Raw genomic sequence first — 56,084 nt, forward strand, 5'->3', positions numbered from 1 at the left:
AAACAATCCGAGATCAGCTTCATAAAGACCGTTGGGACCGGTGATCTTCAACACCCCGCCGTCAGCCCGCGCGCGAACATTCACCACCGTCCCGTTCTGATCGGTCCGTGCTTCAAGAGCAACGAGCTGACCATCACGCCACACAGCATCTGATTGATAGTCCAGGCGAAAGAGCGTGATAAACAGCGCACTCACCGCAAGATCAAACTCAGTCTGAACCCGCAGACCGCCATCCTGCTCTTCGAACCGAACCTCATGCTTGCCCACCGGAGATCCATCCCGGTAGATGCCGAACTCGATGCGATCGCCATAAAGCGAGCGAACCTTGTCGGCGGTCGCCGCATGGCTCGCTGCAGCCGAAAGGCCCAAAAAGACCGCCGCAATCAGGGAAAAACCAGCCGAATGGGCCAGAAAGCCCCACCAGCGGCGCGACATTTGGTTGGAAAGTGTTGTCTGCATCATTCCAGAAATACGTCCCCGGCCAGCAGCCGGATCAGTCTGTCTGATATTTTAGCAAACTGGAGGAGGGCTTACTCCACAGCCACTCCGGTTCCAATCGGGCATGTGACGCCAGTGCCGCCAATGCCGCAGTACCCATTTGGGTTTTTGGCGAGATACTGCTGGTGGTAATCCTCGGCAAAATAGAGCGGAGGCGCCGACCGGATTTCCGTCGTCACAGGGTCAAAGCCCCGCGCACCAAGTTCCGCCTCATACATCGCCTTGGACGCCTTGGCCGCAGCAAGCTGCTCATCCGTATAAGTGTAAATGGATGACCGGTACTGCGTGCCAACGTCGTTGCCCTGACGCATGCCCTGGGTCGGATCATGAGCTTCCCAGAACGTCTTGAGCAAAGCTTCAAAGCTCACTTTCTTGGGGTCATACACAACCAACACAACTTCCGTGTGACCGGTCTGGCCAGAGCAAACCTCTTCATAGGTCGCGTTGGGCGTGTAGCCGCCTGCATAACCAACAGCGGTCACATGGACACCGTCCAGCTCCCAGAATTTGCGCTCGGCACCCCAGAAACACCCAAGGCCGAACTGCACCTGCTCCATACCCTCTGGGTACGGACCCTTAAGGGCAGCACCGTTCACAAAGTGCGTGTCAGCGGTGGGAATATCAAAATCGCGGCCCGGCAACGCGGCTGTTTCAGCCACCATCTCGGCCTTTTTGCGCAGGAACATGGGAATGCCTCCTTTTGGCAGAATGTCTTACCTGCCAATGTAGGGTCTCCACGGCCCCACGACCAGCCGGCGGTTTTTCACAAAGCCGCTAGCGCTTCACGAGCATCACAACACCGGTGGCCCAGTCCATCTGGGTGAACGCAAATCCGTCCCGCTCTCCAAGATCATCCAGATAAGATTCCACATTCGCTTGATGCCCGCCCGAGTTCATGTCAAAGCCAAGCGCGTCTGTGCGGGTCTCGATTTCATCAAGAGAGGCCGCGAATCTGGTTTCCATCAGGGTCTTTCTTGATATGACTGGGTCCAGACCAACACCGAACTGGACATAGTGATGAAAATTGCCATCGGCACAGACCATGCGGGCTTTCACTACAAAGAGAAGATCAAGGCCTTTCTGATCGCACAAGGTCACGAGGTCAAAGACTTTGGAACCTTCAGCGACGCCGCATGCGACTACCCGGACTTTGTCTTCCCTGCCGCCAACGCGGTGGCCTCCGGCGACTATGACAGAGGCATTGTTCTGGGCGGCTCGGGCAATGGCGAAGCCATCGCGGCCAACAGGGTCAAGGGCATACGCTGCACGGTCTGCTGGAATGCGCTGTCCGCCGAAATGGCCCGCCGCCACAATGACTCCAACGTCCTGTCCCTGGGCCAGCGAATGATTGAGGAAAGCGATGTGACCGGCATCGTGCAGACATGGCTCGACACGCCATTTGATGGCGGCCGGCACCAGCAGCGCATCGTCAAACTCGAAGCCTGAGCCAAGCGTCAAATTCAAAAGAAAAGACGAATCCCAAACAAAAGAAAGGGCCGTTCCAGCGCACTGCCGGACACGACCCTTTCCCGTGACTTCAGCGGGGTCGAAACCCCTAAAGCTAAAAGCACTGACCGGTTAGCAGACCACCTCGAAGGTTGCCCCAAATAGACCCGCTACCGACAAGGACCCAAAGCCCCGCTGCGTGACACTCGACATTGGATCACCTCCTTTCAATACGTTAGAACCACGTACGAGGCTGAGGTGATTTGCGGTTTTACGCAAGGCATAAATCATTCTGCGGATTATCCAGATTCGTCGGCAAAGTCATACGAGAAGACGGCTTTTTCATAGTGGTCTGAAATTGACCGCGATGATTTCCAATACTTGCGTTCATCCTGACCCAGGACTTGTGTAGCCAACACTAGGGCTGGCCGGACACTACTGGCCTGGGCGTCATAAGTATCTTTGATGTCAAGCAGATCAGGGCGACTGCCGATTTTAGATAGTGCAATCAAACACTCTCGCTTAACAACCAGATCATCCGCTGAAACGGCAATCTGTTTAACCAGTGGTTTTAGCTGGTTCAAACGACGCTCACCTACCAACCAGATTGGCCAAAATGCAACGTAACCTGGAACGAAGTATTTTGGTTTCTGGTAACGCTTGAGAAGCGGGCGCACAAACTTCACCACGTCTCTATCACTTGCGTTCTGGTCGTTGGACAATGCCTTACACAGAGCATCTAGGACGGGCAGTATAGAATCGACATTCGCGATTGCGGCGGAGACAATTTTCTTCCTCGCCTCGTCTTCAAATCCCTCACGAAAGATGACACGCTCAAGTATGTGCTTAATCAACCCATACTTTGGTACTTTGTCTATTTTCAACGCGATGTCGAACACATCCACTACCTCGGCAGAATTCAGACCTTCGCCTTCCTGCGGCTCACCTTCGACATCTTCATTTTCATCTTCATACGGAGAACCTGCTTTCATTCTCAAAACAAGGTCGCGGAAGTGCTCATGCTCCTCATCGTACGTTTTCCAGACATCAGCAACGAAATCGTCCTTGGCGTATATATCTGTCTTACTCTGGTTCACAATTAGTCCGTGCTGTTCACGAAGCCATTTGCTGACAAATTGAATTATTTCGACTGCCTCTTGTTCCGATTTTGCGAAAACAGTTAGATCGTCCATCCAACGAACAAAATCGATCCCTTTCTCCTGAAGGGCAGCATCTACATCAATAAGCAATGCTTCCGCCAAAATCCGACACGCAAACGGGCCAGTAGGGATTCCATAGCTCTTCCCCCCTGCAAGCTTACCCAACAGTCTGCACAGAACTCCAACAGCTTTACGTTCCCTTTCGCCTTCAGCCGCTGACTGAAGACTATTCTCAAGACGGTGCTGGTAAACATTTGAAAAAAAGTCCGCGATATCAATCGTAGCAACGAACTGACAACGTGCAGATTGCAGCTTTGAACTTGTATGAGCGCGATACTTTTCGTACGCCCCACGCGTCTCATACAGTCCAACTGTCTTTTTTCCGACGCGGTACGAGAAAGACTTTTTCTTGGACTTCGGTAGTCGCGCAGCTTCAATCGAGTCACGCAACAGCCTACACAAGCACGTTAGAATAACTACATCTTGGATGTGCAAAAAGTCGATAGGGCGAACAAGCATGTCGTTCTTTGGCGCGTACGAAGCCAACGGTTCGTATGGCGAGTAGCTTTGAAGATCGATTCCGCAAACCTGATCCGATAACTCTGACGAGTCCAGGACCGCAACCCACTCTGGCTGTGGTGGCAGGAAGCCCGAAACACCGTGGAACTTTAGGGCCTTAAGGCCTTCGTTAAATTCATCCTTAGTAAGTTTAAACATTCCCGCGGTTTCCCTACCCCTTCAGAGCCTCATTGGACTCCTTCACGGCCTCCAGTTTCTCCGCATCCTGATAAATCTCACCGCCGGTATTCCGGAAGGTTTCAGCCATCTGTTCCATGCCTTCAGACGCTTCCTTTTCGGCTGCGTAGTCGCGCACGTCCTGGCTGATTTTCATGGAGCAGAATTTGGGGCCGCACATGGAGCAGAAATGCGCCACCTTGTGGGCCTCTTTTGGAAGTGTCTGATCGTGGAAGTCGCGCGCCCGCTCCGGGTCCAGCGCCAGGTTGAACTGGTCAAGCCAGCGGAACTCAAAGCGCGCCCGTGACAGGGCGTCGTCACGCAGCTGTGCCCCCGGATGTCCCTTGGCAAGGTCGGCGGCGTGGGCAGCGATCTTGTAGGTGATCACGCCTTCCTTCACGTCGTCGCGGTCCGGCAGACCCAGATGCTCCTTCGGCGTCACATAGCAAAGCATCGCGCAGCCAAACCAGCCGATCATCGCAGCCCCGATGCCCGACGTAATGTGGTCATAGCCCGGCGCGATGTCGGTGGTGAGCGGCCCAAGCGTGTAGAACGGTGCTTCACCGCATTCCTTGAGCTGCTTGTCCATGTTGACCTTGATCTTGTGCATGGGCACATGGCCCGGCCCTTCGATCATCACCTGACAGCCCTTGGCCCAGGCCACCTGCGTCAGCTCGCCCAGCGTCTCAAGCTCTGCGAACTGCGCTTCGTCATTGGCATCCGCAATGGAGCCGGGACGCAGCCCGTCGCCCAGCGAGAACGACACGTCGTACTTAGCCATGATGTCGCAAATGTCGTCAAAGTGCGTGTAGAGGAAACTCTCCTTGTGGTGATGCAGGCACCACTTGGCCATGATCGACCCACCGCGTGACACGATGCCCGTCACCCGCTTGGCGGTGAGGTGAATGTACTGCAGCCGCACGCCCGCATGGATGGTGAAGTAATCCACCCCCTGCTCCGCCTGCTCAATGAGCGTGTCGCGGAACACTTCCCACGTCAGGTCCTCCGCCACACCGTTGACCTTCTCCAGCGCCTGATAGATCGGCACCGTGCCGATGGGCACCGGGGAGTTGCGAATGATCCAGTCGCGGGTGTTGTGAATGTTGCGGCCCGTGGACAGGTCCATCACCGTGTCAGCGCCCCAACGGATCGACCACACCATCTTGTCGACTTCTTCCGCGACAGATGACGTCACCGCCGAGTTGCCGATATTGGCGTTGATCTTCACCGCGAAGCTGCGGCCGATGATCATCGGCTCAAGTTCCGGGTGGTTGATATTGGCAGGAATGATCGCCCGGCCCTTGGCGATCTCTTCGCGCACAAACTCAGCCGTGATGAACTCGGGGATATCCGCCCCAAAGCTTTCGCCCAGCGCTACGTCCTGTGCTGCATCCTCAAGCGCCTTCTTGCGTCCGATGTTTTCGCGCAGCGCCACATATTCCATTTCCTTGGTGATGATGCCCGCCTTGGCGCACTGATACTGCGTCAAAGGCTTCGAGCCATCCCCCGCCAGCGGCCGGTTCACAACCGGAAACGCCCGCGCCAGCGCGCCTTCGGACACATTGCCATTGTCTTCCGGCTGCACATCGCGGCCTTCATAGTCCGCAACACCGCCCAGTGCCAAAGACCATGCCGTGCGCGTGCGCGGCAGACCGGCTTCAATGTCGATGGTTGCCGACGGATCTGAATAAATGCCCGACGTGTCATAGACCCGCACCGGCGGCTCCATGGCAGACGGTTCAAGCTCAATCTCGCGCAGCGGCACACGCACGTCAGGGTGCGCGTCCGGCGACACATAAACCTTGGTGGAGGCCGGCAGCGGCCCTGTCGTCACATCATCCGTTGTCGGAGCATTGGGAGTGGAGTGAATGTTCATGGGTCCAAAAGTCCTCTACGCGCTGTGCGGATACCTGGCGGTCACACTGCCGACAAGCCCGATAAGCGATGACACAAAAGCCGCGCCAATGAGCGCGGTCAAAAAACCAATTTCGATGTTGGTGGTAGCTGCAGCCGCATTGGTGTCGTCAATCAGCTTGCCAAAGAACGACCCGTACAACATGCCCGCCGTCGCCGCCCAGGCCGCCGAAAACGCACAGCGCCGCGCGACAGTCTGCTGCGACAGCAACAAGGCCGTCACCACCAGCGGAACACCGATGAAGAAGTCGTCGAGCACAAACAGCGGGTGCCGGTCCTGTCCCCAGGAGCGGATCGTCTCGCCAATCATCAGCGATGAGCCCAGCCCAATCGCCCAGATACGCCAGAACAGCATTGCGCAGCCTCCTCACATCCCGACGGATCAAATCGTCGAAGGGCCGATACGCAGCGCGACGCCCAAAGAGGGCCGTCATGTCCTGGAAATACGCCACGTCCCAGTCCCTTCGCCGGCATGACCCGGATCAGGTTCAAAGGGTTCGGTCTCACCGCGACCATCTCAGCCCCTACAAACAGTAGGGACACCCCTTGGAACTGGTGTGAGTGTGACTCCGTTTGCGCCTTGGTTAAAGCCCTCACTCACCTGTTATTTGACCCGCCGCGGCATCCCGCCACATTCTTCGACAACGCTTGGGTCAATCACGGGAAATCCCCATGGAATCCGTCTACTGGGTCCTCAACTGGGCCTGCCACCGCAAATGCACGCACTGCTATGAGACGCGCTTTCGCCCCTATGTGCGCGATGCGCTGGAAGAGGTTGTGCGTGAGTCGGAGGAGGCGTTTCCCAAGATCATCGCCAATCTGCCCGAGCGGATGACCTATCTCGATCTGGCATCCCCCGACGACAGCCCAGCGGGCTACGCGGAAAAGCGCGGCCGCATCATCATGGCCGGCGGCGAAGTGCTGGTGGACCCTGTGCGCGAACGGGTGCTGTATCCGGTGCTGGAAGCGCTCAACGCCAAGTACCGCAACAAGGGCGGCGTCGACATCTCGATCCAGACCACCGGCGACCTTGTAACCGAAAAAATTCTGGAAGAACTGCGCGAACGCGGCATCCGCATGATCGCCATTTCTGGCATGGATGATTTCCACGTCGGCATGGAAGGCGACAAGCGCAAACCGCTGATCAAAAAGCTGCACGAGATGTTTGCCAAAACGGGCTACGCGGAGCATTCCACACGGCGGGGCTTCGGCGAATGGCAGAAGAATGACGGCCCGACCTATCTCTTCTTCGGCGCCACGGAAGATGAGTGGATCGGCAAGATCTGGCCGCGCGGCCGCGCCTGGGACAACGGCCTTTCCCGCGCCACCATCAAGGACAATTTCTGCAACGCCTGGTCCGGCGGCTTGGGCTTCCTCAACCACCGCTATTCAGGCTCGGAAGTGTCCATTGATCCGCAGGGAGACGTCTTCCCCTGCTGCCTCAAGACCAAGGCCCCCATCGGCAATGTGACGGAAGAAAAACTGACCGACATCCTCGACAGCCTCGTCGGCCACCCGGCCTTTGAAGCCATAAACATGGGCCACCCGGAGCGCATGGGGCTCGCCCACGGCTGGGACGTGGACACGTTCTATGAAAAGTCGAGGACCAAGGACCCCAAGGGCAACCAATACCGCAACCTCTGCATCGGCTGCGACAAGTTCCACGAAGAAGTCCTGGCGCCGGTGATCGAAGAGATCAGGCAGGAGCGCCTGCGGGCGATTGGCGTCACGTCCGGGCCATTGGTAGCGGCGGAGTAGCCTTCAAGTCAGATAGACCCTTCGGTCAAGCCGAAGGGAAAGCGGTGAGGGAGCGGTGCCTCTCCACTATCGCTATCCCTCTGGCTTGACCAGAGGGCCCATAGGAGTCTGCAATCCTGCATGACCTTCTGCGTCTACATCATGACCAACAAGCCACAAGGCACGCTCTATGTCGGCTACACTGACGATCTTGCCCGACGTGTCTGGGAGCACCGCACCGCAGCTGTGCCCGGCTTCACGCAGAAGCATGGTCTCACAAAGCTGGTCTACTACGAGGCTTTCGATACCAGAGAAGCCGCCAAGCAGCGCGAGCGGCGCCTCAAATCCTGGCTCCGGCGCTGGAAGATCGAAGCTATTGACCAAATGAACCCCCATTGGCGCGATCTCTATGAGGAGATTGCTAATCAATGAGCAGGTGGCGAACTCAGATAGACCCTCTGGTCAAGCCAGAGGGACAGCGGTTGTGGGTTAGCACCCGCAGCTAAGACCCGCTCACCCTCCGGCTTGACCGGAGGGCACATGGGAGTGCCAGCATGTCGCCAACGCGAGCAGCAAGCAAGCACCCAAAATCAGACGAGCATCATAAAACTAATCCGCAAACGGATCAGTCACCAGGATCGTATCTTCGCGCTCAGGGCTTGTTGACAGCAGTGCCACTGGCGCTTCGATCAGCTCTTCGATGAGCCGCACATATTTGATGGCCTGCGCCGGAAGGTCTGCCCAGCTGCGGGCGCCTTCTGTGCTTTCGGACCAGCCGTCCAGCGTCACATATTCGCACTCAACGCGCGCCTGACTTGGCGCGTCTGCTGGCAGGTGATCCAGCTTCTTGCCGTCCAGGGTGTAGCCGGTGCACACCTTGAGCTCGTCAAAGCCATCCAGCACATCGAGCTTTGTGAGCGCGATGCCTTCAATGCCGCCGGTCTTGATCGCCTGGCGCACCAGCACCGCATCAAACCAGCCGCAGCGACGCTTGCGGCCTGTCACCGTGCCAAACTCATGACCGCGCTCGCCCAGCTTCTGGCCAACGTCATTGTCCTGCTCGGTCGGGAACGGGCCTTCGCCTACGCGGGTTGTGTAGGCCTTGGTGATGCCCAGCACATAGCCAATGGCGCTGGGGCCAACGCCCGCACCGCCCGCCGCCTGACCGGCAATGGTGTTGGACGACGTCACAAACGGATAAGTGCCGTGGTCAATGTCCAAGAGCGTGCCCTGCGCACCTTCAAACAAAATGCGCTTGCCCGCCTTCTTGGCTTCGTCCAGCACCAGCCACACAGGCTTGGCGAAAGGCAGAATGCGCGGCGCGATCTCCTTGAGCGCGTCCACAATCGGCGCGGCCTTGAGCTCATCCAGATTGTTACCCCGGCGCAGCGCATTGTGATGCACCAGCAGATTATCCACCTTGGCTTCAAGGGTAGAGAAGTCCGCAAGGTCGATCACCCGCAGGCCCCGGCGTGCGACTTTATCCTCGTAAGCCGGGCCGATGCCCCGCTTGGTGGTGCCGATCTTGGTGCCGGAGTTGGAACTCTCCCGCATCACATCAAGTTCCTGATGGACGGAGAGAATAAGCGTCGCGTTTTCGGCAATCATCAGATTGTCCGGCGTCACGGCCACGCCCTGGCCGGCAATCTGGTCCACTTCCTTGGCAAACGCCCAGGGGTCCAGCACCACGCCGTTGCCGAGGATCGACAGCTTGTTGGGCCGCACAATGCCTGAGGGCAGCAGCGACAGCTTGAAGACCTTGCCGTCAATCACCAGCGTATGGCCGGCATTGTGCCCGCCCTGAAAGCGCACGACCACGTCGGCGCGTTCTGACAGCCAGTCCACAATCTTGCCCTTGCCTTCGTCACCCCACTGGGAGCCGACGACCGCTACATTTGCCATCTCAAGGAATCCTTTGAATTTGCAGAAAGCGGCGGGACTATAGCCATATCGGAGACAAACTCCAATGCGACAGCATCACAGCTGCAACCCGCCAGCAAAAAGGGGCGGACGCCGCAGCATCCACCCCTGATTCTTGGCCTGTAGAAAGGGCCTGAAGCCTAGAACTTCAGCGCCTTGGCCTGCTTCACATTCGGCAGCGCCATGACCTTGTCGAGCACATCCGCGCCCACTTCCTGGTCCACATCGATCAGGGCAATGGCGTCACTGCCCTCAGACACACGGCCAAGGTTGAACGACGCAATGTTGATGCCCGCATCACCCAGAACCGTGCCCAAACCACCGATGAAGCCCGGCTTGTCGTCATTGGTCACATAGAGCATGTCAGGGGTCAGGGCCGCTTCCATGCCGATGCCCTTCACCTGAATGATCCGCGGTGTGCCGTCACCAAAGACCGTACCGCCCACGCTGCGCGTCTGACGTTCCGTCTTCACGGAGAGCATAATGTAGCCTTCATAGGCACCATGCTGGCTCTTCTTGGTTTCGTTCACCGCAATGCCGCGCTCTTTGACGATGGCAGGCGCTGACACCATGTTGACGTCTGTCAGCATCGGCTTCATCAGCCCCATCAGCATTGCGTTGACCAGCGGCTTGGTGTTGAGATCAGCCGCATCACCCACGAACTCGATGGTGATTTCTTCAAGGCCGGTTTCGGTCAGTTGACCGGCAAACAGACCAAGCTGCTCAGACAGGGTGATCCACGGACCCAGCTTCTGCGCGTCTTCCGCAGAGACGGACGGCACGTTGATCGCATTGGTGATCGCCCCATCCAGCAGATAGTCAGCCATCTGTTCAGCCACCTGAAGCGCCACATTTTCCTGTGCTTCAGACGTAGACGCCCCCAGATGCGGCGTCGCCACAACCTTGTCCATGCCGAACAGCGCGTTCTCCTTGGCAGGCTCTTCTTCAAACACGTCAAGGGCAGCACCAGCCACCTTGCCGGATTCGATTGCCACCTTGAGATCGGCTTCAACAATCAGGCCGCCACGGGCACAGTTCACGATGCGCACGCCGTCTTTCATCTTGGCGAAGGCATCCGCGTTGATGATGCCGCGCGTTGAGTCGGTCATCGGCGTGTGAAGGGTGATGACGTCAGCGCGCTTCAGCAGTTCGTCCAGCTCAACCTTTTCAATGCCCATGTCGGCCGCACGTTCCGCTGTCAGGAACGGGTCAAAGCCGATGACTTTCATCTTCAGGCCCAGAGCACGATCACAGACGATGGAGCCGATATTGCCGCAGCCGATGACGCCAAGTGTCTTGGCCGTAAGCTCAACGCCCATGAACTTGGACTTTTCCCACTTGCCTGCATGGGTGGATGCATTGGCCTGCGGAATGTCACGGGCCAGAGCCATCATCATGGAAATGGCGTGCTCAGCAGTCGTGATGGAGTTGCCAAACGGCGTGTTCATCACGATCACGCCCTTAGACGTGGCCTGGGGGATGTCCACATTGTCGACGCCGATGCCGGCGCGGCCCACAACCTTGAGGTTGTCTGCCTTCTCCAGCACGTCAGCGGTTACCTTGGTGGCAGAGCGGATGGCAAGGCCATCATACTGGCCGATGATTTCAAGCAGTTCCTCTTTGGGGAGGCCTGGCTTGAAGTCCACATCGAGACCACGGTTCTTGAAAATCTCCACGGCAGCGGGAGACAGTTTGTCGGAAATCAGCACCTTGGGCATGGGTCGCTCCTGAAAGGTGAATTTTGGGAAATGGGGTGAAGTGCACGTGGCGGACAAAAGTCCGCCACGCACCTAATTCAATGGGCTGCTAAGCCGCGTCCGCTTTGGTTGCTTCCGCATAGGCCCAGTCAAGCCAAGGCAGCAGCGCCTGCATGTCAGACTGCTCGATGGTGGCACCGGCCCAGATGCGAAGGCCCGCAGGGGCATCGCGGTAGGCACCGATGTCATACGCAACACCTTCAGCGTCCAGCAGACTTGCGAGCTTCTTGGAGGCGGCCGCCTGCTGCTCTTCATTGAGCGCCGGATCAACAATCGTCAGACACACGGAGGTGTTTGAGCGGTTGGCAACATCAGCACACAGGAAGTCGACCCAAGGGGTGTCATCTACCCATTTGGTCAGCGCTTCGAGATTGGAGTCAGCACGGGCCATCAGACCTTTGAGGCCACCAATGGACTGTGACCATTCCAGCGCGTCGATATAGTCCTCGACACACAGCATGGACGGCGTGTTGATCGTTTCACCCTTGAAGATGCCATCAATGAGCTTGCCGCCCTTGGTAAGACGAAAAATCTTCGGCATCGGCCAGGGTGGCGTGTAGCTCTCAAGGCGTGCAACCGCACGCGGGCTGAGAATGATCATGCCGTGCGCCGCTTCACCGCCCAGCACCTTCTGCCAGGAATAGGTCGTGACATCGAGCTTCGCCCAGTCGAGATCCTGCGCAAACGCAGCCGACGTGGCGTCACAGATCGTCAGGCCTTCACGGTCTGCCGAAATCCAGTCCGCATTGGGAACACGCACACCAGACGTCGTACCATTCCAGGTAAAGACAACATCGTGTGCAGGATTGACCGTGCTGAGATCAGGAAGCTGGCCATAGTCAGCTTCGATCTTGCGGGCATTGTCCAGCTTCAGCTGCTTGATGACATCGGTCACCCAGCCAGAGCCGAAGCTTTCCCATGCCATCATGTCCACCGGGCGTTCGCCCAGCAAAGACCACATGGCCATTTCAACGGCACCCGTATCGGATGCCGGCACGATGCCGATCTTGTAATCGTCAGGAATACCCAGAACTGAACGCGTCAGGTCAATTGCCTGTGCCAGCTTCGCCTTGCCCGGTTTGGAGCGATGCGAACGGCCAAGACACGCGTCTTCAAGTTTGGATAGGGACCATCCCGGTCGCTTAGCGCAGGGCCCGGATGAAAAATTAGGATTAGCCGGACGGATGCCCGGAGTCGTAACGTCTGCCATGGTTTGTCTCCCTCCTCGCAGAGGGTCGCGCTTCGTTGGGGAAGCGTGGCCCGCGCCGTAGATAGGGGAGCGGGCCCCAAAGGTCAAATGACTGTTTCGCGGCACTGCCATGCAGGCGGGGCTTGAATTAATGACCAAAGGTCATATTTGTGCGATAACAGAGCATCCAACGGCAAAGGAATATCCCATGGGCTGGAAAGCAAAAGACGTCCCCGATCAATCGGGCAAACACATCATCGTCACCGGCTCCAACAGCGGCATCGGCTTTGAAGCAGCAAATGTTCTGGCAGCCAAAGGCGCGCATGTGACCCTCGCCTGCCGCAATGCGGACAAGGCCAAGGAGGCGCAGGCCAAAATCAAGAAGGCCAACAAGGGTGCAACAGTAGAAACCGGCTCCCTTGATCTCGCCAGCCTCAAATCCATTGCTGCCTTTGCCGCTGATTACCGCAAGAAGCACGGAAAGCTGGATATCCTCATCAACAATGCCGGCGTCATGGTGCCGCCCTACGGCAAGACCGAGGACGGTTTCGAGCTGCAGATCGGTTGCAACCATCTAGGCCACTTCGCGCTTACTGCCCAGCTCATCGACCTCGTCAACGCAGCACCTGAAGGTCGCGTTGTCTCAGTCGCCAGCCAGGCGCACAGGGCGGGCAAAATCAATTTCGACGATCTTCATTGGGAAAAGGGATACCAGCAGTGGCCTGCCTACGGCCAAAGCAAGCTGGCAAACCTCCTTTTCACTTACGAGCTTGACCGCAATCTGAAAGAAGCCGGCCACACCACCCGCGCGACCGCCGCGCACCCCGGCTACTCGTCCACCAACCTCCAGCGCACCATGACCGCCGGTACGATCGCCAACGCACTTTTTGCTCAAAGCCAAAAGGCCGGTGCCTTGCCGACCTTGCGCGCCGCAACAGACCCGGACGCCGAGTCGGGCTCCTACTGGGGCCCCAATGGCATCATGGAAATGCGAGGGCACCCGGTGAAGGTCAAATCCAACCGCCGCTCCCACGACAAGCGGGTCGCCCGCCGACTGTGGGATGCATCCAAAGAACTGACCGGACAGACCTTCACAGTTTAGCTAATGAACCACATTGATCAGGCGCAACCCGCACGGCATTGTATGCCGATGAGTAACGGGCGCGCCGATCATAAGTTGCGCCCCTTGGGAGACTGACAATGGGCCGCAACATCCTGCTGATCACCACCGACCAGATGCGCTATGACGCATTGGGCTGTACCGGCGGCACAGTCGCCCGCACGCCGCGCATTGATGCACTGGCGGCAAACGGCATCAACTATTCCCGCGCGCACAACCAGTGCGTCACCTGCATGCCCGCCCGCGCCAGCATTATCACCGGGCAATACCCGGCAACCCACGGCGTATGGACCAATGGCGTGCCCCTGCCGGAGGACGCCCCGTCAGTGGCCCAGGAACTTGGTAACGCTGGGTACAAGACCGCCCTCATCGGCAAAGCCCATTTCGAGCCATGGCTGTCACCGCCGGGCTTCTACGAAAACGACATGGCAAAAAAAGGCGAGACCGGTCCCCATCGCGGCTTTGACCGCATGGAACTCGCCAATCATTTCATGACCGGCAACTTCCACTACGACCAGCTGATGCTCGGCGAGCACAAGGACAAGATCGGCGGCTTCTACCCCATGGTCACACCCGAAGGCCGCCAGAACCATATTGGCGGCAGCGACACCGGCGCCATCCAGTGCTGGGTCAACGATATGCCCAAGGAGCTGTACCACACAGACTGGGTTGCTGACCGCGTCATCTCCTTCCTCGATGGTCTGGACACGGACGAAGACTGGTTCATCTGGATGAGCTTCCCGGACCCGCACCATCCATGGGATCCACCGGCGTCTGAAATTAATCGCGTCAACTGGCGTGATCTGGATCTGCCCGAGCTGTACGCCGCCACAGCGGAAGAGCGCGAAAAACTGCTGGAGCAAAAGCCCCGTCACTGGAAAGGCGCATGGGACGGATCCCTGCGCACCAATTTTGAGTTCCCGCCAAACTTTCGCCCTGCTGATCTCACCGACGATCAGGTGCGCGAAATCAACGCCATGAACCATATCGAAAATGAAATGATCGACGATGCCTGCGGCCGCGTCTTCGACCGCATCAACGACCGCGGCTGGGACGGACGCACCGACATCTTCTTTACGACTGACCATGGCGAACTGCAGGGCGACTTCGGCCTGATGTTCAAAGGCGCGTTCCACGTGGATGCGCTCATGCGACTGCCCTTCCTCTGGCGCCCGGCACCGGACGCTGCCGTCTCACCACAGGCACTGGCAGACCCCGTCGCCCATATTGATCTCGCCCCCACCTTCTGCAGCATCGCAGGCCTGGATGTCCCCGAATGGATGGAAGGGACACCGCTGCCGCAAACCGCAGCGGAAGCACAGGCTCAGAAACGCGAAAGTGTCCTGACCGGCTGGGACAGCGAGCATCAAAACTCTGACGACCCGGACAAGCAGAAGCTCTCTTTGTCGCTGCGAACCATTACGACCAAGGATTATGTGGCAACCGCCTACCTGCCCGGCTCGATCTATGACGGCAGCGAGGGCGAGCTCTATGACCTGAATGAGGACCCCTTGCAAAAGGTCAACCTGTGGGGCGATCCAAAATACACGTCCATCCAAAGCGACCTGCTGGCCACCATGAAGGACCTGTGGCCTGCAGAAGCAGCCGAGCGCCGCAAACAGATCGCCCCCGCCTAGGGCACGTCAGAACTGAATACTGGTTTGCATGAATCGCCGTTGACTTGACGGCGTGCGCGCGGCCTCATGCCGCCCATGCCAGATAGCACGCCAGATGCGCAGATCATCCCGACCCAGCGCCACCTGTTCGACATCCCTGAAGATGTCGCCTACCTCAACTGCGCCTATATGGCCCCCAACCTCAAATCGGTGACAGCCGCAGGCATTGGCGGTGCGCAACTCAAGGCACAACCATGGACAGTTACCGCCCCGGATTTCTTTGAGCCCGCAGAACATGCCCGCACCCTCTTTGCACAGATGATTGGGGCCACGGCCGACGACATCGCAATCGTGCCCTCCGCCTCCTATGGCATTGCAAGCGCTGCGAAAAACCTGCCCCTTGGCAAGGGCGAGGAAATCATCACGCTCGCCGAGCAATTCCCCTCCAACGTCTATGCATGGCGCGACGCTGCCCAAAAGGCCGGTGCCCAGGTTGTGGCCGTCAACAAGCGCCAGGACGGATGGACCCAGCCGCTTCTGGACGCGATCACAAGCAAGACCGCCATCGTCACCATTCCACATTGCCACTGGACCGACGGGGCCATGGTGGACCTTGATTCCGTCCGGGCACGGACCAGGGATGTGGGCGCAGCGCTGGTTATTGATGCCTGCCAGACCATGGGTGCCCTGCCCTTTGACGTGACCCGCTACGATCCCGACTTCATCGCAGCCCCTTGCTACAAATGGCTTCTAGGACCGTATGCCATGGGGTTCCTCTACGTGGCCCCGCGCCACCATGAAGGCAGCCCTCTGGAGCAGACGTGGACCGCACGCGAAAGATCAGAGGATTTTGCAAGGCTGGTGGATTACGCCACGGGCTTTCAGCCCGGCGCACGCCGCTATGACATGGGCGAGCGTGCCCAGTTTCACCTCATGCCCATGGCAACTACCGCGCTCAAGCAAATCCTCGACTGGGGTGTCAGCAACATCGCCGCAACGCTGATTGAAAAGACCCGGGCCATGACGACACAAGCCGCTACGCTTGGCTTCGCCGCCGAACCCGAAAGCCGCCGCGCCGGCCACTATCTCGGCCTCACCCGCGAAGCACCCTTGCCCGACGATCTGCTAACCAGACTGGCGGAGGCAAATGTCTTCGTCAGCGTGCGCGGGTCAGCCATCCGGGTGACGCCTCATGTCTATACGTCTGACCGTGACATGGACCGGTTTTTGGAGGCGCTGGAGCACGCATTGGGCCCTAAGCGATGAGCAGCAACAGGGGCGGCGGCACGCGGAGCCGAACAGCCTGGCTTCTTCTCGCCGCCCTCACAGCGTGCTGGGCATCCGCCTTTACGTTCACAGCCATGGCGCTCAAAGGCATCTCACCTGAATGGGTGGTCGTGTTCCGGCAGTTGATTGCAGCTTTGATGCTTTTCCCGCTGGCGCTAAAGCTGGGCACGCTCCATGAGGTGCCCCGCGCCGCCTGGGGGTGGCTGGCAGCACTTGGCATCGTCGGCAATGTTGCGCCGTTCTATGTCATCAGCTGGGGCCAGCAGCATATTGAGTCGGGCCTCGCTGCCATCTTCATCACCACCATGCCCCTCATGACATTGGCACTGGCGCATGTGTTCGTGCCTGGTGAGCGCATGACCGCCCGGCGGCTGGCCGGATTCGTCACGGGCCTCGCCGGTGTCGCGTTGATCGTCGGCCCGGAGGTTCTCTTTGACGTTGGCATCAGCGATCTCGAGCTGTTGGCCCAAGCGGCCGTGCTCTTCGGGGCCGTCTTGTTCGCCGCCAACGCGATCATCGCCCGCAACATGCCTGCGATGGATCTGTGGGGCCGCTCGGCCTACACCAGCGGCATCGCCTTCATCGTGATCCTGCCCTTGGCGCTCGCCACCACACCCCTGCCGGACACGATGCCCGGGGCCCAGTCACTCCTTGGCATCATCGGAACCGGAATCTTCGCCACAGGCCTTGCCACAGTCATCTACTACCGGCTGATTGACGAAGCCGGCCCGACCTTCATGTCGATGACCAACTATCTCGTCCCGCCCGTTGCACTCGTCGCCGGCATCGTAGTGCTGGGCGAGAGCCCGAGCATCTGGGCACTGCTTGGTCTGGCGCTAATTCTGGTCGGAATTGCGGTCGCTGAACTCAAATGGGGCAAGGGGGCCGTCGAATAGCCCCCCGTCACACCAGCAGCATCGGAATGGCGACACTGGCAACCATGGCGACGGCAAGGACCTGTCTCACCACACGGGCGTAACGAGCCTGCGTCAGCCAGTGCCGGAGCATTTCACCACCCAGCGCCCATGTCGTGGTGCATACGATCATGATCAGCCCGAGCGTGATCCCAAGAAACACGGCCTGCGCATCATACGCCATGCCCGGTGCGATAAAGCTCGCATAAGCCGTCACATTCATCACATAGGCCTTGGGATTGAGCGGGTGGAGTGCAGCACCTGCCCAGAACGATGGCTCCGCGTGCGTGGTGCCATGCGACCCATCAAGATGGGCCAGCCGCCACGCCAGCCACGCGATGTACCCGAAACCAACAACCTGCAGCACGCCGTAAAGCAGAGGCTGCGCCTGCAGGAGCGCACCAACACCCAACCCCACAAGCGCCGTAACCAGAAATCCCCCGACCCAGATTCCAAACAGATAAAGCCGCGCCCGTTGAAACCCGACAGACGCACTAACCGCCATCAGGCTCAAATTGGCAGGCCCCGGCGTAGCCATCAAAACCAGACCGAACAGGGCTGCAAAGCCCAGCAGCTCCCAGCTCACGACCCATCGCCGATAGATATAGCGCCTTCCAGATAGTCCGCACACGCCCCTTCCAGATACACCCGCTCACCATCAAGCCGGCAGCCGACCGTCCCGCCACGCGAAGATATCTGTCGCGCAATCATCTCATTCTTCTTGAGCTTTTTCGCCCAGAACGGTGTCGTGTCACAATGGGCGGACCCCGTGACATGATCCTCTTCAACCCCGTGGGACGGCGCAAAGAACCGGGACACAAAGTCAAATCCGGAATCAGCGTCGCCTGGCGCCGTGGCAATCAGGCCCTGATTGCGCGGCCCAAGATACTTGCCAAGAGGCTCAAAGGCAGGCCGCAACCGCGCGACGTCAGCAGCACTGTCAAACACCGCTATGAGGTTGGCTCCTGACAATACAATGCGTGGCGTGACACCGAGCATTGGGCCCAGGTCCCGAGGTATTGGCATGGGCTTCGATGCCCGCGCGGGGAAATCCATCACCAGTTTGCCATTGTCTTTTCCGTTGTCACCACGGCGAACCGTGAGTGTGCCCGAGCGGGTTTGAAACACCACGTGGTCAAGCTCCGGCTTCAGCCGCGTCAGGATCACATGCGCCGTCGCCAGGGTTGCATGTCCACACAGTTCCACTTCCAATGTGGGTGTGAACCAGCGCAGGCGATAGCCATCCTCTTCCGCCACAAAGAACGCTGTTTCGGCGAGATTGTTTTCAGCAGCAATGGCCAGCATCTGCTCGTCGCTGAGCCAGCTATCAAGCGGCACGACCGCCGCCGGATTGCCCTCAAAGGGTCGCTCCGCAAATGCATCTACCTGAAACAGATTGAGCTTCATTGCCCTGTCCTCTCGTCACAAACCGCTTTCCAGCTGGTACGCCGGTAATCTATAACCAAATTGCACCCATTCAATTCTTATATTGATACCATGACAATATTTCCCATCTCCCATGTCGCAAAGACCGGCCCGCGCTACGTCGCAATTGCGGATGCCATTGAAGCTGCCCTGAACGCCGGCGAGCTAAACCCCGGCGATCGACTGCCAGCTCACCGACCCCTCGCTTTTGACCTGGGTGTCACTGTCGGCACCATCAGTCGCGCCTATGAACTGGCCGCACGCCGGGGCCTCGTTGAAGGCAGCGTTGGGCGCGGCACTTTTGTGTGTGGAGATGACGCAAACAAGCGCCGCACACGCGGCGTTGGATCCGCAGAGTTCATGGCAATGCAGGATACGGGATTGATCCCCATGCGCGCCAACCTGCCCGCATCAACAGGCCAGAACGCCATCGTGGCAGGCGCGCTGGAAACCCTGATGCGCCAGCCGGACTTTCGCGCCCATGTGGCAGACTACGCAGAGCCCGGCGGCACCGCCGCCCAACGCGAAGCTGCCGCCCACTGGTTTGGCCACGCGGAATTCAGCCCTGACCCCGACGGCCTGGTTTTGACCGCCGGCGCGCAACAGGCGCTGGCGACCGCCATTGCCGTCGCCACTGAACCCGGCGACCTCATCGTCACCGAAGCATTTACCTATCGCGTCATCGCTACCCAGTGTCAGCTCATGGGCCGCCGTCTGCGCCCGGTCGCAATGGACGCAAATGGAATGATGCCTGACGCATTGGACGAAGCCGCCCGCGCTCACCGCCCGCGCGCCGTCTTCATCATTCCGACGTTGCAAAACCCAACGGGCATCGTCATGGATGCCAAGCGCCGTCATGCGATTGCCGACGTGGCGGCACGTCATGACCTGCTCACCATAGAAGACGACATCTACGGCAAACTCACCGACCCCACCCAGCCCCTTGCAGCGCTACTGCCTGACGCCGGATTTTTTGTGTCCAGCCTGTCAAAATGCGTCGCTCCGGGCCTGCGCATCGGGGCCATCATCTGCCCGCCGCGTTTCGCAGCCCGAGCCCGTACAGCGCAACATGCCTTCGGTCAGGGTCTCCCACCCATGACAGCTGAAACCGCGCGTCATCTGGTTGAAAGTGGTGGGGCGCAAACGCTCCAGGACCGGCAGCGCGCCGAGCTCCGCAACCGCAATGCGGCGGCATACGAAGCATTGTCGCACTGGCTACCGACCCGCCATCCGCACAGTGCGCATCTGTGGATAGCGCTGCCGCCGGAATGGCGGATACATGATTTCATGGAAGCCACACGCACGCGCGGCATCGCCATCGCGTCAGATGAGGACTTTGCAATCGCAGCACCAACAGCGGAACGCCATGTGCGTGTGGCCCTTGGCCCGCCAGCAGATACAGCTGAGTGCAAAAGAGGGATTGGCATTCTGAAGGACCTTCTGACCGAAGGTCCCCTGAGCGCGGCCTAGTCTTCGCTACGCCCTAGTCCTCGCGGCGTAATGGCCAGCCATGGTCTAGCGGCCCCGCGCCAGCGCCAATTTTTAGCGCCTGCGTCATCGCCATGTGGACGTAGTCCCGCGCGTCTTCCACCGCATCCACAATCTCTCTGCCTTGCGCCAGGAAGGTCGCAATGGCGCTGGCCAGCGTGCAGCCCGTGCCATGGGTCGCAGAGGTGTTGATCCGCGGACTTGTGAATGTGCGAATTTCCACCGGTGTTGCCAACACATCCACCACCACGTCACCGCCCAGATCACCGCCGGTCACCAGCACGCAGTCCGGCCCCGAGGCGAGAATGGCCCGCGCCGCATCGCGCATGTCACCAGCGGTTTTAACCGGCTGGTCCGCAAGCACCGCGGCCTCGTGAATGTTCGGTGTCGCAATGAACGACAAAGGCAGCAGTCGGCCAATAAGGGCCGCTTCAGCGTCTTGTTGCAGCAGTCGGTCGCCCGATGTCGCCACCATCACCGGATCGACAACAACCGGTGGCACGTCGTCATAGGCTTCAATAGCATCAGCGACCGCACCAATGATGTCGGCTGAATGCAGCATTCCTGTCTTGAAGGCATCAACACCGATGTCGGAGATCACCGCGTCCATCTGCTGGCGGACGAGCTCCGGTGTAAGCCCTTCAACGCCATGCACACCAAGTGTGTTCTGAACAGTAATGGCCGTGATCGCTGTCGCGGCATAGCCACCCAGCGCCGTCACGGTTTTGATGTCGGCTTGAATGCCCGCGCCGCCGCCTGAATCAGAGCCTGCAACAATCAGGACACGCGCCAGATCTGACGGGGCCGACTGCGTCACGCGGACCGGCTCTCAATCACACCGCAGATATCGTTCACGACCCGCTCAACCAGCGCATTGTCGTCACCTTCCGCCATCACGCGGATAAGCGGCTCAGTACCTGATTTGCGGATCACAAGACGACCGCGATTGCCAAGCGCCTGTGTGCCCGTCTCAATCGCATCCTTCACTTGATCGTCTTCAAGAGGCGCGCCCTCACGGAACCGCACATTGCGCAGGAGCTGCGGCAAGGGGTCAAACAGGTGGCAGATTTCACTCAGAGGCTTTTGCGTTTCAGCCAGCACAGCCATCACCTGCAACGCCGCAATGAGCCCGTCACCGGTGGTTGCAAAATCAGACAGCACAACATGGCCGGACTGCTCACCCCCAAGGTTGAAGCCATTGGCGCGCATATGCTCAACCACATAACGGTCACCAACCTGCGTGCGAGCAAGGGTCATGCCCTTGCCTTCCAGATAGCGCTCAAGACCAAGATTGCTCATGACAGTCGCCACAATGCCGCCGCCCTGAAGCATCTGCTTGTCGGCCCAGGATTGCGCAATGGCCGCCATCACCTGGTCGCCATCAACCGTCTCACCGCGTTCGTCCACGATGATCACCCGGTCTGCATCACCATCCAGCGCAATACCGATGTCAGCTCGCAGCTCACGGACCTTGCCGGCCATCATTTCTACAGACGTAGAGCCACAGCCCTCATTGATGTTTGTGCCATTGGGTTCAACGCCGACTGAAAAGACCTCAGCGCCCAATTCCCATAACGCAGCGGGCGCAACCTTGTAAGCAGCGCCATTGGCGCAATCCACAACGATGCGAATGCCTTCGAGGCTGAGATGTCGTGGGAACGTACGCTTGGCAAATTCGATGTACCGCGCCTGCGCATCGTCAATACGTTTGGCCCGGCCAATACTGGATGGCGCCGCCAGCCCGTCCGCCAGGCCATTGTCCATGTGGTGCTCAATGGCATGTTCCACATCGTCGGACAGCTTGTAGCCATCCGGGCCAAACAGCTTGATGCCATTGTCGCCAAAGCTGTTATGCGAGGCTGAAATCATCACGCCGAGATCTGCCCGCAACGAGCGTGTCAGCATGGCAACCGCTGGCGTCGGCAACGGGCCGAACTGGAACACATCCATGCCGACCGACGTAAAGCCGGCCACAAGGGCGTTTTCAATCATGTAGCCGGACAGGCGCGTATCCTTGCCGATCACCACCCGGTGGCGATGTTCACCGCGCGTAAACACGCGGCCCGCCGCCATGCCCACCTTAAGGGCCGTCGATGCGGTCATCGGTTCCAGGTTCGCGCGACCGCGAATACCGTCCGTACCAAAATACTTGCGTGACATCGAATGTCCCCCGCGCGGCCTTGATCGGCCTTTTGAGTCTTGAGTTGCCGCGCACTATAGACAAAGCCGCTGAGCACGAGGTTAACGATTGTTTTCAGCCTGTTACCGGGTTTTTGGCTGCAACGCTGCATCAACGGCCAAGGCGTCTCTAAGCGCACCCGGCGCGTGGGTGCGGATATAGCCAGCACCTGCCAAGACCGCAAACATTTCAGCCGCCAGCGTCGCCGGGCCGATATCAGCCACATCCCGCCCGGTCATGGCCCGCAGGAAACTCTTTCGAGAGACAGAGATCAGCACCGGCAGGTCGTAGCGCGCCTCAAGGCGGCCAATGTGGCGCAGCACTTCGAGTGACACCTCCGGGTCTGTCCCCAGAAAAAAGCCCATGCCCGGGTCCAGCACCAGCCGCTCCCGAGCGATCCCCACAGCCGCGAGTTCCTCCAGCCGCTCGTCAAAGAACTTGAAAATGCGGTCCCATATCTGATCCACGGGCACATCCTGCCGCCGCGCCCGCCCGCGCCCCTGCACCCCATGCATGATGACAAGCCTGGCAGACGCGCTGGCCAGGGCTGGGTAAATCTCCGGATTCGGAAAGCCCTGTATGTCGTTGAGATATTGAACGCCCTGCCCCAGCGCCCACAGCTGCACATCAGGCTCAAAGCTATCAATGGACACCGGGATGCCAGCGTCCACCAGCTGCGGAACAATACGCGCCAGCCTCACAATCTCCTCAGCCGCGCCCACATCCGCTGAATCGGGATGGCTTGATGCAGCCCCCAGATCAATGACATCAGCCCCCTGCGCCATCAGTGCCCGCGCATGGGCAAGTGCTGCGTCCGGCTCAAGGTACTTTCCCCCATCCGAAAACGAGTCAGCGGTGACATTGAGAATGCCAAACAGGGTCGGCGAAGCAGTCATGGGCAGCACAATCCTTGCGAAGCGAAAAGGCCCGGGAGCATAAGCTTCCGGGCCTTTCCAATACAGTCCTGAAACAGCTAGGCGGTTCTACGTGCCCTGCGGCTCCGCACCCGGAGGAACACTGCCCGCATCACCCGCAGGACGACGCCCCGCAGACGGAACGGACGACGGCGTGCCTGATTCAGGCGTCACATCGTCATCAGTGTTGCGTTCAGGCTTGGTGCCTTTCAGCAGCGCCTTGATTTCATCACCGGAAAGCGTTTCGTACTCAAGCAGGCCCTGACCGATGATTTCCAGTTCGTCGCGCTTCTCAGTGAGGATACGTGTCGCATCCTCGTGGCCGGCCTTCACCAGCCGCGCAACTTCAGCATCAATCTGACGGGCGGTTTCTTCCGACACGTTCTGGTTACGCGCCACTGAGTGGCCCAGGAACACTTCTTCCTGATTTTCACCAAATGCGAGCGGTCCAAGCGTCTCGGACATGCCCCAGCGTGTGACCATGTTCTTGGCAAGCTTCGTTGCCTGCTCAATGTCTGAGCCTGCACCCGCCGTCACAGCTTCATGACCGAACACAAGTTCTTCTGCCACTCGGCCACCCATCAGGATTGCCATACGCGAGGTCATTTCCTGACGGTTCATGGACAGCTTGTCGCCTTCCGGCAGCTGCATGACCATGCCCAACGCCCGGCCACGCGGAATGATCGTGGCTTTATGGATCGGGTCCGTCGAAGGCACATTGAGCGCCACAAGCGCGTGACCACCTTCGTGATAGGCCGTCAGCTTCTTCTCATCGTCAGACATGACCATGGTGCGCCGTTCAGCACCCATCATCACCTTGTCCTTGGCGTCCTCAAACTCGGACATCGTGACAAGGCGCTTTGCCCGACGGGCGGCCAGCAATGCAGCTTCATTCACAAGGTTTGCAAGGTCCGCACCGGAGAAGCCGGGCGTGCCGCGTGCAATCGTGCGTGGGTTCACGTCCGGCGCCAGAGGCACCTTGCGCATATGCACCTTGAGAATTTTCTCACGGCCAACAATGTCCGGGTTCGGAACAACAACCTGACGGTCAAAGCGGCCCGGACGCAGAAGTGCGGGGTCCAGAACATCAGGACGGTTGGTGGCAGCAATCAGGATGATGCCTTCATTGGCTTCAAAGCCATCCATCTCCACCAGCAACTGGTTGAGTGTCTGTTCGCGCTCGTCATTGCCGCCGCCAAGGCCTGCACCACGGTGCCGGCCCACAGCGTCGATTTCGTCAATGAAGATAATGCACGGTGCATTCTTCTTGGCCTGCTCGAACATGTCGCGCACGCGGCTTGCGCCAACACCCACAAACATTTCCACAAAGTCAGAACCGGAAATTGTGAAGAACGGCACATTCGCTTCGCCGGCAACCGCACGAGCGATCAGCGTCTTACCCGTACCAGGAGGGCCAACAAGCAGCGCACCCTTGGGGATACGTCCGCCAAGGCGCTGGAACTTCTGCGGGTCCTGAAGGAACTCGACGATCTCCTGCAGATCATCTTTTGCTTCATCAACACCGGCAACATCGTCAAAGGTCACACGGCCATGGCGCTCGGTCAGCAGCTTGGCTTTTGATTTACCAAAGCCCATGGCCTTGCCGCCACCGCCCTGCATCTGGCGCATGAAGAAGATCCACACACCGATCAACAGCAGCATCGGGAACCAGGACACCAGCACGCTCAGCAGCGTCGGCGAGTCAGAGGAGCTCGGACGAGCTGAAATCTGCACACCGCGCTCATACAAGCGCTCGGTCACGTTGGAGTTCGGCGGTGCATAGGTGGTGAAGGCCCGGCCATCGGAGAACGACCCGGTGATCTTTTCACCCTGAATGGTCACATCCGCGACAGAGCCCGCATCGGCCTCCGCGAGAAGCTCAGAGAAGGTGATGTCTGTCGTCGCACCCTGCTGGGCCGGAGCCTGAAACAGGTTGAACAGCGCCACCAGCAGCAAAGCGATGATGACCCAAAGGGCGAAGTTGCGAAAATTATTCACAGGATTTTGGTCCTTGTCAGCGTGAAAGGGCCCAAAAAGCCCCAAACACGGCAGTTTTCTTGCTGAGTGCCAGCATATTCAAAGATAGGCAGCCAATAAAGGATTACCAGTCCTTAGACCAATTCCAAAACTGCTTAACGACCGTTAAATCTCAAGGCGTTAGCGCCTCAAAGCCCCACCAAAGTTGGGGTTTAAGCCTCGATGCCGATAGGCTTGGCCGTCAGCCCTGCGCGCATTGGCCCCACAAAGGCAATTCGGTGGTTGGGAACCGCGCCATCAGGCCTGTAGCCAAGCGCAGGCACCTCAAGCAGCCTGCCCTGCGCATACACGGCCGGGATGCAGGATGCTGCTGCAGACGGGACGTTGAGCACCTCAGGCCCAAGCTCGTCCCTCAGTCGACGCGCCCCCGGCACACCAAGCGCACCGATGCTCCGCGACCCACTGTCCACCTCCTTGGCGTCAGCAATGCTCACTTCAAACCTGCGGTCCCACAACAAGGGTGACACACCTTCGACAGAAACCGGCTCAGCCATGGCCCGTGCTTCGCGGAAGGCAAGCACGCCGGAGCGATGCGCAACAAAACACACACCCCCAAGCGTTGCGCCTGAGAACTCCGCGGCGCCAAGTCGGTCAAGCAGCGCTCGCGTGTGGTGCAGGCGTGGCGGATAAACACTTCCCCCAATTGCCATGACAATCCGCGAGACCGAGCGCAGACCGATTTCCAGCGGCACATTCACCAGCCGCGTGCGATCAAACTGAGCCCAGCCGCCAACATCAAAAGTGACACACCCGGCCAGATGCGCCTGCGTCCATCCAGCCAACGCATCCCGCGCGACGGAAAGCCGCCCGGCCGTCTCCGCAAGGCGCTGTGCTGTCAGCCCTTCAGCCTCAAGCGTTGGCCTGAGTGCCCGCATACGCACCCGCGCATGACGCTCGTCCCGATTGGAGGGGTCTTCGATAAAAGCCTGCCCACGATCTTCGAGCAGCGCCAACAGATCAGCCCTCGGCACGTCCAGCAAAGGCCTGATGACCCTGAGCCCGTCACGGGTCGTGTCAGCGGCCATGCCGGACAGCCCATCAACCCCGCTGCCGCGCGCCAACCGCAGCAAAAGCGTCTCCGCCTGATCATCCTGCGTGTGCGCGACCATCAGGGCTGCGATGTTGTTCGCCGCACACCACTGACCCATCAGGCCATAGCGAATATCTCGCGCTTCAGCCTGAATGCTAGCCACCGGTACATCGCCTTCATGGGTCAGCGTCGTGTGTGCAACACCTAGCGCTTTTGCCCATGCCGCTACCTGCTCGGCTTCGTCTTTGGCATCGGCACGCAAACCGTGGTCGACAGTCACCGCATTCACGGATCGACCGGACCTCTTAGCTTCGTCTGCAGCCAGTACAAGGAGCGCCATCGAGTCCGGACCACCAGACACAGCTACCGCGACAGCATCCGTGCGCGACAAACCAAAGGGTGTCAGCAACGCTTCAAAATCGGGGGAATTCGGTTTTGCCGCCATGGGCGTGCCTAGACGCAACCAGCGCGGCTGCGTTCCTGCTCAGCCCGCGCCTTCACGCTTTGCGGCGCACTTGGAAATGTACGTGGCACTTCAGCCAGCGTCAGGCAGGCGTCTTGGGTTTGGCCAAGTGCAGCAAGGGTAATGCCCAGCTTCAGCAGACTGTCCGGTGCTTTGGGGCTGGAGGCATAGGTCTGATAGCCGGTGAGAAATGCCCGCGCCGCATCCTGATACTGCTCGCGCACATAATAGGTTTCCCCCAGCCAGTACTGGGCATTGCCCGCAAGACTGGTGTCGCCATAGGCCTCAAGGAACTGGGTGAAAGCCGCCTCAGCGGAGGGATAGTCACCCTGGCGCAAAAAGCTCATGGCATATTTGTACGCCACATCGGGCCCACCGTCCGGCAGACCGGCAGTGGTTGCAGACGACAAAGCCCTTGGAGCCGACGACGGCGGCGTAAGCTGCGGCGCTGGTGACGCAACACCGCCAAGCGTGCCGATGGAGGCCTGCTGCGCGGCTGAGAGTGGCTTTTCCGTTGGTGTCGGTGCGCTGCTTGCCAAAGGTGCCGGGGCACCAGTTGTGGCATTGGACGCGGATGGCCGCTGACCACCTCCCGTCCCTTCAAGGTCGCGCAATCGGAAATCTGTGTCCGCTGCGAAATTCTCAAGCTTCTGGTTGGCCTGCCGCAATTCGAACTGAAGCCGCTCAACCTGCCCCGTCATGTCACGAAGAGACGTTTCGATCTGATCAAGCCGCAGCGAAAGACGCGCGGCATCCGTTGCACCGATGTCGGCTGCAGGCGCAGGCGCGCCGAGCTGCGCCGGGGCACCGCCCTGATAAACGTTGCGCTGAACATCCTGAAGATCCCGCTCCAGCCGAAGCAGCCGGTCATAGAGCGCGCGTGTATCCGTCACGGACTGCTGAGCCTGTGCTGGCAACGGCAGGCTCACAGCAACAACACCGACCCCCACAAGGAGCGATGGCAGAACAGCGAGTGCAAATTTCAGCTTGGGCATGGTTAGTCCAGATTGGGTCAGTCCAGTTTGACGATGTCTCGTGAAAGCAAATCACTCCACAAGGTAGGCAAAATTGAGGCTTGGAACCAAAGCCTTAAGCACCGTTTGGTCAAAAAAGTGACCAGAAGCCTCATATCACACAGGCGGAATCAAAAAGGGCGCACATCCCACAAGGATATGCGCCCTTCAAGAAACAGCGTAGCTGGAAGGCTTTAGGAGCCTGCGCCCCGCGTCACGACGGTGACACCGCGACGGTTCTGCGCCCAGCAGCTTTCGTCAGAGCAAAGCGCCACAGGACGCTCCTTGCCGTATGAAATGGTGCGCACACGCGATGGCTGGACGCCAAGGCTTACCAGATAGTCCTTGGCTGAGTTTGCACGGCGCGCGCCCAGTGCAAGGTTATATTCACGGGTACCGCGCTCATCAGCATGACCTTCAAGGGTCACAGCCACAGCCGGGTACTGGTTCATCCATGCCGCCTGACGCTGAAGCGTCGCGCGGGCATCTGCCCGCAGCGAAGACTGGTCCGTGTCAAAGAACACACGGTCACCAACATTGACCACAAGGTCCTGCTGGGTGCCAGGTGTCGGGCCCGAAGGAGCCGGAGCCGTCGGTGCCGTTGTTGTGCGTACCGGTGCCTGTTCTGGATCAGAGCTACACGCCACAAGTGCCAGCGCTGCAAAACCTGCCAGCGCCATCTTGACGGCACGACCTGAAAACTCTCCGAAAGTCATTGTCCGTGAACGGATCAACGTTGCGGTCATATTAAAAAATCTCCTGCCTTCACGGACCTTGAAAAGGCCCCCAAATAATGTTGCACCCCGGAACCGCACACCCAAGAAAACACCACAAAAAGTGCTCGAATTTGTACGCGTCCCAATTCTCTTCAAACCGCCAGTTTGCCGTTGTGCTCCATCACCTTCTAACCACTCGGTGACTTTTCCAACGGAATATGACGGTTACCCGCGAAACTCAGTCCTTACATGGAATGATGGCCCCGCGGGCATCTTGACGTTTTCTTGGATCCCCAGATGGACGTTATCCGCAAGAACCCTAGCGGATCAAGGGAGACCAGGCCGGGTCAGACCCGAATCCTGGTGTCACAACCTGCCGTTCGTTGTAGCCGGTCAGGTCCACTGACCACAGGCTGGGCCCACCACGGACCCCCGGTGTTTCCCTGAAAAACATGAGAACCCGGCCATTTGGCGCCCATGTGGGCCCCTCATTATGATAGCCCTCGGTCAGAATTCGCTCGCCGGTTCCGTCCGGACGCATGACGCCAATCAGGAATCGACCTTTGTATTGTTTGGTAAACGCGATCATATCTCCGCGAGGTGACCAGACCGGCGTCGAGTACCGCCCTTCGCCAAAGCTGATACGGCGCACACCTGAGCCGTTGGAGTTCATCACGTAAATCTGCTGGGTGCCGCCCCGGTCGCTTTCAAAGGCGATTTCCCGCCCGGCAGGGCCATAGGTTGGCGACGTATCAATCGACGGCGAATTGGTTAACCGCCGCGTACCCCGAGTCCGCAAATCCAGCTCATAGATATTGGCGTTGCCGCCCCGCTGCAGGCTCATGATGACCTTGTCGCCATCCGGCGAGAAGCGCGGCGCAAAAGTCATGCCCGGAAACTCGCCGACAACTTCCTGCTGACGTGTCTCGATGTTGAAGAGATACACCCGTGGGCTGCCACCCGCATAAGACAGGTATGTGATTTCCTGATTGGTGGGAGAGAAGCGCGGTGTCAGCACCAGCGCGCCCCCATTGGTCAGGAAGCGCGGGTTGTGCCCGTCCTGGTCCATGAGCGCCAGACGCTTGACGCGCTGACCCTTGGTACCCGTCTCCGACACGAACACAATCCGCGTATCAAAATACCCGGTCTCGCCGGTCAGACGCTCATAAATCGCATCTGAAATAATGTGCGACACCCGCCGCCAGTTGTCTGGCTTGGTGAAGTACTGCAGGCCGATGAGCTGCTCTTCGCCGAACACATCCCACAGACGAAACTCTACCCGCAGACGGCCATCCGGCTCCTGCGTCACAGAGCCCGTCAAAAGCGCCTGTGCATCAATAATGCGCCAGTCACCAAAGCGCGGCGCACTGTTGGGGTCCGTAATTTTCTCGATAAAGGCTGCTTCGCTCAGGGGACGGAACAATCCTGACCGCTCAAGATTGCTGCGGATCACCCCGGCCATCTTGTCGCCGGTTTCACCAGCGGCAGCATCACTGCCAACAAAGTCGGTGACGGCCAGCGGCAGGGGTTCAATCGTGCCCTGGGTAATATCAATGCGCAGTTGCGCAAGAGCAGCGCCCGGCATCAGCAGGGCAACTGCCGCGAGCACAGGCACCCATTTCGTCAAACGACCCGCCAGAATTTGCTTAAACCCGTGCATTCCCAAAGCCTCTCCTAGCCTTCAACCCGTTTAACGACCCAGCATCTGACTGGGATCGAACCTCAACTCTATCTCACGCCAGGATGAATATTTTTCCACCGGCAACCGATAGGGTGCACACCGACGCACTGCCCGCAAGGCCGCTTCCTGAGCCGCCTGCTGATAGGAAGAGAGCACAAAGTTGCTGCCCTTCACTTGCGGAGGGCGCGATAATGATCCGTCCCTGTTCAGCCATATGTTCATGGTGACAACCAAATCAGCCGCATTTGTGGCACCGACAGGGGGTGACCAGCACGCGCTGATCTGCTGACGCATGAAATCCAGTTCCGAAATCGTCAATGATGTCCGTGCCCCAATGCGTGACTGCTGAGGCGGCTGTGTCGGCGCTGGTTGTGCAGGCGCGGGCTGGCGCTCCTCGGGAAGCTTGTCCAGAAGGGCTGCAATACGGCCTGCATCAAAGGATGGTTTCTGCTGCACCGGCCGCTTTGGCGGCGTCGGACGCAAGCGAGGTGCTGGCGGCTGCGGCGGTGCCACGTTCACCTTTTCCTGTGGCTCAGGCTCGGGTTCAGGTTCTGGTGCCGGGGCTGGCTCGGGCTCCGGAGTTGGCGGCGGAGGTGTTGGCTCTGCCGGGGGCGGTGTTGGGGCCGGCGGTGTGGGCTCGGCAACCGGCTGAGGTTCAGGCTCCGGCGCTTCTTGCGGCTCTGGCTCGGGTTCAGGTTCCGGCGGCGCGGGCTCTGCTTCCGGCTCCGGCGCGCGGGTCACGCGCGTGTATTCATCAATCTCGAGAATTTCGATCGGGATGGCCGTTGCGATTTCTACCGGCTCGAGTTTGGGCGCGGGCAGGCCCACGATCGCAACCGCAATGATTGCAACGTGCAGCAGGACGGAGAGGGGAACACCGCCGCGCATTCTTAATCGCTATCCTTCGTCGGCGGCGTCGGGGCCGCCTTGCTCGGTCACCATGCCAATGCGCCGGAACCCGGCGGACGACAAAGTGCCCATGACATTCATGATCGTGCCGTAATCAACAGATCGATCGCCGCGCACATAGACGCGCTCGTCATACCCACCTTCGGCAATCGCCAGCAGCCGGGCAGACAATTCAGGAAGCTCAACAACCGTCTCCTGCAGATAGACTTCACCTTCCGCATTCACAGTCACTGTCAGCGGCTCATCATCTTCCTGTAATGGCTGCGAGCTTGTCTGCGGCAGGTCAATCGGCACACCCACCGTTAGCAAGGGGGCTGCCACCATGAACACGATCAGCAACACCAGCATCACATCCACAAAGGGCGTGACGTTGATTTCGCTCATCGGCGCGCGGGACCGGCGACCACGGCGGCGACCGCCCCCTGAGCCACCATTGGGCATAAGACCACCGGCCATGATCAGTGACCCTCGCGGGTTTCGTCGATCTGCCGCGAGAGGATGGCGGAAAACTCATCCGCAAACCCATCAAGCCGCGTCGCATATCGGTTCAGACCCGTTGAGAAGGCGTTGTAGGCAATCACGGCCGGAATGGCGGCCAGCAGGCCAAGGCCTGTGGCAAACAGCGCTTCGGCAATGCCCGGTGCCACAACCGCAAGATTGGTGTCGCGCGACACGGCAATGGCCTGGAACGAATTCATGATGCCCCAGACCGTGCCGAACAGGCCGATGAAGGGTGCAGTGGCACCAACCGTCGCAAGGAACAGAAGGCCCCGCTCCAGCCGTGCTGTTTCGCGGGCAATCGAAACCGTCATCACCCGGTCGATCCGCTCCTGCAGACCATGAATGGCCTTGGTGCCGATTTCAGCCGACCGGCGCCACTCGCGCATGGCCGCCACAAACAGCGTCGACATGGGGTGGTCGGGCCGGTGGCCCATATTCTGATAAATGTCTTCAAGCGACTGGCCGGACCAGAACACCTGTTCAAACTTCTCGGCCTTCTTGTTCACCGAGCGCAGCCGACCCCATTTTTCAAAAATGATGGCCCAGCTCCAGATCGATGCCGCAAACAGGCCGACCATCACGGCCTTCACCACAATGTCGGCACGCAGGAACAGGCTGAACAGAGAAAAGTCGGTTTCGGCAACCTGCGCTGCCGCGTTGATGATATCCGGCTCCATCGTCGAAACTTCCTACGTCATGTCTAAGCGCTTCGGCGAAAGCGGCACATTAACCCGGCATCCGGGACAACGGCATTGCCGCCTGTCCCGCCTTGTCCTGTGTTTTTGTGTCGAAACTGCGGCGCGGACGCCCCGCAAAAAGAGCCGAAATCTGGTTGAAGTCAAAAGGTATCAGGCAACATAAGGGGCAAGCGCGTCTCGCACAAATGCCGGAATTCTGCGGGCGCGGCCCTTCCCGTCCAGCACCGCAATTTCCACTTCCGCTTCAAACAGCTGCGTCTCGCCCCGCCACACCGTCTGGCTGGCCCGAATGCGCGCCCCGCGCACCTCCGTAAACTGCGTGCGCACCTCTAAAGCATCGTCCAGACGCGCCGGCGCGATGAAACGAATGTTCATCTGGCGAACGGCAAAGGCGGTGGAATCCTCCGCATCCATCATGGTGCGGTGATCAAGACCCGCACAGCGCAGCACATCCGTGCGGCCTCGCTCCACAAATCGCAGATAGTTGGCGTGATACACAATGCCAGACGCATCCGTGTCTTCGTAATAGACGCGAACCGGCATGATGTGCAGCCCGTCAGCGCTCAGGGTCCCTGCCGGTCCCAGCGCATCATCCCCGGTGTCACTCATCTTCAAACAACCGAGTCTGCACACCTTCAAACAAGGCAGGGATCGTCAGCCCCAGATGTTCAAAGGCCGCCCCCGTCAGCAATCGCCCGCGCGGTGTGCGCTGAACAAAGCCCTGCTGAATGAGATAGGGCTCGATCAATTCTTCAATCGCATCACGCGCTTCCGACAGCGCAGCTGCAATGGTCTCAACCCCAACAGGACCCCCGCCAAACTTGAGCGCCACCGTCCGCAGATAGCGATGATCAAGACTGTCGAGCCCGCGATTGTCGACTTCCAGCCGGTTGAGCGCCTTGTCCGCCACATCAGCGTCAATTTCAGCGACACCACCCACCGATGCAAAATCACGCACGCGGCGAAGCAGCCGACCCGCCACACGCGGCGTCCCCCGCGAGCGTCGGGCAATCTCCATCGCCCCCTCAGACGTCAGCGGCGCGTCCAGAATGGTCGCGGCACGGCTGACGATCTTCTCCAGCTCTTCATTGGTATAAAACTCAAGCCGCACGGGAATGCCGAAACGATCCCGCAGGGGTGTGGTCAGCAGTCCCGCCCGCGTGGTTGCCCCGACAAGGGTGAACTGGGCCAGATCGATCTTCACAGACCGCGCCGCCGGCCCCTCACCAATGATGAGATCGAGCTCAAAATCCTCCATCGCCGGGTAGAGGATTTCTTCCACCGCTGGAGACAGTCGATGAATTTCATCGATAAACAGAACGTCACGCGGCTCAAGATTCGTCAGCAACGCAGCCAGATCACCCGCCTTGGCGATCACCGGCCCGGACGTGGACCTGAAGTTGACCCCAAGCTCGCGCGACACGATCTGCGCCATGGTGGTTTTGCCAAGGCCCGGTGGTCCTGACAGCAGCACATGGTCCATCGCTTCGTTGCGCGACTTCGCAGCCTGAATGAAAACGCTCAGATTTTCCTTTGCCCGCGCCTGCCCGACAAACGCATCAAGCGCTGTGGGACGGATGCCTTGCTCGGCCCCATCTTCAGCACTGAAGTCAGCATGTACGACGCGATCAGACATGTGAGTCCCAAACTACTTGAATGAGGAGCGCATTCATCATGACGCCAGTTCCTTGAGCCCAACACGGATCAGCTGTTCCGCCCCGGGCACATCATCACCAGCCTTTGCAACAGCACGCGACACCGCCTGAGCGGCCTGTGCCTGAGCATAGCCCAGATTGACCAGCGCCGAGATGGCATCCGCTTCAGCACTGTGCGCCGGCACCTCGCCCACTTCCTTGCCCGGCACAGGCTCCTTGCCGGCCATGGCCAGGGACGCAGGCACCTTGTCCTTGAGTTCAGAAATAATCCGCTCGCCCACCTTGGGACCAACCCCCTGCGCTGTCGCAATCGCCTTCGCATCCTTGAACGCGATGGCCCGCGCCAGCGACTGCGGGTCCAACACGGACAGGATGGCCAGCGCCGCCTTGGCACCAACCCGTTGAACGCTCAAGAGCAGCCGGAACCATTCACGTTCGGCTTCTGTTGAAAAACCAAAAAGCCGAAGCTGGTCTTCACGCACATAGGTTTCGATATGCAGCACGGTTGCGTCGCCCGGACCGCCAATCTGGCGCAACGTGGTCGCAGAACACGACGTGAGATAGCAAACGCCATTCACATCTATCAGCGCCCAGTCGAGACCCGTCTCGTCCACAATGCCCTTGAGTTTGCCGATCATGCCTTTGCCTCCAGCGCCGCAGCAAGGCGCGCTGACCCGGCCGTGCCATGCGCATGGGTGATGGCAACGGCCAGCGCATCAACGGAATGCTCCGAATGCGGATCACATGTGGGCAGCAGCATGGTGACCATGGCCATCATCTGGCGCTTGTCCGCATGTCCGGCCCCGACGACCGATTTCTTTATGTGGTTGGGTGCGTATTCCGCAACGTCCAATCCGGCCTGTGCCGCTGCCAGAATGGCAACCCCGCGGGCCTGCCCCAGCTTGAGGGTCGCCTGACCGTCCTTGTTCACAAACACACTTTCGATGGCAGCTTCATCAGGCTGATGCGCCGCGATTATCGAGGCCACGCCGTCATGCAACATGGCAAGACGATCAGACAGGGCGTCCTTGGCTTTTGATTTCACAGTCCCGTTGGCCACATGCACCAGCCGCGAACCGGTCACATCCACAATGCCCCAGCCGGTTGCTGTAAGGCCCGGATCTAGCCCCAGCAATCGCCGCGTATGGGATGGGAGTGTCATGCCTGTGCGCCCTGCCATTTCAAGCGTCGGGCGACATCGCCTTAGCTCGTCAGGCTCTCAAGAACCGAATCGGATAGTTCGAAGTTCGCATAGGTTTGCTGGACATCATCATTGTCGTCCAGCGCATCCAGCAATTTGAGCAGCGTCGACGCTGCATCACCATCAACCTCGATGGAGTTCTGAGGCTTCCAGATAAGGGCGGATTTGCGCGGCTCACCGAGCTTTTCTTCCAGCGCTGTGGCCACCTCATTGAGGCTGTCGGCGGCGGTGATGATCTCGTGCCCGTCTTCGTCAGACGTCACATCATCAGCCCCTGCCTCAATTGCAGCTTCAAACATCGCATCCGCGTCGGTCACGTCTGCCGGGTATTCAATGCGCCCGACCTGATCAAACATGAAGGAGACCGACCCGGTTTCACCCAGATTGCCGCCATTTTTGGAAAAGGCAGAGCGGATTTCACTGGCCGAGCGATTGCGGTTGTCCGTCAACGCCTCAACGATCACGCCAATGCCGCCGGGGCCAAAGCCCTCATAGCGGACGTTTTCAAAGTTATCTTCGTCGCCCGCCTGGCTCTTCTTGATGGCGCGGTCAATGTTGTCCTTGGGCATGTTTTCAGCCCGGGCTGCCTGAATGGCCCCCCGCAGACGCGGGTTCATGGCCGGATCCGGCATACCCAGCTTGGCAGCAACGGTGATTTCGCGGGCCAGCTTGGCAAAAATCTTGGACCGCTTGGCGTCCTGCGCGCCTTTGCGATGCATGATGTTCTTGAATTGTGAATGGCCAGCCATGGGCTCACGCGCTCCGGTTTGTCGTCTGAATTCGATGATTTGCAGGCTTTATAGAGAATGCAGGGCGGGTAAGGCTACCCATCAGCATGTCCCTGGCCCTTTGGCTCGCCCCTAGCTAGCCATCGACTGTTTCAACCGCCCACCCACGCGGATTGGCTCAACCCGCTGCGCCAGACCAGTCGCATCATCGGTTTCGACAAACACACCGCAGACCGTTGCCTCGCCATCAGCAGGCGTGAAGCGCCCGCCGGAAATCTTGCGGGTGAACCGATTGACCGGCTCTTCCTTGTCCATACCGATGACACTGTCATAGTCACCGCACATGCCGGCGTCCGTCTGATAGGCCGTCCCGCCGGGCAGCACCTGCGCGTCGGCGGTTGGAATATGACTGTGCGTCCCAACCACCAAAGACGCCTTGCCATCGCAAAAATGCCCCATGGCCATTTTTTCGGACGTGGCTTCCGCATGCATGTCCACGATGACGGCATCCGCCACATCACCCATCGGCGCTGCGCTGATTTCTTTCTCAACGGCCGCAAAAGGATCATCCAGCGGATCCATGAAAACGCGGCCAAGCACATTTACCAGCAGCACACGGCGGCCACCGCGCGCTTCAAACAACCCGGCACCACGCCCCGGCGTGCCGGCTGGAAAGTTGGCAGGTCGCAGCAGACGCTCTTCGCGCTCGATGAACACCAGCGCCTCTCGCTGATCCCATGAATGGTTGCCGCCGGAGATGACATCCGCACCCGCATCAAGCAGCTCGGTGGTGATCTTTTCGGTGATCCCAAATCCGCCCGCAGCGTTTTCGCCATTCACCACCACAAAATCGAGATCAAGATCAGACCGCAATCCCGGCAGCGCTGCCACGACAGCATCCCGCCCGGACCGGCCAACCACATCACCCAAAAACAAAAGCCGCATAAGGCTATTCCTGCTACGGACCGGCTATGGTGCGCGCAAAACGCGCCGCTCGGTCACAATAAAATCCATCACCGCATCATGCGGCTCGCGATCAAGATGACCGCCCAAAGTCGCTTCGTAACTTACGCCAACTGCCCGTGGCTGCCAGCCACGTCGCAGGTCCGCAAGCGTCCGGTCATAAAACCCGCCGCCATATCCAAGCCGCGCGCCGCTGCGGTCAAACCACAAACCGGGAACCAACAAAAGTGTTGGCGTCACACAAGCAGCACTGAGCCCCGGCGTGGGAATACCATACGCGCCCTCAACCAGCGGGTCGCCAGGTATCCACATCCTGAACGACAGCGGCTGCTCTGCACCCTCAACAACCGGCAGGGCGAGCCGATGGCCCTGGGCTGCCAGTGCCAGCATCGCCGGCAGCGGATCTGCTTCGCCACGCACCGGCCAATATCCCGCGATTGTCTCTTGAGGACGCAGCGGCAGTTCCCCCACAACGCGCCGCGCCAGATCATGGCCAGCATCATGGCCCAGCCGCCGGGCAGCTGCATGCCGCACCAGCCCCGCTGCTTCGCGTAGCTGCGGCTTGGAAAGCCCGTCAAATGGTGTGGACGTCATGTGGAGGTCACGGGGGTGCAATCGGTCAGTAGATACAAGAGTGGAGCCGCCTTGGCCGCTGGAGCAGAAATCCCCGGGAACCTACAGATGTAGGTGGGCACCGTGATGCGAGGGCCCTCGAGCCCAAGCAGGGACAGCTCCCTTGGAGACCGTAAGGCCCCGAGCAGTGTGGCTCCTGGCGCACCAGGCAGCCCCGTACTTGTATGTCTAACAGCTAGGACGCCTCAAGCCGTCCGGCAATGTCTTCAAGGCGCTTTGCCGCTGCTTCCAGCACCTCTGCCACCTGATTCTCGGCATCCTGCGTCTTGGATGCAGCCCCCGTCCGGGCATCTTTGAGAGCAGCCACCTCATCCTGAAGAGACTTCACTTCCCCCAATGCTTCAGAGAGTTCGTCTGCCACAAGCAGTCCTGCCATCAGCATCAAACGCTGATCACCCACTTGGCCCACACCCTGAGACAGACTGGTGACGTGCTTGTCCAGATAGGCAGCAAGCCCCTCCAGATGCTCTTCTTCGCCCTCGTCACAGGAGAGCGTATAGCTGCGGCCATTAATCTTGACGGTTACCTGAGGCATGTCGCGCTCCCTGCCCTACGGCTCAAGCACGGCACGGATGCCGGCAATGGCTTCATCAAGACGACCGGAGACCTCACCGGTGGTTTCATCCAGCTGGCGCGCTTTGGCTTTCATCTGGTCAAGCTCGTCTGCAAGCCGGGATCGGTCCTCACGCAGAGCCACAAGCTCACGTTCCGCATCCGACGCCGACTGCGCCTTGATGCCGCGCCGATTGATTCCCGCTTCCAGCTGGTCCAGCGCGGATGAAAACCGCTCCATGGCTGCATCAAGCTTGCTCATTCTGAAAGAAGGTTCCCGTCTTGGATTTCTGCGGTTTTTGAAGGGCCAGAACACCCAACAGGGGCGCGGCCAATATGCAACAGGTCAGTGACATAACGTATTCATCACCGCTTGCCCCGGTCAACGGCGCAAAAAACGGTAAAGAACACACGCATTCAGGTGCCACGGGCATGTTGACGTTGCAAGGGCACCTCGTCATTCTCCCGGCCCAATTCGGACCCCAAAACGGGGCATGGCTTTTTTGGCATCACGCCGATCCGAATCGGATCACAATGGCTCCCTCAGCGGCGTAAGACCGCGATGGGGAATTTTTGAGGCAACCGCGATCACGCTTTCAACAGGAGCGTCCGCGGACCAAGGGCAACCAGCACAATGACACCAGCAAACAGCGCGGCCGTATCGACAGATGCGGACACTCAGGCATCCAACGCCAACTCTCCCGAACACAACATGATGGCAAATGCCATTCGGGCTCTGGCCATGGATGCTGTGGAACAGGCCAAGTCCGGCCACCCGGGCATGCCCATGGGCATGGCGGACGTCGCCACCGTGCTGTTCACGAAGTTCATGAAGTTCTGCGCCCAGGACCCAAGCTGGCCGGATCGCGACCGCTTCGTGCTCTCCGCAGGTCACGGTTCGATGCTCCAGTATTCACTGCTGCACCTCCTCGGCTTCGAGGACATGACCATCGACCAGATCAAGAATTTCCGTCAGATGGGCTCCCTCACACCGGGTCACCCGGAAGTGGACCACACCCCTGGCGTCGAAATGACAACAGGCCCGCTGGGTCAGGGCATTTCCACATCTGTCGGCATGGCCCTTGCCGAACGGATGCTGAATGCGCGCTTCGGCGATGACCTGGTAGACCACTTCACCTACGTGATTGCTTCTGACGGCGACCTCATGGAAGGCATCAGCCACGAAGCCATTTCCATGGCCGGTCACCTCAAGCTGTCCCGCCTCATTGTTTTGTTCGACGACAACGGCATCACCATCGATGGCTCTTTGGACCTGTCTGAATCCGGTGACCAGATCGCCCGCTTTGACGCCGCCGGCTGGGACACCATCCGCATTGATGGCCATGATGCTGCCGCCATCGAAGCCGCCATTGAGCATGCCCGCACATCCGACAAGCCATCCCTGATTGCCTGCCGCACCAAGATCGGTTTCGGCGCGCCAACAAAGGAAGGCACCGCGGGATCCCATGGTGCACCGCTGGGCGCAGACGAAATTGAAGGCACCCGCGCAGCCCTTGGCTGGTCGAGTGCACCATTTGAGATCCCTGCCAATGTGCGTGACAGCTGGCGCGTAGCCGGACTGCGCGCCGCCAAGGACCGCGCCGCATGGCAGGCCCGCATGGACGAAGCACCAGACGACGTTCAGGCAGAGTTTGAGCGCACTCAGGCAGGCTCCCTGCCCAACGCCCTCCACTCTGAAGTCAACAAGATGAAGCGCGGCTTCACGGACGAGAAAAAAGCCGTTGCCACCCGCAAGGCGTCTGAAGCCGTCCTCAATGGTCTGGCTGAAGTTGTTCCAGAACTCGTCGGCGGCTCAGCTGACCTCACCGGTTCAAACAACACCCGCGCCAAGAGCCAGACCTCTGTAACTGCGGACGATTATTCCGGCAACTACATCCACTACGGCATCCGCGAGCACGGCATGGCCGCTGCCATGAACGGCATGGCGCTGCACAAGGGTCTCATTCCCTATGGCGGCACGTTCCTGGTGTTTGCTGACTATTGCCGCCCGTCGATTCGCCTGGCCGCTTTGATGAAGCGCCGCGCCATCTACGTGTTCAGCCATGATTCCATCGGGCTGGGCGAAGATGGCCCGACCCACCAGCCGGTCGAACATCTCGCAGCCCTGCGTGCCATTCCCAATCTCAATGTCTTCCGTCCAGCGGATGCCGTTGAAACAGCGGAAGCCTGGGAAGTCGCGCTCAAATCCATTGATCGCCCCAGCGCCATTGCTCTGACCCGTCAGAATCTCGAGACCCTGCGCACCAAGCACACGGACGAGAACCTCTCCGCACGTGGCGGTTATGAGATTTCCCCATCCGATGGCGACGCCAAGGCAACGCTTATTGCCACGGGATCAGAAGTCGAAATCGCCATGGCCGCTCAAAAGCAGCTTCAGGCAGAAGGCGTGCCGACGCGCGTTGTCTCCATGCCTTGTCAGGACCTTTTCAATGAGCAGCCTGCTGCCTATCGCGAGGACATCCTTCGCCCCGGCACAGTGCGCATCGCCGTTGAAGCAGGCATCGAAATGGGCTGGCAGGCCTATATCGGCGATAAGGGCGGCTTTGTCGGCATGGACGGCTTCGGCGCCAGCGCACCGTACAAGGAGCTGTACGAGCACTTTGGCATCACCGCCGATGCCGTAGCTCAGGCCGTCCGCGAGCGTCTCTAGTCCCTTCCGGACACAGCTCACGGCACCCTGACAGGTCAAAAACATGTCTTTGCGCAATTGGCATGGCCGATTCCGCGCAAGCGTACCTTCCATCCTCTGGGATGTTTCGCTATACCCACGCCAAACGCGCGCGGGACTAGGCAATTCCGCTTGCCCCGCGCGAACACTGTTCTTCTACGAAAGGTGAATTCATCATGCCCGTGAAGGTCGCGATTAATGGTTTTGGACGCATCGGCCGTCTGGTGCTCCGTGGCATCATCGAGTCTGGCCGCAAGGACATTCAGGTCGTCGCCATCAACGATCTGGGGTCTGCTGAAGCCAATGCTCACCTGCTGCAGTACGATACCGTGCACGGCCGCTTCCCGGCCAAGGTGTCCAACACCAAGGATTCCATCACGGTCGACGGCAACAAGATCAAGGTAACCGCAGAGCGCAACCCGGCAGACCTGCCATGGGGCGATCTGGGCGTGGATATCGCTCTTGAATGCACAGGCATCTTTGCCTCGAAGGAAAAAGCCTCCGCTCACCTCAAGGCTGGCGCCAAGCGCGTGCTGGTCTCAGCTCCAGCCTCCGGCGCGGATCTGACGGTGGTATACGGCGTCAACGACGGCGCGCTGAAAAAGTCGCATACCGTTGTGTCCAACGCATCATGCACCACCAACTGCCTGGCGCCTGTTGCCAAGGTGCTGAACGATACATTCGGCATTGAGCGCGGCTACATGACAACGGTTCACGCCTACACAGGCGACCAGCCAACGCTCGACACCCTGCACAGCGATATGCACCGTGCCCGCGCTGCAGCATCCAACATCATCCCGACATCCACAGGCGCTGCAAAAGCTGTTGGCCTCGTGCTGCCTCAGCTGGCTGGCAAGCTCGACGGCACAGCCGTTCGTGTGCCGACCCCCAATGTGTCGATGATTGACCTCGTCTTCACCGCCAAGAAGGCGCTGTCTGTCGATGCCATCAACGACGCCATGAAGGCTGCCGCGCGCACCAAGCCGCTCAAGGGCATTCTGGCCGTCAACAACAAGCCGCTGGTGTCCATGGACTTCAACCATGATCCTGCCTCTTCGACTTTTGACCTGACGCAGACACAGGTCATCGAAGGCAAGATGGGCCGCGTCCTGTCCTGGTATGACAACGAGTGGGGCTTTGCGAACCGCATGGCTGACACGGCTGTTGCCATGTCCAAGCTGCGCTAAGTCACCAACTTACAAACACGACCACACAGGATTTCAGGATAACGCCATGAGTGAAAAATCGTTCGCAACCTTGGACGATCTATTCGCTCATGGTGATATCACGGGCAAGCGCGTGCTTATGCGCGCTGACCTCAACGTGCCTGTGCGCGACGGTGCCGTCAGCGATGCAACGCGCATCGAACGCGTCGTGCCGACGATCCGAGAGCTGACCGGTAAGGGTGCCATCGTCATCCTGCTGTCTCACTTCGGCCGCCCCAAGGGAGAACGAAATCTTGAGTTCTCTCTCAAGGCAGTTGCGCCAGCCGTCGCTGACCAATCCGGACTTGAAGTGACCTTTGCAGATGATTGCGTCGGGGACGCTGCTTCCTCTGTGATCGCATCTGCAAAACCCGGCAGCGTCGTCCTGTTGGAAAACACCCGTTTCCACAAAGGCGAAACCAACAATGACGGCGCCTTTGCAGATCAGCTGGCCGCAGTGGGCGACGCCTATGTCAACGATGCCTTCTCTGCCGCCCACCGCGCCCACGCATCGACGCAAGCCATCGCCAAACGCCTGCCTGCCTATGCGGGCCGCGCCATGGAAGCTGAACTGACAGCCCTCGAAGGCGCACTGGCCAAGCCTGAAAAACCTGTTGTTGCCATTGTCGGTGGCGCGAAAATCTCCACCAAGCTGGACCTGCTGGGCAATCTCGTCAGCCGCGTGGATTATCTCGTCATCGGCGGCGGCATGGCCAATACGTTCCTTGCCGCGCAGGGCATCGACGTCAAGAAGTCACTCTGCGAGCATGACCTTGGCGACACGGCCCGCGAAATTCTTGCCAAGGCTGAAGCAGCCGGTTGTCAGGTGCTCCTGCCCCGCGACGTTGTGGTGGCTCAGGAGTTCAAGGCCATGGCCCCATGCAAGACGGTTCCAGCAACCGAAGTTCCTGATGGCCACATGATTCTGGACGTGGGATCAGACACGATTGCTGACCTGGCTGCCCGCTTTGAAGCTGCCAAGACGGTTGTTTGGAATGGCCCGCTGGGCGCTTTTGAAATTGCTCCGTTCGACAATGGCACCAACGCAGCCGCCCGCCATGTGGCCATGCTCACCAAAATGGGCGAACTTAATTCTGTTGCCGGCGGTGGTGACACGGTGGCTGCCCTCAACAATGCCGGCGCTGCCGATGATTTTTCCTATGTATCCACCGCAGGCGGTGCCTTCCTTGAATGGCTGGAAGGCAAGACCCTGCCCGGCGTGGATGCCCTCAGCCGCAGCTAGCGGCAACAAATACGTGGAGAAAGAGGCTGCCTAAATCATCACAGCCCACAAAGCCGGCTTGCCGCCTTTACCTGATCACGCCGCCGCGTCTCGACGACCTGGCGGCGTTTTCACGCGTCTTTGATGATGCTCTGAGCGCTGGTGACGTCGCCTGTGTACAGCTACGCCTCAAGGATGTCAGTGATGCGCAGATCATCAAGGCTGCCGAAGCACTGATCCCCATTGCGCACAAACATGATGTCGCAATGCTCATCAATGACCGCCCCGACCTGGCCCTGAAAGTCGGTGCCGATGGCGTGCATATCGGCCAGCAGGATACGCCCTATGATGAGGCACGCGCGTTGCTGGGCCCCGATGCGATAATCGGCGTCACCTGCCACGACAGCCGACACCTCGCCATGGAGGCCGGCGAAAAGGGCGCGGACTATGTGGCGTTCGGCGCCTTCTATGACACGGCAACAAAAGATGCGATTTCGCGCGCAGAGCCCGAAATCCTGTCCTGGTGGCAGCGCCTCTTCGAAGTGCCCTGCGTCGCGATTGGCGGTATTACGCCAGACAATGCAGCGCCTCTTGTTGCCGCCGGAGCGGATTTCCTTGCAGTCTCATCCAGCGTATGGTCTTTCCCCAGTGACCAGGGGGGTCCGGGCCAAGCCGTCAAAGCGATCAATGATGTGATCGATACGACGCCTGTTTCGCTGTTGGAGACCAATGCGTAGACCCCAGTTCATACTCAAGCCACTCGCTGTTCTCGCGATTTCACTTGCCGCCCTGTCCAGCGCTTGGGCTGAAACAGACCCAACCAACGACCCCAATGTGCGCGCGGTCTCGCCGGAAGTGGCGCAGGCCGTAGAAGCTCTTAAAGCCAATGACGGCAAGCGTGCGGCAGCTTTCCTGCGCCCCGTGGCTGAACAGGGCGATCCATCGGCACAGGCCCTGCTGGGTCAGCTCTATCTCGACGGCATTGGCATCGACCAAGACCTCTTCGAGGCGGGTCGCTGGTTACGGTCTGCCGCAGCCAACGGTGAGCCATCCGCCGCTTTTGCCCTGGCCGAACTGACAGCGGACAAAACGCTCACACCCCCCGGCATGGACCCAACCAACACCGAAGCTCGGCTACAGGAGGCCACCCGTCTGTATCTGCTATCCGCCACAAACGGATCTCTTGCCGGTCAGGTGGAAATCGGCTTGCGCTATGCCCAGGGCGTAGGCGTCGCACAGGATGTCCTTCAGGCCAGTCGCTGGTTCCGCGAAGCTGCCAATTCAAACAGTCCCATTGCCCAGTTCAATCTGGGTGCCCTGCACGCAACAGGCGCCCTCAATGGCGGCACGCCGGACCACGCAGCCGCCCTGCCATGGTTTGAAAAGGCGGCGGCCTCCGGCTACCCCGATGCCCAGTACAATCTGGGTCTGACGGCAGCACAGGGGCTGGGACGCGACGTAGATAATGCTGTGGCCGCCAAATGGTTCGCCGCCGCCGCAGGCCATGGCATGGCCGACGCGCAGGCAGGCCTCGCCTACCTCACCTATCAGGGCCTGGGCACAGACAAGGACGTCGCCAAGGCGGCTGAGCTTTATGCGCAGGCAGCCGAGCAGGGCCATCTCATCGCCCAAAATCGTCTTGCCCGCCTCTATGTCATGGGCAGAGGGGTGGATGCTGACATGGCGGAAGCATGGAAATGGCACTCTCTGGCCCTACGCTCAGGCTACGAAGATGCCGAGCTGGATGCCCGGTTTACCAAGTTCATCACCCCCCAGCAGCGTAGCGACGGTGACGCACGCGCATCCAAATGGTTGGAAAGCAAGGCCAGCCAGTAGCAGGCCCCTTGCACCATGGCGCACAGTGGTGCATGTCAGGCCCGCTTGCTCCTCCAGCCATCACAGGCCTCTGGGGACAATTCAATAAAACCGCACGAAGGTCCGCTAGCCATGAAGATCAACGGCAACGAAATCCGCCCCGGCAACGTCATTGAACACAAAGGTGGCCTGTGGGCTGCTGTAAAGGTCCAAAGTGTGAAGCCCGGCAAGGGTGGTGCCTACGCTCAGGTGGAACTCAAGAACCTGATCGACAGCACCAAGCTCAACGAGCGCTTCCGCTCGTCTGAGTCCGTTGAAAAGGTCCGTGTGGACACCAAGGACTTTCAGTTCCTGTTTGAGAACGACGGCATGTTGACCTTCATGGACAACGAAAACTACGAGCAGATTGAACTTGCCCGTGACTTCATCGGCGAACGCGCCGCCTTCCTGCAGGAAGGCATGGCTGTGACGCTGGAACTCTGGGAAGAAAAGCCAATCGGCATCAACCTGCCCGAACAGGTGACGCTGGAAATCACCGAGACGGAACCAACCATCAAAGGCCAGACTGCGGCTTCCTCCTACAAGCCGGCTGTCCTTGAAAATGGCGTGCGCACCATGGTGCCACCGTTTGTGACCGTCGGTGAAAAAGTCGTCATCGACACGACGGAAGTCACCTACATCAAGCGCGCCGACTAAATCCTCGTAATCGACAGACCCAAAAAGATATTCAATGGCCCTCAATAGCCCAGTCATCAATGTCATGGTTGGCGCTGCCCGCAAGGCAGCCCGCAAACTCGCACGCGACTTCGGCGAGGTGGAAAACCTTCAGGTCTCTCGCAAGGGCCCCGGCGACTTTGTCAGCGCCGCTGATCTGCGCGCTGAAAAAATCATCTTTGAAGAGCTCTCCAAGGCCCGCCCCGGCTATGGCTTCCTGATGGAAGAATCCGGTGTGGTCGAAGGTCCAGACAAGACCCACACATGGATCATTGATCCTCTTGATGGCACGACCAACTTCCTCCACGGCATGCCTCACTTCGCCATTTCGATTGCGCTTCAGCGCGACGGGCAGATTGTTGACGGCGTCATCTACAATCCCGTGACCGATGATCTGTTCGTGGCGGAAAAAGGTCAGGGTGCCTATCTCAACGACCGCCGCCTGCGTGTCGCTGCGCGGACCAAGCTTGAAGATTCAGTCTTTGGCACCGGCATTTTCTTTTCTGACGCGAAATGGCTTGAGACATTCAGCAAGGAACTGAACACCATCGTTCCCAAGGTTGCCGGTATCCGCCGCTTTGGTGCTGCCTCGCTTGACCTTGCCTGGGTCGCCGCAGGTCGGTTTGACGGGTACTGGGAACATGGGCTGCGACCATGGGACGTGGCCGCGGGCATTTTGATGGTTCGCGAAGCAGGCGGTTTCCTTACCGATATCAATGGTGGCGACAAGCTGCTGGAGCGCAACGGCATCATTGCGGCCAATGCGGACCTGCTGCCACTGCTGCAGGATATCCTCAAAAAAGCGCGCCGGAGCGAGTAACAGGTCCCGACGGACCCACTACAAATCCGCCGTTGGGCTTTACGTTCGCGCCGCAAGCGGTTAACCCGTTAGGGACCCTCATGCGAGGGTTGCTCGGTCCACCCCTACAGATGCGGACAGCGCCACCCGGCATGACCTATTTCAGCCCCACTCTTTCAAAACTCAGCCCTGTTCTGTCCATTGCGGCGGTCCTGGTTGCCACACTGGCCGTTGTGCCAGCGATGGCTCAGCAAAACTCCGACGTTAGCGTCAATCTGGAAGCCTTGGGGCTCAATCCAACACTGGACGCAGGCAGCGAACCGCGCCTGATTTTGAAGTATCCCGGGTCGTCCACGGCCACCCGCCAGGTCCCCCAGCTGCGCTACCCAAGCGTGCCTGCGCCCACCGCGCGGCCAAAGCCGCCTGCGCCTGCAACAACGGTGAAAGCCGCACCCGCTGAAGCGCCAGCACCAAAGGCAGCAACGCAAGCGGCAAAGCCTGCGGCGCAACCTGCGGCCCAGCCAGCGGTCAAAGCCGCAGCAACACCGCCCGCAAAGCCCGAAGCTCGCGCGACCGCCACAGCCGCGGCAACGCCAGCCCCGCGGCCTGTTGAAGCCACCCCGCCCAAGAGCATCACGCCTGCTGCTGAACCAGCCCCTGCACCGGTGACCGCACCTGCCGTCGAGGAACCTCAGGTCGCAGCACTCTCTCCGCCCGCGCCGGTCACCGCATTGCCAGATCCTGATCCCGCCATTCTGCGCGTCCTATTTGACGAAGACACAGCTGCCATCATCGGCTCTGCCCGCAGTGACCTGGATGCCATCGGTGAATCACTCCGCTACGACCCGCGCCGCATTGAGCTGAAGGCCTATGGTGGTGAGCCCGGTAACAAAGCCAGTGAGGCCCGTCGCATTTCGCTGAAACGTGGTCTAGCGGTGCGCGCCTATTTGATCGGTCTGGGAATCGACAGCCGCCGTATTGACGTCCGCGCTCTAGGCGGCGTCACGGATACAGGCTCTGCGGACCGTGTGGATGTGGCCTATTCCGGCAGCTAAGCGGCGCTACACTCATCTGAGCCCCGCCGCCCTCGCTAACGGAAGGGTCACACTACTGCCCCAAACTAGCGCAGACTGCCGGTTTTCAGCTCTAATGACGCCCGCCAGCGAGACATTCAGCCCGTTGGCATGCCCGCACAGGAGACGACCATGGCGAAAGCGCACGGCTCAGACACGTTGAGCCTCACACAGCCCAGCCGCCACATTTCCCGCATGCTCACCTTTTTGGTGATCGTCGGCCTCGTGCTGGCCGTCCTGTGGCCACAGCTGTCAGACGCGTTTTTCGCCAATGTGGTGCTCAACGGCCTGATTGCAGGCGTTCTACTGCTGGGCATCCTCTACACCATCCGCCAGGTACTGGTGCTTGGGCCGGAAATCCGCTGGGTGAACGCCTTCAGGCGTGCTGACCCCGGCCTCACCCTGCCGCCACCCCCACGCCTGCTGGCCCCCATGGCCACCCTGTTGGGCGAACGCAAGGGCCGTGTGGCCATTTCAGCGCCAGCCATGCGCTCAATTCTGGATTCGATCGCCTCTCGGCTTGATGAAGCCCGCGACATCTCCCGCTACATGATTGGCCTGCTGATCTTTCTCGGCCTGCTGGGCACCTTCTGGGGCCTTCTGGATACGGTTTCATCCATTGCCGAGACAATCCGCAGCCTGTCGCCCGCCGGTGGTGGCTCGGGGGATGTGTTTGAAGAGCTACGCAACGGGCTGGAAGCCCCCCTCAACGGCATGGGCACCGCCTTCTCGTCCTCATTGCTGGGCCTTGGCGGCTCACTCATTGTCGGATTTCTGGACCTTCAGGCCAGTCAGGCGCAGAACCGCTTTTACAACGAGCTGGAGGAATGGCTCTCCACAGTGACACGTCTGGATTCGTCTGAAGGCGAAGGCAGCCCATTGCTGGGCGAACTCGCCAAGCGTCTCGACGACATGCAGCGCGACATAGGCGGATCGTCTGGCGAACGCTCAGCCACCACGGCCTCCCTCATGGCCCTGACGGAACGTCTCACCATTCTGTCTGACCAAATGCGCTCGGAAAGCCAGTTGCTCAATCAGGTCGCCAGCAACCAGGCAGACCTCAAGCCGATCCTTGAGCAAATCGCCAAACTCGCAGCCCAGAACAACAGCGACAGGAGCTAGACCATGCCTCTTGCGTCTCGTCGCATACGGCAGGGTCAGGCCGACTACTGGCCCGGCTTCGTGGATGCCATGGCTACGCTGCTGCTGGTCATCATCTTCCTGTTGTCGATCTTCATGCTGTCCCAGTTTTACCTGAGCCAGGCCATCACCGGTAAGGACTCAGCACTGGAGTCCCTGCGTGCACAGATCAGTCAGCTGACGGATCTCCTCGCCCTTGAGCAATTGCGCACCAGCGAACTTGAAACGTCGCTCACCGCCATGACCGCATCCCTTGCCAGCGCGGAAGAAGAACAGTCACGTCTCTCCGGCCTGCTGCTCAGCGCGGAAGCGGGCGGCGATGAAGCCAACGCATTGCGCGCCGAACTGACAGAGCAGGAAAAACTGACCGCTGAAGCACAGGCGCAGGTTGAATTGTTCAACCAGCAACTGGCCGCGTTGCGCAGCCAGCTTTCAAGCCTTGAAGCCGCCCTTGAAGCCGCCGAAGCAAAAGACAAAGCCAACCAGACACAGATTGCAGATCTGGGCCGCAGGCTGAACTCCGCCCTCGCCCAGAAGGTGCAGGAGCTTGCCCGCGCCCGGTCAGAATTCTTTGGCCGTCTGCGCGTGGCCCTTGGCAACCGGGACGACATTCAGATCGTTGGCGACCGGTTCGTGTTTCAGTCGGAAGTGTTCTTTGATTCAGGCTCGGCGGCCCTCAATCCCGCCGGTCAGACCGAACTCAACAAGATTGCCACCGCCATTCGTGAGATCGCCGGCGACGTCCCTGATGACATCAACTGGGTCCTGCGCATCGATGGCCACTCGGACTCGCAGCCGATCTCGACGCCAGAGTTTCCATCCAACTGGCACCTGTCCGCTGGCCGCGCGATTTCTGTTGTGCGCTACCTGATCGATCAGGGCGTGCCGCCCAATCGGCTTCTGGCAGCAGGCTTTGGTGAGTTTCAGCCACTCGCCGACGGCGCAAGCACAGATGATCTGCGCCGCAACCGTCGGATCGAGTTCAAGCTGACCGAACGCTAGAGCCTGCCTCTATGGCAGCGGGCAAACCAGCACGGCTGGGTCAAACACCGCGCCAACCACAAGCGTCTTGCCATCCACGGCACCGACGCTTGAGCCAGAAAGCTTGCCGCTGAGATCAATCAGCACCTGTTCCACATCACCGGTTTCCGGATCAACACGGATAACCTGTGAGGGAGCAATGGCAGCCGGGTCACCGGCATGGGCGAGAAAATCAAACGCCTTTGGATGAGCACCGATCCACAGGGCACCGTCTTCGGCGATCTCGATATTGTCCGCCCCCGTCCCGACCGGCAGAACGCGTGTCTGTGTCAGAGCGCCCGTGGCCACATCACGGTCATACACGCCGACCTGATGGCGAAGAAATTCCGCGATATAGACGGTGCCACCGTCCGCGCTGACATTGATGCCATTGGCAAAGGCCAGGCTTGAAACCGCGGTACTGCCGTTTTCACCATCCCAGTACACGGCACTGGAGAATGGCAACGCAAAGTAGGTTTCAAACTGCGCCATGAGCCCGTCCATGAAGCCCCGATCATTGGAGGCGTAGAAAGCCTCAGCAGACACCGCCACCAGATCATTGGGTGAGTGCATTTCATTGAAGGAGACGCCTTTGACATGGGTAAGTGCGCCACCGGCACCGACATCAAATATCTCCACCACATGACCACCAGCCTTGGGGTGATTGATGACGAAGAGACGCTTGGTACCGGCCCCGTCTGACCACAAGCTTATGCCATGCGGGCGGAAATCATCTGGCCCATCACCTGAAACAAGGACGGGGTCCGAGCCGCCGTCAAGGCTCAGGGCATAGATGCCACCGGCTGGCAAACTGGGATCGCGCCGTTCAGCAGCGGACACAAACGCGATGCGTGTCTCCGGATCGATGGTGACATCTTCCGTCCCCGGCGCAACCTCGACACGCGTGCATTGGTCAACAAGTGTCTCTTCAAGCGACGCAAAAGCGCCGGAAACAGGCACCATGACCCATGCAAGACGCGCGACTGCCGCAACAACCAAAAGAAGAAGAATCCAGAGAATTTTGCGCATAAAGCCCTCCCCGCTCATGCTGAAAGCAGGTCCATACACATGGCCTACCCAAGTCTTACATGCAGCATAGCCCAGTCAGGCCGCTACCAAGAAAAGATTCAGTTCTGCCCGACGGCGGCAGACGGAGCTGCCACGTCGCCGCCCATGTCACACACCAGAACCGCTGGATCAAAAACCGCGCCTATGACCAGCAGGTTCTTGTAGGTTGCGCCAACCGAGGATGCTGAAATTTCAGACCCGTCATCGAGATATGCTGTTGAGGCTTCTCCGCCACCACCTTCAAACTGGCGGACAACGACAATCTGACTGGGACTGAGATTGGCGGGGTCAGCAGCATGCTCACCAAACGTCGCCAATTGGGGGTGCGCCCCGATCCAAAGGGCACCGTCTTCAGCCACGTCGATATTGTCGACGCCTGTCCCCAGAAACACCTGGTCAGAAAGCGTCAGACCACCCGTCGATGGATCACGGTCAAAGATGTGCAGCGTACGAGCCAGAAGCTCCGTCACATAGACCTTCGACATGTCACCTGAGACAGCAACACCATTGGCAAGCGCCAATTCATCCGCGACCACCTGCGACGCGCTGCCATCATGATAGACAACCGTCGTGATGGGCGAAGCAAATAGTGCCGCCAGGGTCCGGCCGTCCTGGCCCGGACGATCATGGTCGTTGGTGACATAAAAGGCCTCGGGCGACACCGCTGCCACATCATTCGGCGACATGATTAAGGGGTCGCGAACCGTACGCCGGTGGGTCAGAACATCGTCATCCGAAAGATCAAAAATCTCCACCGTGTGATCATCCCCACCAGGATGATTGACAGCCATCAATGTGCGCGTGCCGTCCGCTGCGGTGAAAAGCGAAATGCCGTGCGGGCGGAACGCTTCGGGCATCAGCGGTGTGATCGGCCGCAGGAACAGCCCCGCTGCGTCTGCATTGAGATCCATGACATAAATGCCACCGCGCACACCGCTCGCACCGGGGTCATCACTTGACGCAAGGCGGCGGTCATAGGCCGATATATAGGCAATGCCGCGCGAGCGATCGATGGCCACATCTTCAGGGCCGGGAACACCCTGCACCCGCATGCAGCTTTCGCCGTCAAACTTGCGCGTGATCGTGGTGAACTCGCCCATCCAGTTCATGGTGCGCACGTAAAAGGCACTTGCCAGCACCACAACCACCGCCACCAGAATAAGTGCGATCTTCAAAAACCGGTTCATGCCCGCTCTCCCCTTATCCCCTAGCTGCCCGCAGCTGCATGGCCTGACGCCAGTTGGGATGCTTCTTTTTCTATGTCGGACAGATCCTGTGACCTATCCAGATCAAACTGCAATCGCGCAAGCCGACCATATAGACCACCTTGCGCCACAAGTTCTGCATGTGTGCCCTGCGCGACGATGCGCCCGCCATCCATAACAATGATTCTGTCTGCCTTTGTGACCGTCGCAAGACGATGCGCAATCACAAGCACCGTCCGCCCTGCCATAAGCCGGTCCAATGCAGCCTGCACCAGAGCCTCACTCTCGGAATCCAGCGCACTCGTTGCTTCATCAAGAAGCAGAATGGGAGCATCACGCAAAAGCGCCCGGGCAATCACAAGTCGCTGCCGCTGACCACCAGACAGCGTCACACCGCGCTCCCCAAGCTCCGTATCGTAGCCGTCCGGCATCTGCTGAATGAACTCGTCAGCGTGGGCAGCCTTGGCTGCTGCCAGCACTTCTGCATCCGTCGCATCAGGACGGCCATAGGCAATGTTGTCGCGAACGCTGGTGCCGAACACAACGGTTTCCTGAGGCACAAAGGCAATGCGCCGTCGGAAGTCCTCCGGGTCAGCATTCTTGAGATCGATGCCATCAATCTTGATGCGGCCTGTCTGTGGGTCATAGAACCGCAGCAGCAGTTGAAAGACCGTGCTCTTGCCAGCCCCCGAGGGGCCCACAAGCGCCACGGTTTCCCCCGGCGATACGTCCAACGAGAAGCCGGTCATTGCGGACGCTTCAGGCCGCAACGGATAGCGGAACCCGACATCCTCAAACGTCACCTGACCCTTGGAAGGCACGGGCAGTGCCGTCGGGTTAGCCGCAACCGGAATTTCAGACTCTGCATTCAGCAGCTCAGACAACCGCTCCGCAGCACCCGCCGCCATCTGGAACTCGCCCCAGACTTCGCTCAGAGCCGCCATGCTGGTGGCACATAGAATTGCGTAGAAGACAAACTGGGTAAGCGTTCCACCGGTCATGTCACCTTCAACCACCGCCCGAGCACCCATCCACAAAACAGCGACAATGCTTGCGAAAGCCAGTGCAATCACCACCGCCGTCATGATCGAGCGCGCAGCGACATGACGACGAGCGGCGTCAAAGGCTTTTTCAACGACGCCTGTGTAGCGTTGCCGGTCGTGGTCCTCATGGTTGAAACTTTGCACAACCTTGATTGCCTGCAGCGCTTCTGACGCGAATGCACCGGTGTCGGCAAGACGGTCCTGAGACGTTCTGGAGAGGCCTCGGATCAGTCGTCCAAAGCCGATGAGCGGCAGCACAATGACCGGCAGGGCCACGAGCACGAGGGCACTCAGGCCCGGCGCTGTATAAACAGCCATGGCCGATCCGCCGACGAACAAAATGGCGTTTCGCAATGCCACCGACATGCTGGACGTAAGGACGGTTCTCACCAGTGTCGTATCGGCGGTCAGGCGCGAGAGGATTTCGCCGGTCCGTACTTTTTCATAGAACTCGGGAGCAAGGGTGAGAAGATTGCCAAAAACCTTTGCCCGCAGGTCGGCGGTCACCCGCTCGCCAAGCCTGGTCACAAAGAAGTACCGAGCAGCGGACGCTATAGCCATGGCAACCGCCACAACCATCAGCAGTGCAAAAGCCCTGTCGATGGATTCTGTGCTTTCGACAGAAAAACCTTCGTCCACCACAACCCGCATACCAACGCCAATTGCCAATGTGGCAGCGGCGGCCGCAATCAGCGCAACAAATGCTCCGAAGAGTTGCCAGGGGTAATGCGTGACCAGGGGCCACAAACTGGCCAATGGCCCAAGACCCCGTCCACGGGGACGGCTGTCAGGATTTGGGCTCGAAATGGCTGAAGAATCGCTCAAAAACGCCTCGTTTGGCTGGACGGCAAAGGTGTTGCGGAGGCGCTGTCATATCAAAGTTGTCCCCGTCACAACATGGGGCTGCACGCCGCAACCGACAAGGCGGCACCCTCCCCATGGGGAACCCGCAGCAAGCCCTTGCCTAAAGCCCACCAAAGGGCTATACCGCGCGACTTCTACCGATGATTACCGGCTTATCGCGACGGGCGACCGTTAACGCTCAGGCGCGGACTTTTGAGAGAGAACAAGGCCATGAAGCCAGATATCCACCCAGAATACCACATGATCACAGTGGTCATGAACGACGGCACCGAGTACCAGACCAAGTCAACCTACGGCAAACCAGGCGACCGTCTGGTGCTGGACATTGACCCGACAACGCACCCGGCTTGGACCGGTGGCGAGCAGCGTCTGCTCGACCGTGGCGGACGTCTGTCCCGCTTCAAGGACAAGTACAAGGGCTTCGTTTAGGGGCTTCGTCTAGGAGCTGCGTCCAGGCCATTTGGTCTTCGGACCAAAACCAACCAGATACGAAAAAGGGCCGGTGCATTGCTGCACCGGCCCTTTTTTATGCGCATACCCCTGAATGCTAATGCAGGCGGTCTTCGGCCTTCATTTGGCGAAAGGCGCTTTCAATCTTGGACAATTGGCGCGCCACAGCCGTCTTCGGCTCCACCTCGGACGCATCCCCATGCATCATCTTGTCGAGGCGGTCCACCCGGGCATAAAGCCGGCGTGACCGGGAAATCATGTCCGCAAGCGGATGGGGAAGCTCGTCTGCCCCCTCAATAGGCCGCGCATAGCAAAGCTCTTTGGCACCAAGCCGATACCGCTGTGTCCGTGCTTCGGTAACCGTCATTTCGTCCCGCGCGACAGCCCGCTGCACGAGCAGCCAGGATGCCACCTGCATAAGGCGTGTGGTGAGACGCATGCTTTCAGCCGCATAGGCCAGTGCGCCCTTGCGAGACAGCGTCTTGGCGTGCTCCCGCCCCTCGCCGTCCAGATAGGACGCAGCCTCTTCGACCATGCCCATACCGTCTTTGAACATCTGCTCAAACTGCGCTGTTTCTGCGAAGTTCCGCACACTGCCAAGCATGCTCACATCGTTAAGTTTGCCGTCTACCGTGCCCATCAAAAGCCCCACTGTTCCGTTCTGAACCCGTTTCGGCACAGTTCAGCGTCTGCTGCGTGCCATTCCACATGGGATTTACAAGAACGGTGCCAGCCCACCCCCCAAACTTCCTAAGGGACCAGCAATGGGCAAAATCCTAGGCCACGCGGCTGGATTCCGCAAAATCTGGGATTCTGGACAAAAAAAGAGCCGCGGTTGCGCGCGGCTCTTGAAGTTCAACAGGGAGGCGTCAAATGGGTATGGCGGCAGCCACCCCAAAACCCGGGCAAACCGGATTACGCACTTAAACCCTAGGTGTCAGGTGCTAATAAAAGGTTAACAGCTGTTAACGCTATCTGCGACGATCGGGACCCAGACAGTGCCAAAACGGGTCAGCCCGAGCCCACCAGGACCATTAGCCTTTGCCGAAAACAGCCTCAGCGGCAGATTTACTGTCCTGCTTGGTGGCAATCACAGCCCGCACACGAACAATCTCGCTCTCCAAAGCACCAATGCGCTCTTCAAGCTCAGGCACGGACAGGTCCTCGATTTCAGCCTTCGTCAGGCTGAGAATAGGTGGGGGCGGAAGGTCATCATCCTGCATTGAAAAATCCTCCGGCTTGAACCTTTGGCGCTGAGTTGCCAGTTTCCGTGTCACCAATTCTGTGCCCGTCCACATATCATGACAAGGCTTCACCTGATGACAAACGTCCCCGCCACAATGAATGCCATTGAAATCTCGGAGTTCGGCGGCCCGGATGTGCTGAAGCTTACTGAATGTGCCACCCCTCAGCCTGCCCATGGCGAAGTGCTGATCAAGGTCGCGGCCGCAGGCGTCAATCGCGGTGACTGCGTCCAGCGCATGGGTTTCTATCCGGCCCCTCCCGGCGCCTCGGACCTTCCTGGCCTCGAAGTATCAGGAACAGTTGCAGCCATTGGCCCGGGTGTGTCCCTGTGGAAGGAAGGTGACGAGGTCTGCGCCCTGATGGCCGGTGGCGGCTACGCGGAATATGCCGTGGTCCACGAAGGCAGCGTGCTTCCCAAGCCCCAGGGCGTGTCACTGGTAGATGCTGCCGCCC

56 protein-coding genes, 1 other RNA gene and 1 riboswitch (2 of these 58 running past the window's edge) are annotated in these 56,084 nt (G+C 59.4%); of the genes, 20 read left to right on the forward strand and 37 right to left on the reverse strand.

What is annotated here, in order from left to right:
- From ABXH05_RS03035 to ABXH05_RS03045, 3 genes are all read right to left on the reverse strand, one after another.
- A protein-coding gene (locus tag ABXH05_RS03035) for a DUF6134 family protein (RefSeq protein WP_353559721.1) crosses the window boundary here: on the reverse strand, positions 1-462 show its 5' portion. It extends 291 nt beyond the left edge of the window; only the first 462 of its 753 coding nucleotides appear in the window; it begins with the start codon at positions 460-462; its stop codon lies beyond the left edge, outside the window.
- A 68-nt stretch (positions 463-530) separates the two neighbouring features.
- Complete coding sequence (gene msrA, locus ABXH05_RS03040; protein ID WP_353559722.1) at positions 531-1,184, reverse strand: peptide-methionine (S)-S-oxide reductase MsrA; 654 nt, start codon at positions 1,182-1,184, stop codon at positions 531-533.
- 88 nt (positions 1,185-1,272) lie between these two features.
- On the reverse strand, positions 1,273-1,461 hold the full coding sequence (locus tag ABXH05_RS03045) for a hypothetical protein (RefSeq protein ID WP_353559723.1): 189 nt from the start codon (positions 1,459-1,461) through the stop codon (positions 1,273-1,275).
- A 54-nt stretch (positions 1,462-1,515) separates the two neighbouring features.
- On the opposite strand from ABXH05_RS03045, the gene rpiB reads away from it, so the two are divergent.
- On the forward strand, positions 1,516-1,944 hold the full coding sequence (gene rpiB, locus ABXH05_RS03050; RefSeq protein WP_353559724.1) for a ribose 5-phosphate isomerase B: 429 nt from the start codon (positions 1,516-1,518) through the stop codon (positions 1,942-1,944).
- 299 nt (positions 1,945-2,243) lie between these two features.
- Here rpiB and ABXH05_RS03055 read toward each other — a convergent pair whose 3' ends face one another.
- From ABXH05_RS03055 to ABXH05_RS03065, 3 genes are read right to left on the reverse strand one after another with little or no spacing between them, the layout of a single operon-like run.
- Positions 2,244-3,821, reverse strand: a complete 1,578-nt coding sequence (locus ABXH05_RS03055) for an RNA-directed DNA polymerase (protein WP_353559725.1) — start codon at positions 3,819-3,821, stop codon at positions 2,244-2,246.
- A 13-nt stretch (positions 3,822-3,834) separates the two neighbouring features.
- A complete protein-coding gene (gene thiC, locus ABXH05_RS03060) occupies positions 3,835-5,715 on the reverse strand; it encodes a phosphomethylpyrimidine synthase ThiC (protein WP_353559726.1) in 1,881 nt (626 codons plus the stop codon).
- A 15-nt stretch (positions 5,716-5,730) separates the two neighbouring features.
- Positions 5,731-6,108, reverse strand: coding sequence for a hypothetical protein (locus ABXH05_RS03065; RefSeq protein ID WP_353559727.1), 378 nt, complete (start codon positions 6,106-6,108; stop codon positions 5,731-5,733).
- An 86-nt stretch (positions 6,109-6,194) separates the two neighbouring features.
- Positions 6,195-6,310, reverse strand: a riboswitch (TPP riboswitch).
- Positions 6,311-6,425: 115 nt separating this feature from the next.
- On the opposite strand from ABXH05_RS03065, the gene ABXH05_RS03070 reads away from it, so the two are divergent.
- Entirely contained in the window at positions 6,426-7,511 is a 1,086-nt protein-coding gene (locus tag ABXH05_RS03070) for a radical SAM/SPASM domain-containing protein (protein ID WP_353559728.1), read from the forward strand.
- A 120-nt stretch (positions 7,512-7,631) separates the two neighbouring features.
- Positions 7,632-7,922 carry a GIY-YIG nuclease family protein gene (locus ABXH05_RS03075; protein ID WP_353559729.1) on the forward strand — a complete coding sequence of 97 codons (291 nt, stop codon included), beginning with the start codon at positions 7,632-7,634 and terminating at the stop codon, positions 7,920-7,922.
- A 177-nt stretch (positions 7,923-8,099) separates the two neighbouring features.
- Here the strand turns inward: ABXH05_RS03075 and ABXH05_RS03080 are convergent, their stop codons facing one another.
- The 3 genes from ABXH05_RS03080 to ABXH05_RS03090 all read right to left on the reverse strand — a co-directional run bounded on the left by ABXH05_RS03080 (position 8,100) and on the right by ABXH05_RS03090 (position 12,377).
- Entirely contained in the window at positions 8,100-9,392 is a 1,293-nt protein-coding gene (locus tag ABXH05_RS03080; protein ID WP_348138050.1) for an adenylosuccinate synthase, read from the reverse strand.
- A 158-nt stretch (positions 9,393-9,550) separates the two neighbouring features.
- Positions 9,551-11,128: a phosphoglycerate dehydrogenase gene (gene serA, locus ABXH05_RS03085; protein WP_353559730.1), complete on the reverse strand. Its 1,578-nt coding sequence runs from the start codon at positions 11,126-11,128 to the stop codon at positions 9,551-9,553.
- Between the two features lie 88 nt (positions 11,129-11,216).
- Entirely contained in the window at positions 11,217-12,377 is a 1,161-nt protein-coding gene (locus tag ABXH05_RS03090; RefSeq protein ID WP_348138046.1) for a phosphoserine transaminase, read from the reverse strand.
- Positions 12,378-12,564: 187 nt separating this feature from the next.
- On the opposite strand from ABXH05_RS03090, the gene ABXH05_RS03095 reads away from it, so the two are divergent.
- From ABXH05_RS03095 to ABXH05_RS03110, 4 genes are all read left to right on the forward strand, one after another.
- Entirely contained in the window at positions 12,565-13,458 is an 894-nt protein-coding gene (locus ABXH05_RS03095) for an oxidoreductase (protein WP_353559731.1), read from the forward strand.
- A gap of 98 nt (positions 13,459-13,556) precedes the next feature.
- Positions 13,557-15,113, forward strand: coding sequence for a sulfatase family protein (locus tag ABXH05_RS03100; protein WP_353559732.1), 1,557 nt, complete (start codon positions 13,557-13,559; stop codon positions 15,111-15,113).
- A 75-nt stretch (positions 15,114-15,188) separates the two neighbouring features.
- Positions 15,189-16,358: an aminotransferase class V-fold PLP-dependent enzyme gene (locus tag ABXH05_RS03105; protein ID WP_353559733.1), complete on the forward strand. Its 1,170-nt coding sequence runs from the start codon at positions 15,189-15,191 to the stop codon at positions 16,356-16,358.
- A complete protein-coding gene (locus ABXH05_RS03110; RefSeq protein WP_353559734.1) occupies positions 16,355-17,275 on the forward strand; it encodes a DMT family transporter in 921 nt (306 codons plus the stop codon). The genes ABXH05_RS03105 and ABXH05_RS03110 overlap by 4 nt, the downstream gene beginning before the upstream one ends.
- Positions 17,276-17,282: 7 nt before the next feature.
- On the opposite strand, the gene ABXH05_RS03115 is transcribed toward ABXH05_RS03110, so the two are convergent.
- Together ABXH05_RS03115 and ABXH05_RS03120 are read right to left on the reverse strand one after the other, a co-directional pair.
- Complete coding sequence (locus ABXH05_RS03115) at positions 17,283-17,879, reverse strand: LysE family translocator (RefSeq protein ID WP_353559735.1); 597 nt, start codon at positions 17,877-17,879, stop codon at positions 17,283-17,285.
- Positions 17,876-18,700, reverse strand: coding sequence for a PhzF family phenazine biosynthesis protein (locus tag ABXH05_RS03120; RefSeq protein ID WP_353559736.1), 825 nt, complete (start codon positions 18,698-18,700; stop codon positions 17,876-17,878). Before ABXH05_RS03120 ends, ABXH05_RS03115 begins: the two co-directional genes overlap by 4 nt.
- Before the next feature lie 90 nt (positions 18,701-18,790).
- On the opposite strand from ABXH05_RS03120, the gene ABXH05_RS03125 reads away from it, so the two are divergent.
- Positions 18,791-20,188, forward strand: coding sequence for an aminotransferase-like domain-containing protein (locus ABXH05_RS03125; protein WP_353559737.1), 1,398 nt, complete (start codon positions 18,791-18,793; stop codon positions 20,186-20,188).
- 13 nt (positions 20,189-20,201) lie between these two features.
- On the opposite strand, the gene thiD is transcribed toward ABXH05_RS03125, so the two are convergent.
- From thiD to ABXH05_RS03230, 21 genes are all read right to left on the reverse strand, one after another.
- The gene (thiD, locus tag ABXH05_RS03130) at positions 20,202-21,023 is read right to left on the reverse strand and encodes a bifunctional hydroxymethylpyrimidine kinase/phosphomethylpyrimidine kinase (RefSeq protein ID WP_353559738.1); all 822 of its coding nucleotides are present in this window, start codon (positions 21,021-21,023) and stop codon (positions 20,202-20,204) included.
- Positions 21,020-22,366 (reverse strand): phosphoglucosamine mutase, encoded by a 1,347-nt coding sequence (gene glmM / locus ABXH05_RS03135; protein WP_353559739.1) that lies wholly within the window; start codon positions 22,364-22,366, stop codon positions 21,020-21,022. The genes thiD and glmM overlap by 4 nt, the downstream gene beginning before the upstream one ends.
- Before the next feature lie 102 nt (positions 22,367-22,468).
- Positions 22,469-23,281: a dihydropteroate synthase gene (gene folP / locus ABXH05_RS03140; protein WP_353559740.1), complete on the reverse strand. Its 813-nt coding sequence runs from the start codon at positions 23,279-23,281 to the stop codon at positions 22,469-22,471.
- Positions 23,282-23,368: 87 nt separating this feature from the next.
- Positions 23,369-25,297 carry an ATP-dependent zinc metalloprotease FtsH gene (gene ftsH / locus ABXH05_RS03145; RefSeq protein ID WP_043950991.1) on the reverse strand — a complete coding sequence of 643 codons (1,929 nt, stop codon included), beginning with the start codon at positions 25,295-25,297 and terminating at the stop codon, positions 23,369-23,371.
- 191 nt (positions 25,298-25,488) lie between these two features.
- Positions 25,489-26,811 carry a tRNA lysidine(34) synthetase TilS gene (gene tilS / locus ABXH05_RS03150; RefSeq protein ID WP_353559741.1) on the reverse strand — a complete coding sequence of 441 codons (1,323 nt, stop codon included), beginning with the start codon at positions 26,809-26,811 and terminating at the stop codon, positions 25,489-25,491.
- Between the two features lie 8 nt (positions 26,812-26,819).
- Positions 26,820-27,824 carry a tol-pal system protein YbgF gene (gene ybgF / locus ABXH05_RS03155; RefSeq protein ID WP_353559742.1) on the reverse strand — a complete coding sequence of 335 codons (1,005 nt, stop codon included), beginning with the start codon at positions 27,822-27,824 and terminating at the stop codon, positions 26,820-26,822.
- A 212-nt stretch (positions 27,825-28,036) separates the two neighbouring features.
- Entirely contained in the window at positions 28,037-28,558 is a 522-nt protein-coding gene (gene pal, locus ABXH05_RS03160; protein WP_461496282.1) for a peptidoglycan-associated lipoprotein Pal, read from the reverse strand.
- Between the two features lie 319 nt (positions 28,559-28,877).
- Positions 28,878-30,218 (reverse strand): Tol-Pal system beta propeller repeat protein TolB, encoded by a 1,341-nt coding sequence (tolB, locus tag ABXH05_RS03165; RefSeq protein ID WP_348138018.1) that lies wholly within the window; start codon positions 30,216-30,218, stop codon positions 28,878-28,880.
- Between the two features lie 30 nt (positions 30,219-30,248).
- Positions 30,249-31,127 (reverse strand): cell envelope integrity protein TolA, encoded by an 879-nt coding sequence (gene tolA / locus ABXH05_RS03170; RefSeq protein ID WP_353559744.1) that lies wholly within the window; start codon positions 31,125-31,127, stop codon positions 30,249-30,251.
- 9 nt (positions 31,128-31,136) lie between these two features.
- Positions 31,137-31,604: a protein TolR gene (gene tolR / locus ABXH05_RS03175; RefSeq protein ID WP_353559745.1), complete on the reverse strand. Its 468-nt coding sequence runs from the start codon at positions 31,602-31,604 to the stop codon at positions 31,137-31,139.
- A 2-nt stretch (positions 31,605-31,606) separates the two neighbouring features.
- On the reverse strand, positions 31,607-32,326 hold the full coding sequence (gene tolQ / locus ABXH05_RS03180; RefSeq protein ID WP_043949728.1) for a protein TolQ: 720 nt from the start codon (positions 32,324-32,326) through the stop codon (positions 31,607-31,609).
- 171 nt (positions 32,327-32,497) lie between these two features.
- On the reverse strand, positions 32,498-32,956 hold the full coding sequence (ybgC, locus tag ABXH05_RS03185) for a tol-pal system-associated acyl-CoA thioesterase (RefSeq protein ID WP_353559746.1): 459 nt from the start codon (positions 32,954-32,956) through the stop codon (positions 32,498-32,500).
- Positions 32,949-33,983, reverse strand: a complete 1,035-nt coding sequence (gene ruvB, locus ABXH05_RS03190) for a Holliday junction branch migration DNA helicase RuvB (protein WP_353559747.1) — start codon at positions 33,981-33,983, stop codon at positions 32,949-32,951. Before ruvB ends, ybgC begins: the two co-directional genes overlap by 8 nt.
- 36 nt (positions 33,984-34,019) lie before the next feature.
- Positions 34,020-34,640 (reverse strand): Holliday junction branch migration protein RuvA, encoded by a 621-nt coding sequence (ruvA, locus tag ABXH05_RS03195; protein WP_353559748.1) that lies wholly within the window; start codon positions 34,638-34,640, stop codon positions 34,020-34,022.
- A complete protein-coding gene (ruvC, locus tag ABXH05_RS03200; protein WP_353559749.1) occupies positions 34,637-35,164 on the reverse strand; it encodes a crossover junction endodeoxyribonuclease RuvC in 528 nt (175 codons plus the stop codon). The genes ruvA and ruvC overlap by 4 nt, the downstream gene beginning before the upstream one ends.
- 41 nt (positions 35,165-35,205) lie before the next feature.
- The gene (locus ABXH05_RS03205; protein WP_353559750.1) at positions 35,206-35,952 is read right to left on the reverse strand and encodes a YebC/PmpR family DNA-binding transcriptional regulator; all 747 of its coding nucleotides are present in this window, start codon (positions 35,950-35,952) and stop codon (positions 35,206-35,208) included.
- Positions 35,953-36,063: 111 nt separating this feature from the next.
- Positions 36,064-36,876 (reverse strand): TIGR00282 family metallophosphoesterase, encoded by an 813-nt coding sequence (locus ABXH05_RS03210; protein ID WP_348138002.1) that lies wholly within the window; start codon positions 36,874-36,876, stop codon positions 36,064-36,066.
- A 24-nt stretch (positions 36,877-36,900) separates the two neighbouring features.
- Complete coding sequence (locus tag ABXH05_RS03215) at positions 36,901-37,488, reverse strand: 5-formyltetrahydrofolate cyclo-ligase (RefSeq protein WP_353559751.1); 588 nt, start codon at positions 37,486-37,488, stop codon at positions 36,901-36,903.
- Positions 37,489-37,527: 39 nt separating this feature from the next.
- Positions 37,528-37,685, reverse strand: a non-coding RNA gene (gene ssrS, locus ABXH05_RS03220) — 6S RNA.
- A 17-nt stretch (positions 37,686-37,702) separates the two neighbouring features.
- On the reverse strand, positions 37,703-38,062 hold the full coding sequence (locus ABXH05_RS03225) for a cell division protein ZapA (RefSeq protein WP_348137998.1): 360 nt from the start codon (positions 38,060-38,062) through the stop codon (positions 37,703-37,705).
- A 15-nt stretch (positions 38,063-38,077) separates the two neighbouring features.
- Positions 38,078-38,341 (reverse strand): DUF4164 family protein, encoded by a 264-nt coding sequence (locus ABXH05_RS03230; protein ID WP_348137996.1) that lies wholly within the window; start codon positions 38,339-38,341, stop codon positions 38,078-38,080.
- 372 nt (positions 38,342-38,713) lie between these two features.
- Here ABXH05_RS03230 and tkt point away from each other — a divergent pair, with 372 nt between their 5' ends.
- From tkt to ABXH05_RS03280, 10 genes are all read left to right on the forward strand, one after another.
- Positions 38,714-40,750: a transketolase gene (gene tkt, locus ABXH05_RS03235; RefSeq protein WP_353559752.1), complete on the forward strand. Its 2,037-nt coding sequence runs from the start codon at positions 38,714-38,716 to the stop codon at positions 40,748-40,750.
- A gap of 194 nt (positions 40,751-40,944) precedes the next feature.
- Positions 40,945-41,955 (forward strand): type I glyceraldehyde-3-phosphate dehydrogenase, encoded by a 1,011-nt coding sequence (gene gap, locus ABXH05_RS03240; protein WP_353559753.1) that lies wholly within the window; start codon positions 40,945-40,947, stop codon positions 41,953-41,955.
- Between the two features lie 46 nt (positions 41,956-42,001).
- Positions 42,002-43,216 carry a phosphoglycerate kinase gene (locus tag ABXH05_RS03245; RefSeq protein ID WP_353559754.1) on the forward strand — a complete coding sequence of 405 codons (1,215 nt, stop codon included), beginning with the start codon at positions 42,002-42,004 and terminating at the stop codon, positions 43,214-43,216.
- Positions 43,165-43,932 (forward strand): thiamine phosphate synthase, encoded by a 768-nt coding sequence (gene thiE / locus ABXH05_RS03250; RefSeq protein WP_353559755.1) that lies wholly within the window; start codon positions 43,165-43,167, stop codon positions 43,930-43,932. Before ABXH05_RS03245 ends, thiE begins: the two co-directional genes overlap by 52 nt.
- A complete protein-coding gene (locus ABXH05_RS03255) occupies positions 43,925-45,031 on the forward strand; it encodes a tetratricopeptide repeat protein (protein WP_353559756.1) in 1,107 nt (368 codons plus the stop codon). The genes thiE and ABXH05_RS03255 overlap by 8 nt, the downstream gene beginning before the upstream one ends.
- A 111-nt stretch (positions 45,032-45,142) precedes the next feature.
- Entirely contained in the window at positions 45,143-45,706 is a 564-nt protein-coding gene (gene efp / locus ABXH05_RS03260; RefSeq protein ID WP_353559757.1) for an elongation factor P, read from the forward strand.
- 34 nt (positions 45,707-45,740) lie between these two features.
- Positions 45,741-46,544, forward strand: coding sequence for an inositol monophosphatase family protein (locus tag ABXH05_RS03265; protein WP_353559758.1), 804 nt, complete (start codon positions 45,741-45,743; stop codon positions 46,542-46,544).
- A 131-nt stretch (positions 46,545-46,675) separates the two neighbouring features.
- Positions 46,676-47,578, forward strand: coding sequence for an OmpA family protein (locus ABXH05_RS03270; RefSeq protein WP_353559759.1), 903 nt, complete (start codon positions 46,676-46,678; stop codon positions 47,576-47,578).
- A 150-nt stretch (positions 47,579-47,728) separates the two neighbouring features.
- Positions 47,729-48,718, forward strand: a complete 990-nt coding sequence (locus ABXH05_RS03275; protein WP_353559760.1) for a flagellar motor protein MotA — start codon at positions 47,729-47,731, stop codon at positions 48,716-48,718.
- A 3-nt stretch (positions 48,719-48,721) separates the two neighbouring features.
- Positions 48,722-49,738: a peptidoglycan -binding protein gene (locus ABXH05_RS03280; RefSeq protein ID WP_353559761.1), complete on the forward strand. Its 1,017-nt coding sequence runs from the start codon at positions 48,722-48,724 to the stop codon at positions 49,736-49,738.
- A 9-nt stretch (positions 49,739-49,747) separates the two neighbouring features.
- Here ABXH05_RS03280 and ABXH05_RS03285 read toward each other — a convergent pair whose 3' ends face one another.
- The 3 genes from ABXH05_RS03285 to ABXH05_RS03295 all read right to left on the reverse strand — a co-directional run bounded on the left by ABXH05_RS03285 (position 49,748) and on the right by ABXH05_RS03295 (position 53,897).
- Positions 49,748-50,785 carry a strictosidine synthase family protein gene (locus tag ABXH05_RS03285; protein WP_353559762.1) on the reverse strand — a complete coding sequence of 346 codons (1,038 nt, stop codon included), beginning with the start codon at positions 50,783-50,785 and terminating at the stop codon, positions 49,748-49,750.
- A 98-nt stretch (positions 50,786-50,883) separates the two neighbouring features.
- The gene (locus ABXH05_RS03290; protein ID WP_353559763.1) at positions 50,884-52,011 is read right to left on the reverse strand and encodes an SMP-30/gluconolactonase/LRE family protein; all 1,128 of its coding nucleotides are present in this window, start codon (positions 52,009-52,011) and stop codon (positions 50,884-50,886) included.
- Between the two features lie 20 nt (positions 52,012-52,031).
- Entirely contained in the window at positions 52,032-53,897 is a 1,866-nt protein-coding gene (locus tag ABXH05_RS03295) for an ABC transporter transmembrane domain-containing protein (RefSeq protein WP_502947708.1), read from the reverse strand.
- A gap of 249 nt (positions 53,898-54,146) precedes the next feature.
- Here ABXH05_RS03295 and rpmE point away from each other — a divergent pair, with 249 nt between their 5' ends.
- Positions 54,147-54,365 (forward strand): 50S ribosomal protein L31, encoded by a 219-nt coding sequence (gene rpmE / locus ABXH05_RS03300; protein WP_043949746.1) that lies wholly within the window; start codon positions 54,147-54,149, stop codon positions 54,363-54,365.
- Positions 54,366-54,483: 118 nt separating this feature from the next.
- On the opposite strand, the gene rcdA is transcribed toward rpmE, so the two are convergent.
- Together rcdA and ABXH05_RS03310 are read right to left on the reverse strand one after the other, a co-directional pair.
- Complete coding sequence (gene rcdA, locus ABXH05_RS03305) at positions 54,484-55,026, reverse strand: protease adaptor protein RcdA (protein WP_353559765.1); 543 nt, start codon at positions 55,024-55,026, stop codon at positions 54,484-54,486.
- Between the two features lie 394 nt (positions 55,027-55,420).
- Positions 55,421-55,609, reverse strand: a complete 189-nt coding sequence (locus ABXH05_RS03310) for a DUF1192 domain-containing protein (RefSeq protein ID WP_353559766.1) — start codon at positions 55,607-55,609, stop codon at positions 55,421-55,423.
- 96 nt (positions 55,610-55,705) lie between these two features.
- On the opposite strand from ABXH05_RS03310, the gene ABXH05_RS03315 reads away from it, so the two are divergent.
- On the forward strand, positions 55,706-56,084 hold the 5' end (the start) of the coding sequence (locus ABXH05_RS03315; protein WP_353559767.1) for an NAD(P)H-quinone oxidoreductase. It continues 620 nt past the right edge of the window; only the first 379 of its 999 coding nucleotides appear in the window; it begins with the start codon at positions 55,706-55,708; the stop codon falls past the right edge of the window.

The organism is Pyruvatibacter sp. HU-CL02332, from assembly GCF_040362765.1.
In the GTDB taxonomy this organism is placed as follows: domain Bacteria; phylum Pseudomonadota; class Alphaproteobacteria; order CGMCC-115125; family CGMCC-115125; genus Pyruvatibacter.

Excerpts from the sequence above, each read along its gene's own strand:
- msrA (WP_353559722.1), bottom strand. The coding sequence starts at position 1,184 with ATGTTCCTGCGCAAAAAGGCCGAGATGGTGGCTGAAACAGCCGCGTTG.
- ABXH05_RS03045 (WP_353559723.1), bottom strand. The coding sequence starts at position 1,461 with ATGGAAACCAGATTCGCGGCCTCTCTTGATGAAATCGAGACCCGCACA.
- rpiB (WP_353559724.1), top strand. The coding sequence starts at position 1,516 with ATGAAAATTGCCATCGGCACAGACCATGCGGGCTTTCACTACAAAGAG.
- ABXH05_RS03055 (WP_353559725.1), bottom strand. The coding sequence starts at position 3,821 with ATGTTTAAACTTACTAAGGATGAATTTAACGAAGGCCTTAAGGCCCTA.
- thiC (WP_353559726.1), bottom strand. The coding sequence starts at position 5,715 with ATGAACATTCACTCCACTCCCAATGCTCCGACAACGGATGATGTGACG.
- ABXH05_RS03065 (WP_353559727.1), bottom strand. The coding sequence starts at position 6,108 with ATGCTGTTCTGGCGTATCTGGGCGATTGGGCTGGGCTCATCGCTGATG.
- ABXH05_RS03070 (WP_353559728.1), top strand. The coding sequence starts at position 6,426 with ATGGAATCCGTCTACTGGGTCCTCAACTGGGCCTGCCACCGCAAATGC.
- ABXH05_RS03075 (WP_353559729.1), top strand. The coding sequence starts at position 7,632 with ATGACCTTCTGCGTCTACATCATGACCAACAAGCCACAAGGCACGCTC.
- ABXH05_RS03080 (WP_348138050.1), bottom strand. The coding sequence starts at position 9,392 with ATGGCAAATGTAGCGGTCGTCGGCTCCCAGTGGGGTGACGAAGGCAAG.
- serA (WP_353559730.1), bottom strand. The coding sequence starts at position 11,128 with ATGCCCAAGGTGCTGATTTCCGACAAACTGTCTCCCGCTGCCGTGGAG.
- ABXH05_RS03090 (WP_348138046.1), bottom strand. The coding sequence starts at position 12,377 with ATGGCAGACGTTACGACTCCGGGCATCCGTCCGGCTAATCCTAATTTT.
- ABXH05_RS03095 (WP_353559731.1), top strand. The coding sequence starts at position 12,565 with ATGGGCTGGAAAGCAAAAGACGTCCCCGATCAATCGGGCAAACACATC.
- ABXH05_RS03100 (WP_353559732.1), top strand. The coding sequence starts at position 13,557 with ATGGGCCGCAACATCCTGCTGATCACCACCGACCAGATGCGCTATGAC.
- ABXH05_RS03105 (WP_353559733.1), top strand. The coding sequence starts at position 15,189 with ATGCCAGATAGCACGCCAGATGCGCAGATCATCCCGACCCAGCGCCAC.
- ABXH05_RS03110 (WP_353559734.1), top strand. The coding sequence starts at position 16,355 with ATGAGCAGCAACAGGGGCGGCGGCACGCGGAGCCGAACAGCCTGGCTT.
- ABXH05_RS03120 (WP_353559736.1), bottom strand. The coding sequence starts at position 18,700 with ATGAAGCTCAATCTGTTTCAGGTAGATGCATTTGCGGAGCGACCCTTT.
- ABXH05_RS03125 (WP_353559737.1), top strand. The coding sequence starts at position 18,791 with ATGACAATATTTCCCATCTCCCATGTCGCAAAGACCGGCCCGCGCTAC.
- glmM (WP_353559739.1), bottom strand. The coding sequence starts at position 22,366 with ATGTCACGCAAGTATTTTGGTACGGACGGTATTCGCGGTCGCGCGAAC.
- folP (WP_353559740.1), bottom strand. The coding sequence starts at position 23,281 with ATGACTGCTTCGCCGACCCTGTTTGGCATTCTCAATGTCACCGCTGAC.
- tilS (WP_353559741.1), bottom strand. The coding sequence starts at position 26,811 with ATGGCGGCAAAACCGAATTCCCCCGATTTTGAAGCGTTGCTGACACCC.
- ybgF (WP_353559742.1), bottom strand. The coding sequence starts at position 27,824 with ATGCCCAAGCTGAAATTTGCACTCGCTGTTCTGCCATCGCTCCTTGTG.
- pal (WP_461496282.1), bottom strand. The coding sequence starts at position 28,558 with ATGACTTTCGGAGAGTTTTCAGGTCGTGCCGTCAAGATGGCGCTGGCA.
- tolB (WP_348138018.1), bottom strand. The coding sequence starts at position 30,218 with ATGCACGGGTTTAAGCAAATTCTGGCGGGTCGTTTGACGAAATGGGTG.
- tolA (WP_353559744.1), bottom strand. The coding sequence starts at position 31,127 with ATGCGCGGCGGTGTTCCCCTCTCCGTCCTGCTGCACGTTGCAATCATT.
- tolR (WP_353559745.1), bottom strand. The coding sequence starts at position 31,604 with ATGGCCGGTGGTCTTATGCCCAATGGTGGCTCAGGGGGCGGTCGCCGC.
- tolQ (WP_043949728.1), bottom strand. The coding sequence starts at position 32,326 with ATGGAGCCGGATATCATCAACGCGGCAGCGCAGGTTGCCGAAACCGAC.
- ybgC (WP_353559746.1), bottom strand. The coding sequence starts at position 32,956 with ATGAGTGACACCGGGGATGATGCGCTGGGACCGGCAGGGACCCTGAGC.
- ruvB (WP_353559747.1), bottom strand. The coding sequence starts at position 33,983 with ATGTCTGATCGCGTCGTACATGCTGACTTCAGTGCTGAAGATGGGGCC.
- ruvA (WP_353559748.1), bottom strand. The coding sequence starts at position 34,640 with ATGATCGGCAAACTCAAGGGCATTGTGGACGAGACGGGTCTCGACTGG.
- ruvC (WP_353559749.1), bottom strand. The coding sequence starts at position 35,164 with ATGACACTCCCATCCCATACGCGGCGATTGCTGGGGCTAGATCCGGGC.
- ABXH05_RS03205 (WP_353559750.1), bottom strand. The coding sequence starts at position 35,952 with ATGGCTGGCCATTCACAATTCAAGAACATCATGCATCGCAAAGGCGCG.
- ABXH05_RS03210 (WP_348138002.1), bottom strand. The coding sequence starts at position 36,876 with ATGCGGCTTTTGTTTTTGGGTGATGTGGTTGGCCGGTCCGGGCGGGAT.
- ABXH05_RS03215 (WP_353559751.1), bottom strand. The coding sequence starts at position 37,488 with ATGACGTCCACACCATTTGACGGGCTTTCCAAGCCGCAGCTACGCGAA.
- ABXH05_RS03225 (WP_348137998.1), bottom strand. The coding sequence starts at position 38,062 with ATGCCTCAGGTAACCGTCAAGATTAATGGCCGCAGCTATACGCTCTCC.
- ABXH05_RS03230 (WP_348137996.1), bottom strand. The coding sequence starts at position 38,341 with ATGAGCAAGCTTGATGCAGCCATGGAGCGGTTTTCATCCGCGCTGGAC.
- tkt (WP_353559752.1), top strand. The coding sequence starts at position 38,714 with ATGACACCAGCAAACAGCGCGGCCGTATCGACAGATGCGGACACTCAG.
- gap (WP_353559753.1), top strand. The coding sequence starts at position 40,945 with ATGCCCGTGAAGGTCGCGATTAATGGTTTTGGACGCATCGGCCGTCTG.
- ABXH05_RS03245 (WP_353559754.1), top strand. The coding sequence starts at position 42,002 with ATGAGTGAAAAATCGTTCGCAACCTTGGACGATCTATTCGCTCATGGT.
- thiE (WP_353559755.1), top strand. The coding sequence starts at position 43,165 with ATGGCTGGAAGGCAAGACCCTGCCCGGCGTGGATGCCCTCAGCCGCAG.
- ABXH05_RS03255 (WP_353559756.1), top strand. The coding sequence starts at position 43,925 with ATGCGTAGACCCCAGTTCATACTCAAGCCACTCGCTGTTCTCGCGATT.
- efp (WP_353559757.1), top strand. The coding sequence starts at position 45,143 with ATGAAGATCAACGGCAACGAAATCCGCCCCGGCAACGTCATTGAACAC.
- ABXH05_RS03265 (WP_353559758.1), top strand. The coding sequence starts at position 45,741 with ATGGCCCTCAATAGCCCAGTCATCAATGTCATGGTTGGCGCTGCCCGC.
- ABXH05_RS03270 (WP_353559759.1), top strand. The coding sequence starts at position 46,676 with ATGACCTATTTCAGCCCCACTCTTTCAAAACTCAGCCCTGTTCTGTCC.
- ABXH05_RS03275 (WP_353559760.1), top strand. The coding sequence starts at position 47,729 with ATGGCGAAAGCGCACGGCTCAGACACGTTGAGCCTCACACAGCCCAGC.
- ABXH05_RS03280 (WP_353559761.1), top strand. The coding sequence starts at position 48,722 with ATGCCTCTTGCGTCTCGTCGCATACGGCAGGGTCAGGCCGACTACTGG.
- ABXH05_RS03285 (WP_353559762.1), bottom strand. The coding sequence starts at position 50,785 with ATGCGCAAAATTCTCTGGATTCTTCTTCTTTTGGTTGTTGCGGCAGTC.
- ABXH05_RS03290 (WP_353559763.1), bottom strand. The coding sequence starts at position 52,011 with ATGAACCGGTTTTTGAAGATCGCACTTATTCTGGTGGCGGTGGTTGTG.
- rpmE (WP_043949746.1), top strand. The coding sequence starts at position 54,147 with ATGAAGCCAGATATCCACCCAGAATACCACATGATCACAGTGGTCATG.
- rcdA (WP_353559765.1), bottom strand. The coding sequence starts at position 55,026 with ATGGGCACGGTAGACGGCAAACTTAACGATGTGAGCATGCTTGGCAGT.
- ABXH05_RS03310 (WP_353559766.1), bottom strand. The coding sequence starts at position 55,609 with ATGCAGGATGATGACCTTCCGCCCCCACCTATTCTCAGCCTGACGAAG.